Here is a 49,974-nt window from a genome sequence, read left to right as displayed (position 1 = left end):
TTTTCTCCCTCGGTTTGGTCGCCTATTAGGATAAACTCTGTTTATGCTGATAGGGAGGAGGCTCAATGAGTATCAAAAAACTGTAGTCGTTCGCTGGCGCTCACTGGGACAATAACACGCAGGCCCAGTCGCTCCGCTCCAAGTTTAGCCTGCGTGTTATTGCCCCTAAGTTGGGCGTTATACGCAAAAGGATTAGCATTGTACGGTAACCCAATTACTTTTCTTTGTCTTGGTTTCACAGGGTTAACTTGCTTAACCATTTTATTGTGGCCGTTTGTAGCATATACCAGTATTTTTCTTTTTGACGCTCCAGACTCACAAAGTAATCCTGCCACATGGTTTACTGCATTTTTAATGTTGTCTTACCCAATTACGGTTGCTTTTGGCACTTTTGTTTCATGGAAAGCACATAAATCAACAAGCACACTGCAAGCATTAGGCGGTGTTGTTATATGTTCAATTAACTTCTTGTTTCTGTTTTTGACTTTCAATTTAAAACTTTGGTAATTAGCATGTTATTTGCGTATAACAAAAAAATCATGTCGCCCGCAGGCGGGCTGGGACACAAACAGGCAGGCGGCTTCGCCATTGTAGCCTGCCTGTTTGTGCCCCATATTTAGGCGTTATGTGCCACAAGGAAAGTTATGGCTGATTCTTTAGACGTAGTATTTGAGTTTGTAGAACCTGTAATAGAAAAACTTGAGAAAAAAGGCTCAGATAGCCTTTCTGAGCTGGAAACTACGATACTTTCAGTTTGGTTACTTGAAGCCGATGTGAATAATGGCGGCTTCAATCAATATTTTTGGAATTCATCAGGGGATTTCGCAAACCAGGTAGTAAGCTCACTTCATAATATAGGAGCTGTAGAAACGGCAGGTATCGTAAAGGCCGCTTTAGCAAACTTTCCTAATTCAACTCCGCCAACCAATAGAATAGAACGACAAAATACACTAGAGGCCTTGGAAGAGTCTGGTGCATTAAAACTTGATAGCTTAGATAGCGAGTTTTATGAATATCCTTGTGATTTAACTGAGTTAATGTATCAATATCTATTAAATCAAGGTGCGGTAAGTGGCACATAACAAAAAAATCATGTCGCCCGCAGGCGGGCTGGGACACAAACAGTCAGGCGGCTTCGCCATTATAGCCTAGCTGTTTGTGCCCCATATTTAGGCGTTAGCTTCTCAAGGGAGCAAGATGAAAGATCCATGGAACCCAATAAATGAAGAGTTACGAGAGTGGGCATTTGATGCAGATGCTCTCTGGCCAACTCAGGACTTTGATCTTGCGGTGGGAGAGCTATACCTATCGGAGATCATTTTGGAGCTAGCATCCGATGACTCATGCCCGAAACAAAGGTTTTTTGTGAGGTGTGCATATTTAATTGTAGGTGATGCGGTACGTACAGATTACAAAACAGAAAGCAAAGATGATGTTGAAGTTTTCTTAGAAAAAGCTGAGAAAACTGGAAATACATTTTTGTTGAAGTTTGTAGAGCATTCAAAGGATCTTATTCAGAAACCATCCAAATTTGATTATGACCAATGGTGTGATGGAGGTTTAGCGAATGCACAGTTTAAAAGCTAACAAGTTTGTCAACAGGACATTTTTTGCTACGTTCCGTTTTGCGGTGGCTTCGCCACTTTACCGCAAAACTCCACTACACAAAAAATGCCTGTTATAAAGGCGTTAGCTGTCCACTACATTGCATCGCATAGAATATGGATATTAAAGAAAAATTAGCGCTACTAGATGGTCGGGGCTCGGATGCAGAATACGATGCGGCTAAAGCCCTGAGTGTTCTGGGCTTGGAATTTCCAAAACTGCTCCTAGCCAAATATCGAAATTCGAAAAAATGGGGTGAGCGCTTGTCCTGTGTTTATCATGTGTCCAAGTATGCACTTGCTAGCGAGGATGCTTATGAACTTGCTATTGAGGCGCTTGCGGATAAGTCTAAAAAAGTCAGGTATCAAGCTTGTTTGCTTCTTGCCGTCGCTCAAAGGTCTACGGCATTAGAGCCCCTGGCAACTTTACTAAGTGAACGTGAATCCTCAGAAGACGCTAAAGCAGCCATAGATGCAATTAAACACAGAGATCATAATTACTTTGCTGATCGTGATCATTCAGGCATGGTAAAGCTCAATGTTCAACAATATCACAGCTAACAAGGCCCCTCTGGCGGCGTTATGCATCACCCTATTTATGACTCGCAAACCGATTTCAACAGATCCTATTGATCAATACATTTTCGTAAAAGGGACATCAGCAAGTTGGTTCTTTGTCTGCCTACTTTTTTATTTAATAGGGTTAGCAATATCAGAATCGAGTGCAATAAGCATCGTAATATCTTTTTTTGCTTTGATTATTTTGGTTATGTTGTTGTCTGGGCTTGAATCAGAAGTTGAAATCAAAATACTCGCCAAAAACATAAAGTGGTATAAGTATTACTCACTACTAACGTTGTCTGCCGGGGCTCTTGTAGGTTTAGTTTTACCATTTGATTTTGCTGATCCATTTGCTTGGTTAGTGCTGTTTTTATTAATACCAAACGGTATGATAATTTGGCCTTGGGTTACATTTTCCATTTACAAAAAAAACTACACTAGTCTATTTGGGATGTATGATGCATAACAAGCCAATGCAGGTAGGGACTTTTAACAGTTGGCTGAGTTCCGCTTCGCTGCACATTATAGCCAACTATTAAAAGCCCCTAAGCGGGGTGTTACATGGCCTGGAGTGCTCGACCCAATGCGCGTTGAACTAGCATTTTTTGACGGAGATACGTTACTGACGAGGGGGGAAATCCAGTGTGGCGTGGAGCCTGGCAAGTCATGCTTTCACAGTAAGCAGGGGCATACCTTTCTGGTGAGCCACCAGTTTGAAGAGCCGGCTTGTCCTGTAAAAATCGAATGTATCCTAAACAACATTGTAAAATACAGAGCCGCACTACGAGTCGGAGTCCACAACTCGGAAGACTGGGAGGTTGTCAGCTTGGGCAATATTCATGACTTGGGTTTCAAATGTTCGGAAACCATGTAACAAGTCAAGGCAGCAAGGGCGCTTCGCGCCAGGACCCGCTAACGCGGGCCCCTGCTTGAAGCGTTGGTATGACTCCCTTTGTCAACCCTGAACGAGCGCTTCCCTGACACTCTTTCAGTCAATAATTAGTTGTATTTCTCACTCAAAATATTCGATTCAAACTGACGTAGCAGCTTTTTAACACTCACTTTGGAAGAGGGGATACGGCCATAGTGAACCGGACTCGCCCCGCGTTGTTCTTCACAATACGCGACTACTTGGAATTCTTTGTGCGTATCCAATCCGATAATAATCATGCTATGTTTGTTCACGCTAGCCTCCAAATTGATTTAGTATTGAACAAACTAATTTATGGTTCCTGCCGGCGCTCCGGTGGCTTTCAGCTAACCCACGAATATGCGGAGGCTAGTATTTCACAGGGAGTCATTGTGCCTATATCTCAATAAGGAAGTTATGAGGCTAAGTCAACTACATATCCCGTCCGTGGTGGCTTCTATTTTGTTGGTAAGTTTATTAATTTCTTTCACATGGGAAAATGGTACGTCTTATGATGATGGTGGCTTAGGCACATTGGCTTTTATTGTATTGATACCGATTCAGTTAGTTGGAGATATGATAAATCTTCAACCACAACTAATCGGGTTTGTATCGGTTATATCCCTGTATTTTTTGGACTACTTTGTAGTAAAAAAGGGGAGTAAAAGTGAGATATAACAAATTAAATCATCGGAAAACCACTCGCAGATCTCGCGTTTTCCGCTGTTTAAAGCGTTATATTCAAAAAGGAATTTTATGAAATCTTTATTTTTTACACTATCTATCTTACTTATTGCAGGTTGCGCCAGTGTAGATGAAAACTTGGTATTAAATGGAAAGTCTGCTACTGCACTCGAAAACGATATAAACACAATCGTAGAATCTCTCCCAAACAGGAAAAAACGTGAGTTCATGTTTGCTCTGCTATCTATACAAATGGATGTAACTGAAAACCCATTGACTATTTTGGGGAATCCAGATGGCAATTTTGTAAATTACGAATTACTGTCCAAGCACTTAGATGGCCTAACTTACAAGCAGGTGCTGGAGCTTGCATCTAAATCGAAAACATCGATCGAAGTCTTAACAGATTGAATATAACAACTCAATTAACTCTCTCACTTCGTTCGCTGGGGCGCAGACACGCAAGGCGGCTTCGCCACTATGCCCCACGTGTCTGCGCCCGTTGTTGAAAAGTTATGTTCCCGAGGTAGAGCGGTGACTTTGTCAAAGAAGAAAAGCCGACCAATTACTGTAGATGGAGAGTCTTACAGGTTTCAAATTTCCACATCTAAATTAGATGAGAATCATAATTTCTTTCTAAATTTGACTGTACTGAGAGATGTGGCTAATGGCAAAGCTATGCAGGTTAAAGGCCTAGTCACTCGAAATTTCTGGCTGGATATATCGGATTCTGAAAATTACGAAATAGATAATTATCCTGTAATCAGGCCTAGTCATGTTGCTACTATCGTACGTAAAGCAATAGCTGGTGGTTGGGATTCATCACCAAATGGCAATGCGTTAGTATTAGCAACAACAAACGATGATGTATTTAAGTCAGGAACATAACAAGGAATGCACCTGACCTCCGGCCATTGTCACCTTTTTTGCCAAACCCCGGCAAAAAAGTCGCTAATAGCCTTCGGCGGGTGATGGCTGCGTTAGGCAAAAATGTATAGAGTTCTGATACTTTTTTTAGTAGTGGTAAATTTTGAGAGCTTGGCGTGCAGAGTTCCCAATAGCAGTCTCGCACTTAATCACCTTATTAAAGTTAGTTTTGGAAAATCGAGAGAAGATTTTACGGTTGAACTTCCCATTCAGGTCGGAAACTTCGGGAGGCCGACTGCTTATTTGAAATATAGACCTGAAAAATTGGAGATGGATGGATCTCAATTTACCTCGGTTATCGATCTCAGCGAGATGTATGAAAAACTATTGGGCAGTTTTACTGTCCCGGATCGAGTTTCATTTGTTCCGTATTTGGAAGTTTATTGGCCATCCCCAGCGAGTGAAGGCTGTGGAGCAGTAGGTTACGTCAATATAAGGAAATTACCTTAGTATGCCTAACAAGTTGCGTCAGTTAGCCTTGAGCAACGCGGTTGGAACAAATACTCGGTGGGCTCGCATTTGCCACTTCGCAAAGCGTCGATATCCGCTTCAGTAAAATTACTAGCTCTACAGTGAACTTAGTGGACTATTTCAAAACGTCCGCGTACGACCAAAAGCACAAGCCACAGCTTGAGTTGATCTCTACATCTACCTTCTGCTAGTTCGAGTCGGCAGCAGTTCACATAAAGCCATTTATCAATAACGCCTGACTTCGGTTATACTCCCGTTTCTTTTTCATTCTCTGCGGGTACCGCGACAGTCAGGACAGGTAATAATGAGTTCAGATCAGGCGAAACGTCTTAATAAATACATTAGTGACACGGGCTTTTGCTCGCGCAGAGAAGCCGACAAGCTGATAGAACAAAAGCGGGTCACGATTAACGACAAGCAACCTGAACTAGGCACCAAAGTGAACCCCGGCGACAAGGTAAAAGTTGACGGCAAAGTCATTGGCGCGGTTGCACAAGACAAGTCTGATCGGGTGTACATTGTGTATAACAAACCCATCGGTATTACCTGCACTACGGAGCGCCATGTGAAAGGTAATATCATTGATGCCATTAATCACAAAGAGCGCATCTTTCCTATTGGCCGCCTGGACAAACCCTCGGAAGGCCTCATTCTGCTCACCAGCGACGGCGACATCGTGAATAAAATTTTGCGCGCTGAAAATGCCCACGACAAGGAATACGAAGTTACCGTTAATCAACCCATCAGCCCGCGCTTTTTGCAAAAAATGGCAAAAGGGGTGCCCATTTTAGGCACGGTAACCAAACCCTGTACCTTAAAGCCCAAAGGCAAATTTGGTTTTAATATTATTCTTACTCAGGGGTTGAATCGCCAGATCCGCCGAATGTGTGAGTTTTTAGGCTACGAAGTCACTAAGCTGAAGCGCACTCGCATAATGCACATTACGTTAGGCAATTTACGTCCTGGTCAGTGGCGCAACCTCACGGAGCAGGAGCTAAATGCGTTGAATGCTGCCGTTCGGCATTCCAGTAAAACCGCGGTTGAGTAATGCCTTAGCCGCACCAGCCATGTTTCTGCCCGTTGATCAGGAAATGTCATGACCGGTGAATTAGCCGCCATTACCACAGCATTGTGTTGGGCCATTGCTGCCAGGTTGTTTCGATTATTAGGCCGCTCATTCTCGCCATTAGCGATGAATTTCTGGAAGGGCTTTATTGCCATTGTTGTGCTGAGTGCTATTACTCATTTTTTGTTGCCATCGGTGAATTTACCGTTGTCAGTTTGGGGATGGTTATTGCTAAGCGGGGCCATTGGTATTGGCCTGGGCGATACGTTTTTCTTTCAGGCACTGAATAAAATTGGCGATGCGCAAACGATGCTGGTGGCGGAAACCCTGGCGCCTATATTTACCGCCTTGCTAGCGATGGCCTGGATTGGCGAATGGTTAAGCTGGCAACAGTGGTTGGGTATTGCAATGGTGATCCTGTCGGTAGACATGATTGTTAAATTACAAAAGCGTGCTTCTCTGGCACTCTTTTCCGTGTCTGGATATGTGTTGGCTGCGCTTGCTGCGCTGTGTCAGGCCGTTGGAGCGGTAATCAGCAGGGACATGTTGGTAAGTGTGGAGCTGGATGCCTTTCACGCCAGTCAAATACGCCTGTTCGGTGGCATCGCCATTATTACGGTACTGATGTTGGTTTTTAAGCAGCGCTGGTTGCCACATACGCCAAATCGTCTGCGCACCTGGATGCTATTCGGGTTAACCGCCCTGGTTGGCACCGTGCTGGCAATTTACCTGCAAATGGTGGCGTTTTCGGCTACCAAAGCCGCGGTGGTACAAACCTTATTTGCCAGTAGCGTGGTGCTGTCGCTAGGCATTGCCTGGGCAACCGGTGAACGGGTTGGCCGCCCTACGTTTATCTGGTCGCTGGTTGCGCTCACTGGCGTAGCTATTTTAGTGTGGTTAGCGTAAATTCTAAGCAACTGTGACTTGCTGAGGGTAAATAAATGGACGTAACCAATTTGTGGGCATTTGTGCTGTCGTGCCTGTTGCTGAATATCCTGCCAGGACCTGATTCTCTATATATTATTGCGCGCGCAGCAAGTCAGGGCGCAAAAGCCGGTATTGTGGCTACGCTGGGTATAATTAGTGGTGTGAGTGTACATATTCTTGGCGCAGCCGTGGGATTAGGGGCGTTACTTGCCACTTCTGCCTGGGCATTTACTGCCGTGAAGCTGGCGGGTTGTTTGTATTTATTATATCTGGGCATCAGCTTACTGATTGCAAAGCGAGATAATATCGACACAGTAGAAAAGCCCCATGTGAAGCCCGCCAGTTTTCGACGAATCTATACCGGCGGTGTTCTTACCAACGTACTAAACCCAAAAGTGGCATTGTTCTTCCTGGCCTTCGTGCCGCAGTTTATTCCGGCCGATGTAGTAAATAAAACGCAGGCGTTCATATCGCTGGGTGGCATATTTGTTTTTACCGGTACCCTTTGGTGCATTTTGCTGGCGCTGGCTACGGCCTTCATGCGAACTAAACTGGGTGGCGTAAAAGGATTAGGTTTCTGGTTAAACAAAGCGGCAGGCGGGTTATTTGTGTATTTTGGTGTGAAGCTTGGATTAGCAAGCGCTTAAAGGCCTGAGTTTGCCGTTAACCACTACCATTCGCATGGCTTTTTGACCTGCCTGGCAACGATTTTCGCGATTGCAGACGGTTTTACGCGTTATCACCGAATAATTCTTGTGCGGCCAGATATTCACCTATATAATGCGCGCCCTTACAGCCAACTAAATCAAGTTCCTTGTCTCCATGCAGCCGGCTGTTCTGTCGAGACTACAACCGTAAGGAGCGTTTAATGCGTCATTACGAAATCGTATTTATGGTTCACCCTGACCAGAGTGAACAAGTACCTGGTATGATCGAGCGTTATACCACTATCCTGAAGCAAGAAGGTGGAAAAATCCATCGTCTGGAAGATTGGGGCCGTCGTCAACTGGCTTACCCAATTGAAAAGCTGCACAAAGCACACTACGTTCTGATCAACGCTGAAGCTACTGCTGAAGCTGTTGCTGAGCTGGAAACTGCTTTCCGTTTCAACGATGTTATCCTGCGTAACATGGTTATGCGTACCAAAGGTGCCGTAACTGAAGCTTCTCCTATGATGAAGGAAGAGCGTCGTGAACGTCGTGAAGATTCTGCACCTCGTGGCGAGCGCGCAGATCGTTCAGAAACCACAGCAAGCGAAGAATAAGGGGAATTAACAATGGCTCGTTTTTTTAGACGTCGTAAATTCTGCCGTTTCTCTGCAGAAGGTGTTGTTGAGATTGATTACAAAGATATCGCTACGTTGAGAAACTACATCACCGAAAGCGGTAAAATTGTACCTAGCCGTATTACCGGCACCAGCGCTAAATATCAGCGCCAACTGTCTAGTGCGATCAAGCGTGCGCGTTTCTTAGCGTTGCTTCCGTACACTGACTCACACAAGTAATTTGGCGAAGAATAAGGGGTAGCATCGATGGAAATCATTCTACTGGATAAAGTCGCCAATTTAGGCGGTTTGGGTGACACTGTCACTGTTAAGTCTGGCTTTGCACGTAACTTCCTTTTCCCACAGGGTAAAGCAGTTCCTGCAACTAAAGCTAACGTTGAAAAATTTGAACAGCGTCGTGCTGAGCTGGAAGCGAAAATTGCTGAGCAATTGGCTGCTGCCGAAGCGCGTGCTGCTAAAATTGCTGAACTGGGCGAAGTTACTATTGCTGCACCAGCTGGTGAAGAAGGTAAACTGTTCGGTTCTGTTGGTACTCGTGACATCGCAGAAGCAATCACTGCTGCTGGCGTAGCGGTAACTAAGGCAGAAGTTAAGCTGCCTACAGGTACACTGCGTGAAACTGGTGAATACGACATCGACGTGCAATTGCACTCAGAAGTAATGGCAACTGCTAAAGTTGTAATTATCGCTGAAGCTTAATTGCTAAACGATTCGAAAAAACCGCGCTCAGGCGCGGTTTTTTTATGCGTATTAAAAAAGTAGGGCTGGCTGTAGGCATTATTCACGCAACCTGATTTCTACGCTGAAATTACGCTGTATTGCTCTATTAAATATACCAAGCTGGTAATTCAATTATGTTACCTCCTGCCTAACTTCCGAGGCCCAAACTTTCGCCTTGCTTTAAGTGAATCCGGTGATTCGTTTAGCATCTCGGTTACTTTACTGGCAAGTGCCTGCTGGTTGGCTGCTAGTTGTGTTGTATCTGTTGGGTCGGTAACCGCGTGCTGCAGAGCCGATTCTACTGCCGTGTTAATTTGTGCCGCTCGGCGCTTGTCAAAGTCACTCTCTTTTGCGGCACTGTCGCCAATCAGGCGATCAGGTTCATCGTTATCTATTTCCAGTTTTCTGAATTCGGCTTTGGTTTCAATTAACGCTTTAACCGCTTGCGCCTGGGTTTCACTAAACCGGAATTGCTGGCTTTTTAGCTGCATTCTGCCACCAAAGTAAAAGGCTATGATTACACTTAACAGTGTCCAGTAACCATCTGGGATGGCACTAATGGCAAGGGTAATTTCTGCCAGATGTTTTGGTGAAATGTAAGCCACCACAAAGATAAACAGGATCAGCGATACAATCATTGGCCGTATTAAGCGGTTAAATCCGTCTGCCAGTGAATCTACCCAGTTGCGATTTTCCAGTTTGTTAAATTCGGCCTGATACGCCCGTAGCAGTGCCATTTGTTCATCGGCAGAACGCTGTGCCTCTTTTTCTTTATTGGTAGTGAATACTCCCGCCACGGTTTCTACGCCTTTATACCAATTCGCATAGAAGTTTGCCCTCTCAGAGTGATCCCTGAGGGCTAGTCGAAAACGACTTAGATCACGACGCGTTCTCTGAGGCATAGTCATTCTATGTCCAGAGGACGCAACACAGATGTAAGTCGTTTTGGCCACTCCCTTCGGGCAGTACTGGCAGGCTTTTTAGCGTTGTTACGCTTGCTTGATTTGGAACCACCAAACCTGTGCAATCAAGCCTAGCTAAAAAGCCTGCCAGTGCTGCTGAGTGAGCAAACTTCTATGCGAATTGGTATTAGATACCGACGATGCAATCGCCGATACGGGATTGTCTAATAGTTTGCTCATGAGAGTATCCTTACGCTATTGCTTCAGTGGGCAGGAAACTGCGGGCGCGGGCTAGCCATCCATTCAGAAAGACTTGCTGGGATTCATCGTTAGTGGCAATTTCCACATAAAACATCTGGCGTTCTTCTACCAGGGCAACCAGCATCCAGTCTTTGAGTGCTTCCAGGCACGCAAATGCCTGTGCTTTGGTTTTCGGACCCATTAGCCCGTCCACGGTGAGGGGGCCAAAACCGGCATCATTGCACACTTCCTGTAAAAACTTGATCGCACGGCGTGGGCCGTGATTTACCGCTGAGTCGAACAAAAATGGCTGCAAGGGTTCCGGGAGCTTGTCGATTCGGGGCTTACGATAGTAATTGAGTTCATAGATATCACGCGCGGTTTCTATGTCCATGGCTTTCACCATTTCGGCGGTAACTACCACTTCCAGATAACGCGACAATGTTTTTTGCGTGATGCCAAAATTGGTGGGGCCACCGCGATCTGCGGGATGATTAACGTAGCCACCTTCTTTTGCCAGGATGGCATCGATCATTGCTTTTACGTCCATGTGTGATTGTCCTTATGCTGTAGTTGCTGTTCAAATAATAGACAATAAAAGCGCGTGCGTGAAGGATTAAGCCCTGCTAATGTTGTGGCGGGTAGTTGAACAGAGCTGGAAAATGCACAATAAACAACGTCGACACTGGGCGACACGGATAGTACTGATGGTGTTGGTTACAGGGCTTAGCGCATGCGGTGGTTCGTCAGGTGGTACTGCTGGCGGAGAACCCATACCGCCTTTTACGCAGCCGCAATCGGGGCCGTCGCCACTCGACCCCAATACGATCAGTGTTTTAATGATGGGTAACAGTCACACTGCCTCGGTTAACCTGCCCGATACACTGGCAATGGTATTACAAGCATTAGTGCCTGAAAAAACGATTCGTGTAGAGCGGATCCAGCAAATTGCGTTTCTATATCAGCATACCCAATCAAGTGAGGTGTTATCCGCTATCGACTCGCAAACCTGGAGCCATATTGTATTGCAGGCGCAGCGCGTTTCGGTATCACATACGCAGGTTTACTCTACTGAGGGAGCTGAGGCACTTATTCGAAGAGCGTATTCAAATTACGCGCAACCGGTATTATTTCCGGAGTGGGGCATTCAAAGCGATCCCTCTGATGGTCAGTATATTCATAATATTCATAAAGGCATTGCCGAAAAAAGTGGTGCTTGTGTGGCACCTGTGGGTCTTGCCTGGGACTGGGCCATTGGGGTGGACCCAGGCATCTCACTGTATGCTCCCGACGGGAATCACGCGAATGTAACCGGTACATTGCTTGCCGCGTTTGTGCTGGCGGAATCCATTACCGGCGAATCGGTAGATTTGCTTTCCACTTTTCATACCCTTGATGTACCGGCAAATGTACAGGCGTTGTTGAAACAAGCGGCCAGTGAGACAGTGGCGCAATACCCGCCGTGCGACTATTAGGGCGAAGCGGCAAAGCGACTCTGTTTAGCCGCTTTGAACACTGTGGGCAAAGGAAACGCCGACAGCGAAGAGGTTGATTTGGCTTTGCCTTTTGCGCCTCGCCGCGTGTATGCGTAAGTGGAGAGGTGTCGATTGCCTTGTAGCACCCTTACACGCTCGCGTTGATAGTAAGGTACCTCTTCCCAGTTATCGCAATGCTGCAATTGTTGAACAGACAGCCAGATGACCTTGCCTCGCACCACAGCGCCGGGTTTGGGAGTGATAAACCAATAGCCGTCGTGACTCATCAAGCGTTGCCAGCCATACAATTTGGCTGAACAACCACGTACTCGCTGTCCGAACAGGATGCGTTGTAATGTCGGTATCTGCAGGGTGCCATAGCAAAATACCGGCACCTTGTTGCAGGGTAATTTAGCCAGCGGCTTTAGCAGCAGCCTTTTCACATTTACCCCGCCATTCGTCATCCAATACCGGAATACTTACCAATTTGGCAGCATTGCCAAAATATTCAGGGTTATACACCGTGCGCATTAACTCGCCAACACTTACCGTGTTGGCGGCACGTTCAATTAACGCCACCGTATCGCCAACGTTGATTACGCCGGTTTGTTTTACCCGGTAGTACCAACCCGTTACGCCCTTATTACCAACAAATTGATCGAGGTTAGGCGTGTCGAAACGGTGGTTTATTTTGTTGCAGGGCGCACGCGGTGCACCCACCTGAACAATCACTTCACCTATGGCGTAAACATCGCCAATAAACACATTTTCGTCGGTCATGCCATCTATTGAAATATTTTCACCAATACTGCCAGGCAGCAGTTTGTTGGCAAGTGCCGGGAAGTGAGCTTCAATGGTGTTATAGCTGCTAAGGCTAAACTGATGAAGTACTTTTTCCGGGCCGCCATGCAAACGCAGGTTCGCTTGCTGGTCTTCGTCGGTGCGATCAATATGCACCGTGAGTTGGTTTACCGGCTGTTTGCATATAGCCGATAGTGCCTTTCGGGGGCCTAGTGGAGCAGGTTGCCCCGCATACAACGCAGAAACAATCACAGCAGCATCCTTAAAGTAATGTTAGGTATATCTGGCGACAAAAAGCTTTACGGTTTCGTCGACTATGTAATCACAATTCAAATCATCACGCTCCACAATACCATACAGTAACGGGTAAAAAATTAACGATTTGAGCTGATAAACAAACTGTTTTGCTGCAAGTTGGATATCCTGAATATTAACCACGCCGGCATGGCTGGCCGCAGTTAAAAAATTATCGAGATAGCGCAAACAGCCGACCGACTGCCCGTTAAGGGATTTGGCCAATTCCGGGTCCTGTAGCATTTGCATAAACGCCACTCGTGCCATAGCAATATAGGCAGGGGAAGTAAGCAGTGCTATTTCACTACCGGCGATGGCCTTTAACTGCAAATCCAAAGGTTGGCTGGCATCAAACGCAATTTGCTCTCCCTGGTCGACTTTAGCAAACATAGATTCCAACACCGCCTGAAACAAGGCCGTTTTGGTGGCGAAGTGATTGTAAACCGTACGCTTTGACACCTTTGCCTCCGTTGCCACAACATCCATACTGGTGGCCTCCAATCCGTTGCTGGCAAATAAACGTGCTGCGGTTTCAACAATTTGTAATCGCTTTTTTTCCGAGAGCTTCATGTCACTGTATTTTTTGTTATTCATCGCTACTAAACAACAGGCATCATAGCCCAATGACATAAAAAGTTACACTATTGAGTTTACTTTTTGTACTTTAAAAGTAAACTACACAGTGTAGTTTACTAAAGAGTCTGAAATGAAGTATTTAGGTATTGCCCTTTCCCTTATTGTGCTGACTGGAGCTGGATTGATGATCAAGAGTTTAAATGCAGAAGTGATAGCCGATCTCTCTGGGTCGACGCATTATCACAATGGCAAATTTGTGAATGACGCGCCTACTTCGCCGAATAGTCTGTCGAAGACGCTTAAGATTATGTGGCGGTTTATTACAGAGAAGCGCGTAGATACCGAGCCAAACCTACCGTTACCGATGAAATACCTCACTGCCGGGGCGATAGCAGAGATACCAAGCCAGGGGATACATCTGGTGAAATTAGGTCACTCTTCTTTTTTAATGAAAGTAGAAGGAGAGTACTGGTTGCTCGATCCGGTTTTCTCAGAGCGCGCCTCGCCTTTTCGTTTTTTGGGGCCGAAACGGTTTCAGGATACCCCCATCAGTCTGGAAGACCTACCTCCTATCGATCGCGTGCTGATTTCGCACAATCACTATGATCATCTGGATAAGCAAACCATTACCTTGTTGAAATCAAAAGTCGCAAACTTCTACGTACCGTTAGGCGTAGAAGGCGATCTGCAACGCTTTGGTATCCAAGCTGAAAAAATCCATAGCTTTGACTGGTGGCAGTCGCGTTCGTTTAACAATACCACCATTGCGTTTACGCCCACTCAACACTTCTCTGGGCGAGGGCTAGGGGACGCCAATGCAACCTTGTGGGGGTCGTGGGTTATCAAAACACCTGCTCAGAGTGTATATTTCAGCGGTGATTCGGGCTACTTCGATGGATTTAAAACTATCGGCGACAAATATGGCCCATTTGATCTCACCCTTATCGAGACCGGTGCATACGATAAAGACTGGCAGGATATTCATATGACGCCCGAGCAAAGTGTACAGGCACATTCAGATTTAAAGGGAAAAGTGATGATGCCAATTCACAACGGCACCTTCGATCTTGCCTTTCACGCCTGGTATGAACCGCTCGACAGAGTCAGTCACGCTGCGGCTGAAAAAGGCGTATCGCTTACTACACCTATAGTGGGTGAGGTCGTGACAGTAGGAAGTGACTATCCCGAATCGCCCTGGTGGACTTCGCTAAAATAGACAACACAAGGGCAGCCAGCGAGTTGCCCTTTTCTTATCATGCCTTGTTTTCTAACACCTGCTTCCTATTTCCAAACGACATGCTGTCATTACTATTTAATTCAAAGCATTACGGGTTATGATGGTTTTGTGTTTTTTTTTAATTTTTTTCATGTCCTTTAAACCTTCGCTAAAAGCGTTGCGACTAATGCCCTGTAACAACAAAAAATAACGAAAGAGAGCCCAATGACATGACAGTCGGCCAGGGAAATGTAGTGGATGCTACCGATGCATTTGCTCAACAACAATTACAGCAGCACTTGCAGGCAGCCATACAGGGAAATGTGCAGGCGTATCAGCACATTTATCAAAAGTATGTGGGTCAGGTATACGCATTGAGTTTACGTCTTACCGGCGATGCGGCACTGGCAGAAGATGCTACCCAGGAAGTGTTTGTGCAGGTATGGCAAAAACTGGAAAACTTTTCGCACAAAAGCCAGTTTTCTACCTGGCTGCACAGCGTAACGGCTAACGTAACGATATCTTACATGCGCAAGCAACGGGGTTGGTTTCACCGTATGTTTGGCCTGGAAAGTGCCAACGAACAACAGATTACAGCGAGCGAGTCGTTAGACTTATCGCAACTCGATAAATGTATTTTGAAATTGCCCGAGCGGGCCCGGCAGGTGTTTGTGCTGCACGCTATCGAAGGCTACCGGCACGAAGACATTGCCGACATGCTGAATATGGCAGCAGGCACCAGTAAAGCGCAGTTTCATCGGGCAAGACAGTTATTACAGGAGTGGTTAGGTGATGACGACCAATAAATCACAAGACAGCTTACAACAACAGCTACAGTCGCTCCCCAACAGCGTACAGCCAAATCGCGACTTATGGCAGGGGATTGAACTGGCGATTACTGAACAACCGTCAATCGCAGGTAAATCAAAGCCCCGGTCCTGGATGTATGGTGCAGTAGCAGCCAGTATTTTAGTCCCTGCTGTGGCTGTGTGGCTCAGTATGTCGGATTTATCTGGCCCCGCGGTAACGGGCCTGGATAGCGCGGCAGTAATAGCGCAACTGAGTGAACAATACGAGAGTCAGAAATCGTCATTGCTGGTGACTTACCAGGATAAACCCGCACTAACGGATAACTGGCAGGCTCAGTTAACCGAGCTGGAAGACGCAGCAGCAGCCATTAAATCGGCGCTGAAGCACGACCCGAACAACGTAGCACTGCTTCGCATGCTACAAACTGTGTATCAACAACAAATTGACCTGATTGAGCGAGTGCACGCGCCCAAATGGCAACAAATTTAAATGTGAGGAACGATCATGAATATTACGTTTAATACCTCTTTGCTACGCCGTATAGGTGTAGGTGCAATCGTACTGGCATCATCAGGTATGGCCTCGGCACAACAAACAATCGATCAGACACTGGATACCAACAGTTCGCCAACGGTTGAAATGGAGCATGTGTACGGCAAAGCTGAAATTAAAACCTGGGACAAAAATCAGGTGAGCATCAGCGGTAAACTGGGCTCGCTAACCGAAGAGTTTACCTTTGAAACCAGGGGCAATACGGTGGTGATTGATGTAGAAGTGAAGAACAACCACTATCGCTGGGAAGACAAAGAGGACGCCAAGGATGACCTGGTCGTATATGTGCCGGTAAACAGTAAAGTGTCGTATGAAACCGTTAACGCCAATGTAAAAGTAAGTGGAGTACAAGGCGGAACGTCAGTCGAAGTGGTGAACGGCAATATCTTTCTGGAAGACGTTGCCCGCCGGGTCATTGTGGAGTCGGTGAATGGTAACATTGAGTTGGTAAAGGTATCGGGTAGCGTTGAAATTGAGTCGGTTAACGGCGATATGGAAGTACAGCACGTAAGCGAAGACAGCTTAACGGTGACTAGCGTAAATGGCGAAATCGACCTGCAAAGTAACAGTAAAGTGATTTCACTGGAAACCGTGAATGGTAATTCCAAGCTGATGCTAGGCAATGTGAGCGAACTGAATATGACGTCGGTAAACGGGAATGCCAAAGTAGACATGAAACTTGCCAAAGGCGGCGAAGTGGAAGTGGATTCAGTAGGCGGGCGTATTGAGCTTTCATTCCAGCCTGACGTGTCGGCCCGTTTCGAGGTAGAAGCACACGCCGGCGGGAAGATCATCAATAACCTGAATGACACCGAAGTGAAAAAGTCGAAATACGGCCCAGGCCGCTGGATTGATTTCACCATGGGTAGCGGTGAAGGTAAGGTGAGAGTGTCTACCGTAAATGGCCGCATCACGCTGGATAAGTAAACCTACATTGCCTTTTTCATTCATCCCTGACTCGCCAAGCGATGTCAGGGATTTTCCTAAAAAAGCAGGCGCACTGCAAAAAACTAATTCCGTTATCACTGAATCGCAAAGCGATGTCAGGGATCTCCCTAAAAAGGCTGGCTCACTATAAATAACCTAATTCCGTCATCCCTGAATCGCAAAGCGATATCAGGGATCTCCCTAAAATGGCTGGCTAACTAAAATGAACCACTGTCGGTCATCCCTGAATCGGGAAGCGATATCAGGGATCTGCCTATAACCACAGCGTTTCGGAACGTTGTTGTTGGAATTTGTTAGTGAATAGTTACAGATTAAATTACAAGTAGTTTTCTATCTGTGGATTGAAGCGCTTCTTTCAAAAAATAAAATGGGTACGGTGGGAAGCGTTAGTGTTTTATAATGGCTAATTTTCAAATTTATGTTTTGTAAGTATTTTTTATGTTTTTCTGAGTGTGATTGCGAATGTTTTTGGTCAAGGCTGAAGTTAAAACTCCAATCATTTTTCAAAAAAATGATTAGTATTCGCTAGTTTTTTTGGGTTTTTTGTAATGATTGTTGTATGTTTTCATGTAGAATTACATTTTTATTCGTACCCTTAATCTTAAACAAAACGCGGTGAATACTTATGTCACAACAAGATAGCAGTGCTCTGAACACTTCATATGATGATAACGCAGTACAGGATCGTTCGATTGTTGAGGAATTAGCCGATGCAAAGCAAGAAATTCGCGATCTTAAAATGAAGATCATGTGGATGGAACGTCACTACGAATAATGCGCTTTTGCTGGCTTGTTTCGGCAAATAATTAACCTACAACGCAGTGACGTTTAAACAGACAACCTGTTTTCGTTTTGTACTGAATCGTTAACAATACGGTTTGTTGTATGTGAGTGCCGCTCTGTACCTTCGGTAACTCTTGTCTCTCGCCGTTAAAGCGAGAGTATTGGTTACGCAAACACCGAATTAAAAACAGATGAACCTGGTGCACTTATCGCGGAATGCTCCCGGTAGTTGTACCAGGTTTTGTTAGCAACTGCGCCTTAATATTGTCATGCTATTCGGGATGGGGTTCCTCAACCTGTCTATCACCTTCTGAACACACTATCCACCGTAAAATCAATAAGCCAGATGAACCTGGATCATTATTGGGGTAAGACTAAAAGTCCATCAACAGCGCTGGTAAAGCAGGCTGCGCTATTTTACTAACACAAACTTCTGTACCCGTCGCCCAGTGGACACTTCCGACGTATACAAGTTGCCCTGGCTATCGCTAACGACACTGTGAAGCCAGGTAAATTGCCCAGCGTAACGGCCATTACGGCCAATGCTGCCCAGTACTTCGTAAGTGTCGTGCCACAAAACCCAAATGCGGCCATTCATCATATCTGCAACATACAGGTATTTATTGTCAGGCGAAAAAGCTACATCGGTGGCGGTGCCCAGGCCCATGGTTTCGCCCGAAATCACTAGGTCGCGAACAAAGGTCAGGTCGCCATTATTGTCGTCTTTAAATATTTGCAGGCGATTGTTACGACGGTCGCAAACGTATATTCGACCATCGGGAGACTTGGTTACACAATGTACTATGTCGCCAAAGTTCGGAGCGGCCAAATTAATGTCTTCAGCACCTGCCGTTGCTTGTGACACATCAAAGTCGCCATCGCGCGTACCGCCACCCGGTGCGGTGCCATAAGCTCCCCACAATCTGGAGAATTCATTGCTGTGGGTATCGAAGCCGATGATACGTTTGTTGATGTAGCCATCGGCGATGATCACTTCACCGGTGTGGGTATCGTGGTGAATGTCTGCCGGGTTGCCTAATGCCGACTCACTCACATTGCCATCAGTACGCTCCCGCTCGCCAAACTGACGAATGAACTTCCCGTCTGACGTAAAGTTTAATACCACGTGATCGCCTTTGCCGTTACCTCCCACCCAAACGGTATTGTGATCATCCACGTACAATCCGTGCACTGTTTGTGGCCATTGATTAACGCCATTTATCGACGGAGCGATAGATTCTCCTCCCCAGCTCTTGAGCACGTTGCCTTGAGGGGAGAGCTGCAAAACATGTGGCGCCGCTTCACAGCACAAACCGGTTTTGGGCGATTGCTCTAAGGCCAGATCCAGTTGGCTTAACGAATTGGGGCGATGCAAAAGCCACACGTTGTCTTGTTTATCTACGGCTAATCCGGGTACCTGTCCAATCAACCAGGTGTCGGGCAAGGTCGGCCAGGCCGCATCTACTTTAAAAGCAGGCATAGGGCGTGATGCACCCGGTTCGGGGTAACTTTCTATGTCTACCAGTGAGGCGGCTTGAGTGCACAACGCTGCACTGCTGGTTATGGCAACGGCCATGAGTTGGTTCATTTTACGTTTTATCGGCGTGCTAAAAGCATCGAATATTGCTGTCATAAGGGCTCCGATAGGTTATTCGCTGATGATGGTGGCGATACGTGATTGCTTTTTATTCGGATTATTATGCTGGCAGTATTATCGATGTGTTCAAGCTAATTAGAGACGGGTAACGTAAAGATACGGTCAATGCATTGATTACATCCCGATGCTGCATTGTGGTTCGAAATATCGCATAATACCGATTTGGTGCATTAATCAGGTAGTCAGGTAGCGTGAAAGCCGTTTCTTCCAGTTCCGACAAAAGCGTTGAAAAGCTTAAAATCCCACCGCACAGCATTGAAGCTGAACAGGCGGTATTGGGAAGTATGCTTATCGACCCGGAAACCTGGGACAAAGTAACGGAACTGGTAACCGACACCGAGTTTTATAACCGCTCACACCAAATCATTTTTAAAGCGATTTTGGGCTTGCTGGCCAACAACAACCCGGTAGATTTGATCACCGTGTCTGAGGCGCTGGAAAAAAATGATCAACTCGACGATGCCGGCGGCTTCGCTTACTTGGGTGAACTTGCCCGCAACACTCCCAGCTCAGCAAACGTTACCGCTTATGCCAAAATTATTCGTGAACGTGCAATTACCCGCGAATTAATTGGTGTAGCGAATGAAATTGCCGAGGTAGGTTATAACCCGGAAGGGCGCAACAGTGCAGATATTCTGGATATGGCCGAGAGCAAGGTGTTTGAAATTGCCGAACGCCGAACCGGTGAATCAGAAGGTCCGCAAAGCATAGAATCGGTGCTGGGGAAAACCATTGACCGGCTAGAAGCACTGATCAAAACCGATAAAGAAGTGACTGGTGTTACAACCGGATTTCAGGATTTAGATAAGAAAACCAGCGGTTTACAGGGTTCTGACCTCATTATTGTGGCGGCACGTCCGTCAATGGGTAAAACCACGTTTGCAATGAACCTGTGTGAAAACGCCATGTTGGCAGAAGATAAGCCGGTATTGGTGTTCAGTTTGGAGATGCCCTCTGAACAGATCATGATGCGTATGCTGGCATCGCTTAGCCGGGTGGATCAAACCAAAATTCGTACTGCCCGATTAGACGACGAAGACTGGGCGCGTATTTCAAATACCATGGCGATGCTCAAAGAGAAAGACAATCTGTACGTAGATGACTCTTCCGGTCTGACACCTATGGATGTGCGGAGCCGGGCGCGTAAACTCGCTCGTGAGCGCGGTGGTCTAAGTATGATCATGGTGGATTACTTGCAATTAATGCGTGTTCCATCGCTGTCTGACAATCGTACGTTGGAAATTGCGGAAATTTCACGCTCACTGAAAGCGTTGGCAAAAGAACTGAATATACCGGTGGTTGCACTATCGCAGCTAAACCGGAGTCTTGAACAACGGGCAGACAAACGCCCCGTTAACTCCGACTTGCGTGAATCAGGCTCTATCGAGCAGGATGCCGACTTGATCATGTTTATTTACCGTGATGAGGTATATCACGAGAACAGCGAATATAAAGGCATCGCCGAAATCATTATTGGTAAGCAACGTAACGGTCCAATTGGTACCTGCCGTTTAACCTTCCAGGGGCAGTTTTCGAGGTTCGATAATTACGCAGGCCCGGCGTTTGATGATGAGTATTAAACCGCCTGAACAGTCGGTTTATTCCTAAACCTTAAACTGAGCCAATTCGGAGTCCAATTCATCGCTGCTTTTGTTCAGTTGTAAAACGTGATTCTGGGTTTGCTTTGCATCAGCGTTGGACTGTTGAGCGAGATCAGCGATCGATTGTACCTTCAAAGACACGTCTGAAATTGTAATGGTTTGCTGCTCTGTAGCGGCGGATATCTGATTGATCATCATGGTGAGATCGTCCATTTGCGCACGAATTTCCGTTAGTGACTCACCTGCTTCTCCCGAACGTATCTTGCCTTTGCTCACTTCATCTACACAACTTTCCATAAGCTCGAAACAGCGCTGCGTTTGATCCTGAATGGCTTTAATGACTTCGCCAATTTCGCTGGTAGAAGAATCGGTTTTTTGCGCCAGAGTACGCACTTCGTCAGCGACCACGGCAAATCCTCGTCCTTGCTCGCCAGCACGTGCTGCTTCAATGGCGGCATTAAGAGCCAGCAAATTGGTTTGGGCAGAAATGGCCGTGATCACAGACACAATCTCACCAATTTTATCGGCCTGATCTTTCAGCGATGCGATGGATTCAGAGCTGGCACTTACCCTATCTGTAATAGCCTGCATACTGGAAATGGTATCCTGAACCCTGCGTTGCCCGCTTTGTGCCAACGTACTGGCTTTCTCAGCATTCTGCGCAGCGTTCACACAGTTGTTGGCAATTTCAGCTGATACCTGCGACATTTGTTCGCTGGCTACCGCCACTTCATCTGCCTGGGACGCAGTTTGCTGAGCGCTGGTGGTAATGGTTATTGCGCTTTTGCCGGTATCAGTTACCAATACCCGAATAGCACTCCCACTGTGTTTGATGCGTTTTATCATCACTTGTAAACGTTCTATAAATTCATCTACATAACTCGATAAATCGCCAATCTCATCATTTCGGTGAAGCGCAGTCCGCTTAGTTAGATCGCCATCGCCTGTGGCAATATTGTGAATGCGGTAAGCAATTGAGCGGATTGGTCTGACTACGGCTTTACGTGTCATGATGGTCAGTAAGCCTGCCATTGCCAAACCCGCAATAAATGCAATACTCATAAGCAGAAATACAAACGACACCGTTCCGGCACTTGCCTCAACCTGGCTTTCCACCATACTGTCGCCGGCTTCTTCTACTTCTTCGAGCATGGCAAGCAACGCTTTGGTTGTTGATTGATAGCGTTCGTTAGTTGTGGTGTATGTGATGTATTGCGAGATTAATCTGTCCCGTTGCTCATCAAAATCATTCATTAGCGTTTGCAGTGCCTGAGCCTGACTCATTCCCGGCACAATAGAGGAACGGCCGTTAAAGCTATTGGTGCCAAGCATACTGCCCATCGCGCCATGGGTGAAGTCGGCTGCCTCAGCAATTTCTGTGCGAATACTCTGGGCAGATTCACCACGCAGGAGTCTTTCTAAAAAATACAACTGCTGAAGTAACCCTATGGTGGTTTCCATGCCGCCATCGGCCGCTTCCCATTTTTCGCGAAGTCCGGTATCCCAACTGATGCGCGTACCAGGGTTATTTTCCAACTCTTCTACGGCGGCGTCGCCTTTTTCTTCCAATTCTTCCAGCAGTGCAACTAATTCAGCGGTAGTGTCCCGAAATGCGCTTAGCAGATTCGAAAATTCGGTATACTGGCTTTTTAGCGTATTGCCTTGTTGTTCCCATTCTTTGCGCTGTACCCGCAGTGCTTCAAGCTTGCGTGAATTTACAATGCCGGCGTTTTCCAGGCGCTGGTGCGCTTCAGACGCGGCATCCCGGGACGCGTTTAATTCGTTGTCATCAATCGGTTTGCCTGCCAGCATACGTTCGATCATGCGGATCTGTTGCTGTAGTTCTATGGTAGTTTCCATTGCGCCGTCGGCAGCATCCCAGGCCGGGCCTACCAGATATTCCAGTGTATTGCTGAGGCGGTTAATGCCATAAAAGGCGGTCGTAGCAATAAGTACAACGGTAAGTACCATCAAACTTAAACCCAATGTCGCTTTTTTGGATAGGGTCATCTCATTGCTCCTTAGAAGACAGACGCGTCTATGCGCAAGGTCAATACCCAGGCATTGTTAATGGTTGTGTCACCCGATGGATGTTGAATAATCTGAAGGTCGGGTTGCAGCGTAAAGTGCTCGCTGAAAGGAATTTGCCAGTAGATTTCCAGAGCAGTTTCCCATCCTGAATCCGGTAACAATTGTTCACTGAATCGAACCGCTGTAATGCCGATCCCGGCCTGATGACCATCGTTTGAAAAAACGTCTTCAAATGCCAGCCCGGTGCCCAGGTGAAGGTCAATTTCACTGACGTCTCCACTCGTGTATCCCGCTTGAATGAAGTGGCTTACCTTTGAGCTGTTTAGCCAGTTTAGTGTCGGCATGGCGTTGTCAAAAATGGCGTAAATACCATCACTATGCTCGGCCAGTAAGGTGTCTTCTTCAGAGACAACCGGGTTAGAGTCTCTCCAGTAGCCGGTTTTTATCTGTATGTCAGAGGTTAACTGAAACTGAAGTTCTGTGATGTAAAACTGTTCGTCGAAGTTTGTTGCAGACTCGGCCGCATAAACGCCACCCAGCCAGGTTATTGATTCGGTTATGGCCATACCACCGTTCAAACTTAGTGCTGGCGTGGGGTAGGTGGGCAGCATGAAAATGGTGGGGCTAAATCCCATTGATGAGTTAATAAAGCCCCCGCCGTGCTCTGTGAAGGCGAATTCACCGTTTGCGTCGTGCTTGCCAAGCCTAATAAATCCCGAGTCGGTGCTAAAGGCATAGTAAAGCTCGTAAATCCTCGCGAAATTGGCTTCGTCGATATTTGAGTATGCTTGCGCGTCACCCGTGTCAGCCGAACCATCTTTGCCTCGTTGAATTTGAATGCTGGCAAACAGGGTGTGGTTGTTCAGCGTTGCTTCAATACCGCTGTCTATGAGAATCCTACTGGTGAAACCTTCATCCAGACCGCCGCTGAATACCTGCGAGTTATCGTTAGTAAAGCCGCCATAACTGCTCCATTGAATGGCTTCGTCCCCCTTTACATATGAGCAAGGACTCACCAACAACAGACAGGCTATTAAATAACGGCTGTTTCCGAACAACATAGGCTTAGCCATACAAAGTTAAGACACCATTGAATGTAGTCAACAGATGGTATAAGCGCAAATGAGCGGAGCAAAAGGGAGTAGGAATCGACAAGGGGGGCAGTTAACGTGATTCCCGGTTACCGAATATCGGCTTTCCATTGTACCTGAAATAAAAACGCCCGCATGATGCGGGCGTCTGGACGGTTTACTAAGTTAGTTTAGTGATTATTTCTTCGGTACAGAAATGGTTTCACTTACTTTAACTTCGATACGACGGTTAATGTGATGCGCTTCTTTCGTGTTAGCTGTGTCTAACAAGCGTTCTTCGCCGTAACCTACTGAGCTCAGGCGAGCCATATCGATACCGTATTCTTTTACCAATACCGCTTTTAATGCGTTGGCGCGACGTAACGACAAATCTTTGTTGTATGCATCGGCACCTGGTGCAGAAGAGTGGCCTTCAATAACGGCTTTAGTTTTACCGTAACGACTCAGGAATTGTGCTAATTCAACAATTTGTGGGTCACGGGTATCTTCAATTACGGCGCTGTTGTTAGCAAACAGAATGCGTACTTCAATTGACACTTGTTCGTCAGTGAAAATGGTACATCCGTTAGGGTGTACTTCATCCCCTGCTGGTGTGTTTGGACACATGTCTTTGCTGTCTACTACGCCGTCGTTATCGGAATCTGGCTCAATTGCACAGCCTTTGCCGTCAACTTCGGTACCGGCTGGTGTATTAGGACACTGATCCTTGCTGTTAATTACGCCATCACCGTCTTTGTCGGCGTCACAACCCATTTCGTCAACAGGTGAACCCATTGGCGTGCCTGGGCAGCGATCCAAACTGTCTACAACGCCATCTTTGTCAGAATCAGCTGGCGCGGCCACTACTGGTGCAGGTGCATTGTACGTCGACTGAGTTGCAGCACCAAAGGTGTAAGACAAACCAAGCTTCGCACTTACGTCGTAATAGCTTTCGCTGAAATCGCGGTAAGCAGCCAGTTCAGTAATCACTTTAAATTTGTCGGAAACAGCCCATTGTTTACCTAAGCCGTAGCCCAGCATTTGATAGTTGTCGTCTAAATTTTCGTAATAAAGACCACCAAATACGTAGAAAAGGTCGTCATTAAAGAAGTACATGGCGTCCACACCTAACAGTGGACCGCTTTCGCCGTTACCACCGTTTGCGCCATCTAAATCCAGATAAGAGGCAGAAATACGTGCTGCCCAGTTTTCGTCGAAACGGAAACCAGCTTCGGCACCAATGCCAAAGCCATCGTCAATTTGTGCAGCTGGCTGAGGCTTTCCAGCGTCAGTGCTGTAATACATGCCATAACCACCTACCCAGTTGTCAGGCTTTGTCTCTTGCGCCATAACGGGAGTAGCCACTAAGCCTGCGGCAATCAGAGCGAGAGTGATAGTAGTTTTTTTCATTGTTGACTTCCTGTGTTGCAATAATGTGTGTCCTGAGTACTATGCGAAAGCTGTGCCAGCATAGTACTTTAGGCTTTTAACAGAAATAATTACTGGCCTTGTAAGGTCGCAATAATTGAGCGTGGGCCCGCTTGGTCGCGGTGTTCTCCAAGGGTGATACCTTGCCAGGTACCGAGTGCAAGCTTACCACGTTGAACCGGTATGGTTAACTGGCAGCCCAGTAAACTGCTTTTGATATGAGCGGGCATGTCATCCGGCCCTTCATAGGTGTGAGTAAAATAGGTTGAGTTTTCTTTAACTGTATGATTAAAAAAAGATTCCAGGTCTCTTCTTACCGACGGATCCGCGTTCTCATTAATGGTTAAACTGGCACTTGTGTGTTGCAACATCAAGTGTAATAAACCCACTTCGAAGTGTTTTATTTGAGGTAGTGCGGAAGTGATTTCATCTGTGATTAAATGAAAGCCCCTGGCGTAGGGGCGAAGGGTAATTTTTTCACAGTACCAGGAATTATTTATCAAAACAGATTTCCAGGTAGGCTTTTCCAAGTTCATGATTAAATGGCAGGATTATCTTTGGGCCATCTACCTGATGGCTGATAGAGTGTTGCTTTCCGGATACAACCACGGGGGTAGCCATACCAAACTCAAACCCTTTCTCTGCCAAATCGCGTTTGGCGCTGCCGCAAATCATGTTGGTGACTTCTCCTACAAGATCTGCAACTTCCGCATCAATGGTCTTGGGCGCTTCACCTACCATTTTCAGCATGATGTCGAGAATGAGCTTTTCTTCAAAGGTAATCGACATGGAACCTTTAACATTTGGGCCTACCATGCCAATCAGTCCCGACACATCGCCCGACGCAACATCAGAATTTTTGCGTTTGGGTTTGCCTGGAGACAGTGTGGTTTGTGCCATGGTTTCCAGAACATTGAGTAATCCCGCTATAAAAGGGTTTACAAACTCAGCATTCATTGTGTTCTTCTCCCAGCGCCAACGACTCGCTTTCCTGGCAGTCGGCGCAAAGTCCGTGAGCTTCTATAGTTTGCTTGGAAATTTTAAATCCATGCTGTTTAGCCTGATTGTCGAGTGTTTCTTTCAGACCTTCAGATTGTATCTCAGAGACGTCACCACAACTGTCGCAAATAAGAAACTGCACCGGGTGGTGACATCCAAAATGATAGCAGGCAACAAACGCGTTGGTAGATTCAAGTCGATGAATCAACCCAAAGTCGAGTAAAAAGTCCAGCGCACGGTACACAGTTGCCGGTTTGGCGCTGGATTCGGTTTCTTTTAAACTGTCTAACAATTCATAAGCACCCATAGGACCGTGTTTGTCGAGCATGAGTTCATAGACTTTTTCCCGCAGCGGGGTAAATCGGGCGCCGCGCTGTTCGCAGTAGGCCCTGGCTTTATTAACTATTGTTGCGTTCTTCATGCGTTGTTATGTTCTTACTTCAGTGTATACCCGGTCTACTTTACAGATAATAACTTATTGATTCTAGGTAATTACTCAGTTACAGGTGTTTGCACCAGTCCATGCATATGCTGAATCAGCTCGTCTTCCAGTTCAAACCGCTCTACCAGCGCTTCGCCCAGGGCAGCAACAGACTTTTCAAACTTTGCTGCAAGATCCGGATGAAAGTCATCAGCATAGCTGTCGTTGAAGTCTAATGCCAAATCCGTAGTGGCCGCTATTAACGGGTAAATACGTTGCTTGAGCGCTAAACCATCAGCGTTATCGCTTACCAGCATTTCATATACTTCAAAATGACCTGCAGAGAGATAATCCATAAGCAGTGTGCAAAACTCGCTTACCTCACTGGCGTCGGGCAGCGCATCGCGCCGCTGATAGTTTACGCCAGCCAGTTCGCAATACTGAATAAGTAGCTGTTTTCTACCAAGCAGCCACCCATCAATGGTTTTGTTTGCGCCACCCCAGCGTTGCTTGGCTACTTCTACCTGTTTTAACATCCAACAATACCCTGGCTGTATTACCCTTTTAATTGAGTATAACACCGCCTCACAGACGTACAAATCACAGACACTAATATTTACCAATTCATAGCGTTGACACAAATATAGCGCTAAATCAGCAAGCAATCTTCATTATTGATTGTTATTACTGCTGCGCTTACTGAGAGCGCTGCGTTATACTCTTGGCCTTAACAGTTATGACGGGAAGTGAAACGTGCTGGAGTTAACAACAAGCATTGCCGGGCAAGCCGGGTTATGGCTGATTGTCAGCCGGGATCAGATTATTGTACCGGCAGGCGAAGCCACTATGCCATTGTTATCCTGGCAATCGTTACACTTCATTCATCACTATAAAGATCAGGTTAAGCAGTTAAATGCCGCTGACTTACCACTCGAGGTGCCGCTGTACGTTGTTGATGTGGGCGCAGAGCAAATTGATGAGCCTGGCTGGGAAACTATTTCATTCAGACAGCTGTTAGTAAGCGAAAGCCGCATTGCTTATGAAGCGTTGGCCAGAGCCTGGCAGTACATTCACTTTTTGCGTACTCACCGTTTTTGTGGGCAGTGTGGATCGCCTACCCAGGCGATTGACTGGGAAATGGCTGTGCAGTGCAGAGGGTGTGGCCATCGCTGTTACCCAAGAGTATCGCCTTGTACTATTGTGGCTATTTACCGCGGTAAAGAAATTTTACTGGCAAGAAGCGTGCGTCACCGGCATTCCGATATGTTTTCAATCATCGCTGGCTTCGTAGAGAGTGGTGAAAGCGTTGAGCAGGCAACCCATCGCGAGATTCTGGAAGAGGTGGGCGTGAAGGTGAAAAACCTTGAATATTATGGCAGTCAGGCCTGGCCGTTTCCGCATTCATTAATGATGGGGTATTTTGCTGAATACGACAGCGGCGACATCGCCATTGATGAAAAGGAAATTATTGAGGCTGACTGGTATCACATCGACAACCTGCCAACCACGCCGCCAACGCTGTCTATCGCCGGTAAAATGGTTAACAGCCTGGTAGAGCGACTCAGAGCCCAGGATTAACGATACAGAGACGGGCAGTAACGCGCTGCATTATGCTAGAGCGGCAACTGCCTGCGACTTTTAACCTGATTGAGTACAATGGTGGTATCCACCTTGGATACTGCCTCAATACTGCCCAGCTTCTCCTTTATAAAGCGGTCGTAGCTGGCAAGGTTTCGGGTAGCTACACTCAGCATGTAATCATGCCCCCCGGTTACCACAAAGCACTCCTGCACTTCGTTCAGCTCCACTACCGCCCGCTCAAACTGCGCTGCATTCTCTTTTGAGTTGCGCTGAAGTTGCACAAACACAAACGCAGAAATTTCAATGCCCACTAACGAACGGTTGATTTCGGCTGTGTAGTGGTCAATCACACCGGCCTCCTCCAGCCTTTTAACCCGACGTAAGCAGGGCGTGGGTGACAGGTGTATCTTTTCTGCCAGTTCAGCATTGGTCATGCGGCCGTCATCTTGCAGGGCACGCAATATTGCGATATCGGTTTTGTCCAGGGTAATTGACATAAAATGCTCTATAACTGCTTTTTGGTAAATTTAACTGCTAATTTAATGGTTAATAATAGATGTATCTGGCCTAAATGACCATATTGTCTCAGCTATACTAGATGCAATATTTGCCAGCATAAACAATCTCGAGGCACTAGCATGAGTACTCCATTGGTGGATGATTTTGATCACTGGATCCGCAGCCGGTTTGTTGATATCAACACGGAGTTGGAGCAGCGGTATTTTGCGCAAACCCGCAAAGAAGAGGTCAGCGCAACCGGCGACGAACTCAAAGCCGCCTTGCTTGCAGAAAGTGGTGAATTCATCAGGCTATTACTGAGTGAAGGCAATACCGACGAGGGCTTTGACAGCGGATTCGATTTACTGGGGAACGTGGGTTTTGTAATGGCTGCGTGCCGCAGACACGAAATAAACGAGCAGCACCCTACGTTAAAGAATGCGTCGGCACTGGCTATGCAACTGGGCGCGTCGCTTGGGGTGGTACCGCGTTTTGCATCAGCACACCTGGAAACCCACAATCGCGCCATTAACGGCAAATACAAAACCTTTACCCATCTCGAAGACGAAAAAATCTTTCTGGATTACAACACCCGCGGCGTATTTGGGTTTGTGCGAGCATCTGAAGCGTTGCTGCATACCCTGCCGTTAGGTATCTCGCATCCGGTTACCCTTGATTTACTGAATGTCGCTAAGTTTGCGCTGGAACAGGTAGTTGAAAATAACACGGCGTTGTTTAACGAACTGGATGTCGACCGTTTCTTTTATAGTGTGCGTCCTTATTACAAAACCCACAAAGTAGGGCGTCACGAGTACCGCGGGGCTAATGCCGGGGATTTTGCTGGCATTAACGTTATCGACTTACTGCTAGGCCTGTGCCGTGGCGATGATCCGTATTATTCGCAATTGCTGGTGGATAAATTTTTGTTCATGCGTCCGGAAGAGCAGTTGATTCTGCGGGATTGCATGCGCCGGACCAGCCTGATGGATGCGTTTCTATCAGCCTCCGATGAAGAGCGCAGTGCAAGTTGGTTCAAGGTACATCTGCAAGCCTTCTTGGCGGTGTGTGAGGCACACGGTGAAACCGCCCGTCAGCATCATTCCCAACTGATATCCCGGTTTATCGAGAGCCCGGCGGCGAAATACGAATTAACTGAACGTCAGGATATGACAGCCAGCGGGCCGCCACTCGACGTATTGCTGGCTGCTTTACAAAAACTGCATGATTTACGTACCGCTGCACCGCGCACAGACATTCCCAGCCGGTATAAAGACGTACAAACCTTAAGGAGCTATCTGTAATCTATGAGTATTCAGCAATTATTTACCCAAAAAGATGGCATCTACTTATTAAATCATTCAGTGGGTTGTATGCCAGCCAATACACGGGATGTGGCAGAATCGCAGTTTTTCGACGCCTGGGAAATGGGCACGCCGGATCCGTGGGCCCGCTGGTTTCCGGTTTTTTCCCGGTTTCAGCAAAGCCTGGCAAATCTGTTTAATTCAGATCCGAATTTGTTTTGCCCACAGCAAAATGTGTCGAGCGGGCTGAGTAAATTACTCAGCGCGTTCCCTCACGCCAGTAAAAACAAGGGCCGCAATGTTATTCTGATAACCGAAAATGACTTTCCGTCGATTGGCTTTGTGATGCAGCAGGCAAAGCACTATGGCTATGAAATCCAGTTTATAAAAGATGAAGAAAACGTACTGGATATCGAGATCTGGAAACAGCATCTAACCGACCAGGTTTACGCGGTACTCATTACTCACGGCCACTACAATTCAGGTAAGCTGGTGCCAGTAAGAGACGTTATCAGTATTGCTCGTCAGCAAGGGGTAATGAGCATTGTTGATATCGCACAAACTGCTGGTGTGATCCCTATCGATTTTGCGCAGTGGCAGCCCGATGTTGTAGCAGGATCGTGCGTAAAATGGCTTTGCGGCGGCCCCGGTGCAGGATTTTTGTGGGTAAATAATCATGTACTGCATCAGCTTGAACCTGTTGATGTAGGCTGGTTCTCTCACAAGAATCCATTTGAATTTGATATCCATAATTTTGAATATGCCGACAACGCGCTACGTTTTTGGGGCGGTACGCCGTCTGTGTTGCCGTATGCCATTGCCAGCAACAGCATTGAGCAAATGCATTCTATTGGAGTGCAAGTCGTGCGCGAGCACAATATTAGGCTAGGCAGACAACTTATTGATGCTTTGCCGGCATCCTGGTTGGTGTCGCCCAATGATGATCAATTTCGCACCGGTACGCTGGTTGTTACCCCCCCAAATCGACAAGAGGTTGAAGCGCGATTAACGGCGTTGAATGTGCATTTTGATGTACGCAAGCGCGGTTTCCGTTTGTCTGCGCACATTTACAATACCCCTGAGCAAATTGAACAGGTAATAGCGGCGATGCGTTAATCGCCGTTATGATGCAATTAATGAAGGGATACTTGCAGGCAATAAAAAACCCCGCCGAAGCGAGGTCAGTATGGTTTAGCGTGGGCCCGTAGTCGAGCTTCTTCGATTTGTGAATGGAATGTTAACTGCGTATTTGACATAAATCAAGTAAATTCTTTCAATCACGTTCATCGATTTCATTTTTACCCATGAAAACGGAATTCTTGCTATACTCGCCGCCAATTTCAGTATCCATATTTAGTACTTGGGGATAAGCATGGCAGATTCGAGCGGCACAGTTGAACGCCCAGCCTTAAAAAACGACCGTTACCTTCGCGCATTATTAAAACAACCGGTAGACATGACGCCGGTGTGGATGATGCGTCAGGCTGGCCGTTATTTACCAGAATATAAAGCCACACGCGCTGAAGCCGGTGACTTTATGTCGCTGTGTAAAAATGCTGAGTTAGCCTGTGAAGTTACGCTACAGCCACTGCGCCGCTTTCCGCTGGACGCGGCTATCTTATTCTCAGACATTCTGACAATTCCGGATGCCATGGGGCTGGGTTTGTACTTTGAAGCTGGCGAAGGTCCGCGTTTTAACAAGCCAATTGAAAGCAAAGCCGATGTTGCGAAACTAGGTGTGCCTGATCCGGAAGGTGAGCTGCAATATGTAATGAATGCCGTGCGCACCATTCGACGCGAACTCAAAGGTGATGTGCCGTTAATCGGTTTTTCTGGTAGCCCTTGGACATTGGCAACCTACATGGTGGAAGGCGGCTCAAGTAAAGCCTTCACCAAAATCAAGAAAATGGCGTTCAGCGAGCCACAAACCCTGCATGCGTTGTTGTCTATTCTGGCCGATTCAGTTACCTCGTACCTGAATGCGCAAATTGCCGCAGGTGCCCAGTCAGTGATGATCTTTGATACCTGGGGTGGCGTGTTGTCTCCTCGTGATTACAAAGAATTCTCATTGCAGTACATGCACAAGATCGTTGATGGCCTGACACGCGAAAGCGAAGGTCGCAAAGTACCGGTTACGCTGTTTACTAAAAACGGTGGCATGTGGTTAGAAGCCATTGCCGCGACGGGATGTGATGCGGTGGGCCTGGATTGGACCATTGATATTGCCGATGCGAAAGCGCGTGTCGGTGATAAAGTTGCTCTGCAAGGTAATATGGATCCGTCGATGCTGTATGCGCCGCCTGCGCGTATCGAACAGGAAGTTGCCGATATTCTGGCTGGCTTCGGTGATGGCACTGGACACGTGTTTAACCTTGGCCATGGTATTCACCTCGATGTACCACCTGAGCATGCCGGTGTGTTTGTAGAAGCGGTTCATCGCCTGAGTCAGCCTTACCACAAGTAATGTAACCTGTGACGCCTGGTATTATACGTTGCATCAGGCGTCGCGTGGCAGCCCTTTCTCTATTGTTCGCACCAACCGGGTTATTTGGCGCGGTCTGGTAAGCATTTCTCCGGCTTTTTGTTGCTGTTGTTGTATCGCCCATTCAAGATGCGGTCGCAGCACATCGCAAGCACCGTATAGCGCCTCAGTTAGCAAAGTTACATAGCGTTCGTCATAGCCCGCGTTACCCATGGCAACACTGATATTGCGTCGCCACTTCGTGAACCCAATACGGCGAATGGGTGAGCCTTCGGTATTCGTTAAAAATGTGTGTTCATCCCAGCTAAATAGCGCAGCTAAACTTTGCCCGTGCAGTACCTTTCGAGGATGAAAATCAGCTTCTTCAGTTAGTGGCGCGTAGCGATTCCAGGGGCAAATAAGCTGGCAGTCATCACAGCCGTATATGCGGTTGCCCATGGGTTTGCGCAATGCTTCAGGGATCACGCCATCATACTCTATGGTTAAATATGATATACACCGTCGGGCGTCTACTACATAAGGCGCCACTATGGCCTGAGTGGGGCAAATGGTCAGGCAGGCTGTGCAGGTACCACAGTGCTCTTCTGTTGTAGGTTCGTCTACTGGCAAAGGCAGATTAATAAATAGCTCACCAAGAAAAAACCAGGAGCCAGCCTGTTTGTTGAGTGTAAGACTGTGTTTGCCAGTCCAGCCAATGCCGGCTTTTTCCGCAATCGCATGTTCCAGCACAGGTGCGGAATCCACGAATGGGCGAAACTGAGTATTAGCCAGCTCAGACTGAATTTTTTCACCCAGCCTTTTTAATTTATTGCGCAGCACTTTATGATAATCACGGCCAAGTGCATATCGGGATACGTAGCCAATATCCGGGTTGTTCAGGTGTTTAGCGAAGGACGCATCGGGTGGTAAATAATCCATGCGAACCGAAATAACCCGTACTGTACCGGGCACCAGTTCTGCGGGGCGCGCGCGTTTCATACCATGGCTGGCCATAAACGCCATGTCGCCGTGATACTGATTATCCAGCCACGATTGCAACGCAGCTTCATGCTGACTCAGATCAATATCGCTTATCCCAACCTGCTGAAAACCTAGCGCATTGGCCCAAGCCTTGATATCGTCTACCAACTTGTAAAGATCTATCGATTGTAACTCGGACATGTACACATGCTAGATACCCAACTCATCGACAGCTTACCATATAAACTTTATCGCGCCGACCAGGTCCGTGAAAATGAACGCACAGCGGCGGAAAAAGCCGGTGTTGACATGTTTACCTTAATGAAGCGCGCCGGTAAGGCGGTATTTCACCAATCGCAATTGTTACTGCCTAATACTGATGTGTATCTGGTATTAGTCGGGCAGGGGAATAACGCGGGCGATGGCTACATTGCGGCGATTCATGCCAAAAAGGCCGGAAAGCAGGTGTTGCTGTGTGCCATTGAACCGCATCGAATTCTGGAAGGGGATGCCGGTAAAGCACAGCAAAAGTGGCTGGATGCGGGCGGTAAAATTGAGCCGTTCAAAACCGACTATTTGCAAAAGTGCGGGCTGATCATCGATGCCCTGCTGGGCACCGGTATTAACAGTTACATACGTAATGAGTTTGCCGATGTGATTGACGCCGTAAATGGCTCCGGCAAGCCGGTGGTGAGTATTGATGTGCCCTCCGGGTTAGACGCCAACACCGGGCAGTCGCTCGGACGTTGTATTGAAGCCGATGTTACCGTTACCTTCGTGGGGATTAAGCCAGGTTTAACAACGGGGGCAGGTAAGCAGTCCTGCGGTACGTTGGTCTTCGATGATTTAGGGATTGGCAAACAGTTTGTCGAACTGGCGCGCTCATCGGGTTCCCTGCTGAATATTGAGCAATTTAAAGGCCTGGCACCTCGTGATGTGCACAGCCATAAAGGCACTTATGGCCGGTTGCTATGCATTGGCGGAAACCGGGGTACGGCGGGCGCAATCCGTCTGGCCGGCGAAGCGGCATTGCGCAGTGGCGCGGGGTTGGTAAAAGTGTTTTGTCATGAAGGCTCAACCGTGCAAGTGAGTGCCGGTCGTCCGGAATTAATGGTCACCTGTGATGATTTGCACGAAGCACTGAACTGGGCGTCATGCGTGGTAATTGGCCCAGGTTTAGGTCAGGACGATTGGGCTCTGGGTGCTTTTGAGTTGGCCATGAAGCACTGCCAGACTCATCCTAAACCCATGGTAATTGACGCCGACGCACTGAATTTACTCAGCAAGCATGCCATGTCGTATTCCATAACCGATTGCATTCTTACGCCCCACGCAGGTGAAGCCGCTCGCTTGCTTAATATGTCGGTAGATGAAGTGGAAGCCGATCGCTTTAACAGTGTAAAACAGTGTGCCCAGCGATTCCACGCAACTTGCGTATTGAAAGGCGCAGGTACCATTATTGATAACGAAACCAAAACCTGGGTTTGTCAGCATGGTAACCCTGGTATGGCCACTGCTGGCATGGGTGACGTATTAAGTGGTATTCTAGGTGCTTTGCTTGCTCAGGGATTGAGTAAAGATATCGCCACCAAATACGGCGTTTCTCTGCATGCCAAGGCCGGTGACGAGGTAGCGCGTTTGTATGGGCAGCGTGGCATGCTGGCCAGCGATTTGTTTGAAGCTGTGCGCGCGCTGATCAATCAGTAAAGGCATATGTTCGTGCCGATGAGAGGAAGATAAGCTAAACAATGACCACTGCACAAGGTGATTTTTATGCGGCAAGTGAAGATGATACGGCCAGGCTTGCTGCTGATTTGGCCATGGCCACAAAGTCGCAACTGGCTAAGGGTGTAATTATTTATCTTCAGGGCGATTTAGGCGCAGGTAAAACCACGTTTAGCCGGTATTTTATTCGTGCTTTTGGTCATTCAGGTAATGTTAAGAGTCCCACCTATACGCTGGTGGAGCCTTACGAATTAGGTGAGCTAACACTGTACCACTTTGATCTCTACCGATTGGCCGATCCAGAAGAACTGGAGTTTATGGGGATTCGCGATTACTTCGATACCAACCAAATCTGTTTGGTCGAGTGGCCTCAAAATGGGGGTCACTGCTTGGCACCAGCGGATTTAGTGATTAGTATAGAACCCAACGGTACTGGACGTCGGTTCAGTGTGAAAGCAGTGTCGAAAACAGGGCAAGCGATTTTGCAGCAGTGTAAACGCATTTAGTGCGGACCTGAACACTGAACAAAGAACGTACCCAATGAATGTATGGCCTGATAAATAGAAATGATGACCAGGGCTTGTGATGTTACGCGGTAAACTTTTAATACTCATTAGTTGGTGCTTACTAGCGTTTAACGTTAATGCCAGCAACGATATCAAAGATGTCAGGGTGTGGCCTACCAGCGCCAGTACCCGTGTGGTGTTTGATCTTAAGGACGCCCCTGAGTTTACCTATTTTACCCTGAATAACCCACATCGACTGGTCATTGACCTCGTAGACACCCGCAGTGACACCCCGCTTAAAATAGACAATACAGGCAGTTTACTCACTAGAATTCGGTATTCCACGCCGAAAAACAAAGCCTCTACACGGGTGGTACTTGAACTTGCCCGTAAAGCCGAAAACTCTATATTTGCAGTGCCACCGGCCGATGATCTTGGTCATAGACTGGTGGTGGATTTACTCGATTCTGACCCTCAAAGTAGCGGTGTTGTGCTGGACATGAATCAATCGAGCCGAGATCGGGATATTATTGTAGCCATCGATGCGGGTCATGGCGGTAAAGATCCCGGCTCTATCGGGCCTTCTGGCTCATTCGAGAAAAACATTACACTCAGTATTGCGCAAATGCTGGAGGAAAGAATCAATAAAGAAGCGGGAATGCGCGCAGTGATGACCCGTAATGGTGATTACTATATCTCCCCCAACAAACGTCCTGATGTTGCGCGTCAACATAAAGCCGACCTGTTAATTTCAATTCACGCCGATGCGTTTACGGAGCCAGAACCTCGCGGTGGTTCGGTATGGGTGTTGTCTATGCGTCGCGCCGACAGTGAACTGGGTCGCTGGCTGGAGAAAACCGAACAGCATTCAGAGCTGCTCGGTGGGGCGGCCGAAGTGATTTCCGATAACGCATCTGAGCGCTACCTAGCCGAAACCATACTGGGTTTATCAATGGATCACTCCATGTCTACCAGTTATGACTTGAGCAAGAAAGTGATCAGCGAGCTAAAAGATGTGACTCAACTGCACAAACACTCACCGCAGGCGGCTAGTCTGGCAGTGCTTACAGCGCCTGATATTCCGTCTATTCTGGTAGAAGTCGGTTTTATTTCAAATCCTCAGGAAGAGAAAAACCTGAACTGGGCAAAGTACCGTCAACAATTGGCGGATGCCATGTTCAATGCTACTAAGCGCTATTTCGAGCAAACCCCACCCGATGGTACACTGTGGGCCTCCCGCAAAGCGGAGAACCGTACGCACCGGGTTCGAAGTGGTGAGTCCTTGTCGTTACTGGCGCAGCGCTACAATGTAAAAGTGAGTAGTATCAAGCGTGCCAATAACCTTACCAGCGATGTTGTGCGTATTGGCCAGGTGCTGACCATTCCCAGCACCTGAGCAACACAGCGAACACCTACTTTTTATAACGCGATAAACAGGAACGCCTTTGCCTATTCAGCTGTTGCCCCCAAGACTTGCCAACCAGATTGCTGCCGGAGAAGTGGTTGAACGCCCTGCATCTGTGGTAAAGGAGCTGGTTGAGAATAGTCTTGATGCGGGTGCGAGCCGCATTGAGCTGGATATCGAGAAAGGTGGCCACAAGCGGATAAAACTGCGTGATAACGGTAGTGGTATAGCAAAACACGAACTGGAACTGGCGTTATCCCGCCATGCCACCAGTAAAATTGCCACGCTGGATGATTTGGAGCAAATTCTGTCTTTAGGGTTTCGTGGAGAAGCCTTGGCCAGTATTTCAGCGGTAAGTCGTCTTACGCTAACGTCCAAGCCAGCCGGGCAGGAACAGGCTTGGCAAGCCTGCTGCGAAGGTCGCGATATGGCGGTACAAATACAACCTGCCGCGCATCCGGATGGCACCACTATTGATGTGATGGACATTTTTTACAATACGCCCGCCCGCCGAAAGTTTCTACGAACAGAAAAGACTGAATACCAGCACATTGAAGAGGTTATCAAACGGATTGCGCTTAGCCGACCGGAAGTAACTTTTATTCTCCGGCATAACGGTAACGTGACCAAGCGGTTTGCTGGTACCCAAGACCGGAGCGTTCGCGTTGCGCAAGTGTGTGGTCAGAAGTTTATTCAGCAGGCCATTCACACGCAATGTGAATACGCTTCTATTACACTTGAAGCCTGGTTGGGCGATGCGCGCCAGCTCAGAAGCAGTAACGATTGCCAGTATAGTTTTGTCAATGGTCGAGGCATGCGCGACAAGCTGATTTTACATTCCCTTCGGCAGGCATACGATTCTGTACTGGGTAGTGCCGAGCAGCCTTCGTTTGTTGTATACCTGACTATCGATCCGCGCGAAGTCGATGTGAACGTGCACCCTGCTAAACACGAAGTACGCTTTCAACAAGGTCGATTAGTTCACGACTTTATTTGCAAAGCAGTTTGTGATGCGCTGAGTGAAGGTGCGGATATGTTGCTTAAACCTGCGGATAGCAATGAAACGGGGCACGACTATATACGTCCGTTATCGACCATCGCGCAAGGCAATGCCCGCGAACCTAATGTAACTGGGCAATCACACCTGCCGACGGCATTTCCCCATCAGGAATACCCCGTTGAAAGATTGACCCAACCCCAACCCCGACACCAATCCCCATCTCAACAAGTATCAGGCGGCACATTTGTAGCGCGCAATACGGGGGGGAGGCCCTATCAGGCTGGCACAAACAGCGTGTCGGCTGGCTATCAGCAACATTATCAGCAGCTCATGACGCCTTCGCAAGAGGCGTTAAACGCCGGGCGAACAGACCTGGAGGCTAGCAACAACCTGCACTATGTGCCAGTAGGCGAGGCTAGCCGGCTGTATACCAGAGACGAGCATTGTTGGTTGTTGACTGCAGATAAACTCTATCGGGCCTGGCTTAGTGCTGTTTTTGAGGGCGAATTAGTTGCACAGCCCCTATTGATGCCAGTGAGTGTAAATCGCGTTGTTGAGCCTGGTGCAGTGGAGGTTTTTGCTGCAAACGCATTTGAATTGCATAGTGTGGCAGGGAAAACCCGGTTGTTAAAAGTGCCTGCTCCGCTTCGCCATTTGCCCTGGGCGGCACTGTTCCCGGCAATCTGCGAGTCACAGCCAGACAATTTAGCAACACTTCAGGCTATGCTTGCCAAGGCACTGTCTGACCAGGCATTTCAACAGGACACCTTGTGGCGCTGGTTCGACCAACTGGCGCTTTCTTCACAATGGACCATACTTAACGAGTGTGGTGTCAAAAAATCGCAGCAAGCCCTCGTGCAGTGGATGAAAAAAGAATAAGACGATGACCAGTCAGACAGGCCCGGTAGTGGCCATTATGGGGCCAACGGCGTCTGGTAAGACCGGCCTTGCCCTGGAAATAGCGAAACACATCCCCTCTGAGATTATCAGCGTAGACTCCGCACTGGTGTATCGTCATATGGACATCGGTACGGCCAAGCCTACAGCAGAAGAAATGGCGATCGCGCCTCACTGGTTGATTGATATCATTGAGCCCAATGAAGCGTACTCGGTTGCGGAGTTTGTAAAAGACGCGACGCGCCTGATTGGCGAAATACAGAGCAGGGGAAATCTGCCCATTTTGGCCGGTGGTACAATTATGTACTTTAACGCCTTGATAAATGGAATTTCGCCCTTACCTAAGTCGGACACAAACATTCGTGATGATATTGCCCGTGAAGCCGAGCAAAAAGGCTGGCAAATTTTGCACGATGAATTAGCAGTGATCGATCCTGTTGCGGCTGCCCGTATTCACCCGAATGATCCCCAACGACTCACCCGGGCACTAGAGGTGTATCGCAGTAGTGGCAAAACGCTAACGCACTGGCAGCAGCAGGCAACTCATCGTTGTCCGTATAACATAGAACAATTTGCCATTGCACCTCAGGACCGTGCTGTGTTACATGATCGTATAGCCCAGCGTTTTGACATAATGCTGGAGCAAGGATTGGTGGCCGAAGTTGAGAAATTGCAACAACGCGGCGACCTGAACGAAGATATGCCATCGATTCGGTCGGTGGGATACAGGCAAGTGTGGCAATACCTCAATGGTGAGCTAAGCTATGCAGACATGCGTGATAAAGGTATTATTGCTACAAGGCAGTTGGCAAAGCGGCAATTAACCTGGTTACGTGGCTGGTCGGACTTAACGTGGCTCGACACATTTGCTAAAGATAATTTGACTAAAATTACTGCAAAAGTCACACTTTAAATAAAGGAAGTGTGATATAAAGCAAAAGCGCTGGGACAAATTAATAAATTTGTCAGTTTAATAATAAAAATTAAGGATTTGAAATGGCTAAAGGGCAATCATTACAAGACCCATTTTTAAACGCATTACGCAAGGAGCGTATACCCGTTTCCATTTATCTTGTTAACGGTATCAAACTCCAAGGGCAGGTAGAGTCATTTGACCAGTTTGTTATCCTGTTAAAAAATACAGTAAGCCAAATGGTGTATAAGCACGCGATCTCCACAGTAGTGCCTTCTCGCGCCATCACAATGCCAAGCACTCAAGGGGACGCTGAGAGCAAGGGTGAGTAATTACATAGGTAACTCGCTTGTTTGACCGTTATGAAGCCGGTGAACTGGCTATACTTGTTCATGTCTATTTTGCCGACGAAGACAGTCGAGAAGACTTAGCTGAGCTGGAACTTCTTGTATCGTCGGCGGGTGTCAATGCTGTTGATGTAATAACTACGTCACGTAGTTCGCCAAAATCCAAGTTTTTCGTTGGTTCGGGAAAAGCGGAAGAGATTGCGGCCGCGGTTAAGGCTCATGAGGCGAATGTAGTGATTTTTAATCACGCACTTACGCCTTCCCAGGAGCGTAACCTGGAAGCTATTTGTAAGTGCCGGGTTATCGACCGCACTGGACTTATTCTGGATATTTTTGCCCAGCGAGCAAGAACTCACGAAGGTAAACTTCAGGTTGAGCTTGCACAGTTGCGCCATATTTCTACCCGATTGATTCGAGGCTGGACACACCTTGAGCGTCAAAAGGGGGGTATAGGATTGCGCGGGCCGGGTGAAACACAGTTAGAAACCGACCGAAGATTACTTCGTGAGCGGATAAAAACCATCATTCGCCGATTGGAAAAAGTAGCCAAGCAGCGCGAACAAGGGCGTCGTTCCCGAAAGCGGGCCGAAATCCCAACGTTATCGCTGGTGGGGTATACCAACGCCGGCAAATCCACACTCTTCAATCGTATTACCAATGCTGACGTTTATGCAGCAGATCAGTTGTTTGCCACGTTGGATCCAACCCTGCGCAAAGTGGAACTGAAAGAACTTGGTCCTGTTATTCTGGCCGATACGGTAGGGTTTATCCGACATTTGCCGCACGATTTGGTTGCTGCGTTTAAGGCCACACTGCAAGAAACGCAGGAAGCGGATTTACTTCTGCATGTTGTGGATTACTCTGCTGCCAATTATCTGGAAACAATGGATGAGGTAAATGCGGTACTGGATGAAATCGAAGCCAGTGATATTCCTCAGTTGATTGTGTGCAATAAAATCGATCAACTCGAAGAAATTGAACCAAAGATAGACCGCGACGAAGACGGCATGCCTATCCGGGTATGGTTGTCGGCTAAAACGGGGGTTGGGGTTGATCTTCTGCTATCTGCCCTCACTGATTGTTTAGCGCAAAGCATGGTAAATTACACGCTTAAAATCCCGCCGGCGCAAAGTCGTCTGCGGGGCGTTCTATATGAACTGGACTGTATTTCGCAGCAATCCTACGATGAACAGGGTGATTGGGTAGTTGATGTGCGCATGCCTGCGGCAGATTGGAATCGCTTGGAAAAGCGACTCGAAAACAGTTTGTCACAGTTTGTTGTAAAGCATTAATACAGCATAGGGGCATTTGCACCTATAATGGCAAGTTAAAGTACGTAATCATGAATAACTTCGTGCAAGGCCTTCCAGGATTGCAATCTAAAACGAATAAAATTCAGTATTAAATAATAATCTTTTTTTACGGAGTATTAGCATGGCTTGGAATGAGCCGGGTGGTAAAAATAACGACCCGTGGAAGAATCGCGGTGGCCGTGACCAAGGGCCGCCCGATCTGGATGACGTGTTTAAAAATCTGTTTGGCAAGCTCGGCAAAGTTGGCGGCGGCGACGGTAACGGCTCAGGTAAAAAGCTGGGTGGTGTAGGTGCTGCGCTGATTTCTGCTTTGCTGATCGTGGTTTACGTAGTCAGTGGTTTCTACACCATTCGAGAAGCTGAACTGGGTGTGGTGTTGCGTTTTGGACAGTACCATTCGCAGGTTGAGCCTGGCTTGCGCTGGAAGCCAACCTTTATCGACTCAGTCATTCCGGTTGATGTGCAGTCAATTCGCTATGAGTCGTCTTCAGGTTCCATGCTTACTGAAGACGAAAACGTAGTTAGCGTGCAAATGGAAGTACAGTATCGGGTAGTTGACCCGTACCGTTGGACGTTTGCCGTTACCAATCCTGAAATGAGTTTAAGTCAGGCGTTAGACAGTGCTATTCGTTACGTGGTTGGACATTCAGCCATGGATGATGTGCTAACTGATGGCCGCGAAGTAACTCGTCAGCGCGTGTGGGAAGAATTGGAAGCCATTCTTGCTCCCTACAATGTTGGCGTTGCTATTATCGATATGAACTTTAAGGATGCCCGCCCACCTGAAGAAGTAAAAGATGCGTTCGATGACGCTATTTCTGCACAGGAAGATGAGCAGCGCTTTATTCGTGAAGCCGAAGCATATGCCCGGGAAATCGAGCCACGTGCTCGTGGTCAGGTTAATCGTATGAACGAAGAAGCTCAGGCTTATAAAGAACGTGTAATCCTGGAAGCCCAGGGTGAAGTGGCCCGATTCAGCGAGTTACTGCCCCAGTTTGAAAAAGCGCCTGAAGTTACCCGTCAGCGTATTTATCTAGAAACAATGGAACAGGTTTTCTCTAACACCAGCAAAATCATGGTCGACAGTGGCGAAGGTGGGAACAACATTATGTACCTGCCATTGGACAAAATCATGGAAGGCCAGAACTCAGGTAGCGCAACTATAAATCGTATGCGCAATACTCTTGAAGGTCTCCAGAACGTGAATAGCGCAAGTAACAGTGGCTCTCGCGTAACGCAACCGACGACTTCGTCTGGCTTGCGCAGTGACAGCGGGCGTGGTGGGAGATAACGACTAATGAAAAATTTATTTATCGCGTTATTAATTACGCTTGTTGTATTAGGCTCAGGTTCACTGTTTGTGGTGAAAGAAGGTGAGCGTGCCATTGTAATTCAGTTTGGTAAAGTGCAGCGTGATACCGCAACTGGGCAAACTAAGGTATTTGAACCGGGTTTGCACTTTAAATTGCCATTCATTGACACCGTGCGTTCACTGGATGCACGTATTCAAACGCTGGACGGTGCACCGGATCGCTTTGTTACCTCTGAGAAAAAAGACCTTATTGTTAACTCATACGTGAAATGGCGTATTAAGGACTTTGCCCGTTATTATCTGTCTACTAATGGTGGCAATAAACTGCAGGCTGAGGCGTTGTTAAAGCAGAAAGTAAACAACGGTTTAAGAACAGAGTTTGGTAGCCGTACTATTTCGCAAATTGTGTCTGGTGAGCGTACCGAGCTAATGGAACGCGCTATGGAACAAACTGCAACCTCTTCTGACGAGCTGGGTATTGAAATTGTTGACGTTCGCGTTAAGCAAATTAACCTGCCTACCGAAGTCAGTAACTCTATTTTCCAGCGTATGCGTGCTGAGCGAGCCGGTGTGGCGCGTGAGCATCGCTCTCAAGGTCAGGAACAGGCTGAAGTAATTAAGGCTAACATCGAAGCAAAAGTAACGGTTATGTTGGCTGATGCCGAGCGTAATGCCCGTCAGTTGCGCGGTGAAGGCGATGCAACCGCAGCGCAAATCTATGCTGAAGTTTACTCTAAAAACCCTGAGTTCTATGGTTTCCTGCGTAGTATGGATGCTTACCGGGCAAGCTTTAACAGCAAGGACGATGTGTTAGTGGTAGAACCTGACAGTGATTTCTTCCGTTATATGAAGTCACGTACAGGCGGCAAATAACCGCAACGCATACTAATGCAAATACAAAAAGCCGATGCACTGCATCGGCTTTTTTCGTTAGGCTTAATAGAAACATAGCGATAAGCTTTCTACTATACCAATACCGGTTGTCACGTTCTTTAACATACCGCTAACTGCCGCAAATACTGCTGATTCGCTGCCCAAATACCGCGAAATGAGGTAAACTTCGCGTTAAAAATAGCCTGGTAATAATCACTATCCGCCAGGACATAAAAGCAACATCATAATAATAAACGACAGAGGATATGTTTTGAGTGTAGAAAACATCACTAAACCGACAGAATCGACGCCGCAAAAAGGCCTCTTTTCACGGTTTCTCACCACTGTAGAGTGGCTTGGAAACCTTCTGCCGCATCCGGTTACGCTATTTGCATTGCTCGCACTGGGGATTGTTATTCTCAGCGGTATTTTGGGTTATTTTGAGGTTTCAGTCGTTGATCCACGACCGGAAGGGGCTAAAGGCCGTTCACCGGATGGCATGATTCCTGTGATTTCACTATTGAGCGCCGAAGGCTTACAACGCATTGTTACTGGCTTGGTCACCAATTTTACTGGGTTTGCGCCGTTAGGCACGGTACTGGTTGCCCTGTTGGGGGTATCGGTAGCTGAACATTCCGGATTGCTGTCTACCGCCATGCGCGCACTGGTAATGAATGCATCCAAACGCATGGTAACCTTTGCCATTGTGTTTGCCGGCATCATCTCCAATACCGCATCAGAATTGGGCTATGTGGTACTCATTCCCCTTGCAGCCATGATCTTTCATGCGCTGGGGCGTCATCCACTGGCCGGACTGGCTGCGGCATTTGCCGGTGTCTCGGCGGGCTACAGTGCTAATTTGTTACTGGGAACGGTGGACCCGCTGTTGTCGGGGATTACTGAAGCGGCTGCCCGCATGATCGATCCGGATTATGTTGTCGGCCCTGAAGTAAACTGGTATTTCATGTTTATTAGTACCTTTTTAATTGCAGCGATGGGTACGCTTGTTACTGAGAAGGTGGTAGAGCCCCGATTAGGCCAGTACGACAGCAACGAGGCGTCTGTTGCGCTGGACAAGCAAAAAATGGAAGCGCCCTCAGACGTTGAAATCCGTGCCCTCAAATGGGCGGGTGTGGCGTTTTTCAGTGTTTGTGCTGTACTGGCGCTAACGGTGATACCTGACAATGGCATATTGCGACACCCCAACACCGGAGAGGTGGCTGGCTCGCCCTTCCTGAAAGGCATTGTGGCGTTTATCTTTATCAGTTTTGCAATACCTGGTTTTGTTTACGGACGCCTTGCCGGTACCATGAAAAACGATCGCGACATCATTAATGCGATGTCTAAAAGCATGGGATCTATGGGGTTATATATCACCTTGGTATTCTTTGCCGCGCAGTTTGTCGCGTTCTTCAACTGGACCAATCTGGGCACGGTAATGGCAGTAGAAGGTGCGGCACTGTTACAGAAGTTAGGGCTCGATGGCCCCGAAGTGTTCGTGCTGTTTATTTTAATGTGCGGGATAGTAAACTTATCACTGGGTAGCGCTTCAGCTCAATGGGCAGTGACTGCGCCTATCTTTGTGCCCATGCTCATGTTGGTTGGGTATGCGCCTGAGGTCATTCAGGCTGCTTACCGGATTGGTGACTCGGTTACCAACGTAATTTCACCAATGATGAGTTATTTTGGTTTAATTATGGCTATGGCAGCTAAATATAAGCGGGATGTAGGTATGGGCACATTAATCGCCATGATGCTGCCTTACAGTATGGTATTTATGATTGGCTGGACCCTGTTGTTTTTCATCTGGGTATTTGTGTTGGGGATGCCGGTTGGTCCGGGTGCCGCGACTTATTATCAGCCGTAGTAGTCTGTTTGGGCGTACTTTTCGTAGTATGCACACATAGCAAGTTATAAACGCGGAATAGTAACTAAATGAAATTCACTGGAAATACCGGATTTACCCATGGTCAGTCAGATAAAATTGGTGTGTTAATTACCAATTTAGGTACGCCTCAGGCGCCTACTAAAGCCGCGCTTAAGCCCTATCTTAAGGAGTTTTTGTCTGACCCCCGGGTGGTGGAAGTTCCCCGCCTGATATGGTGGTTTATCTTAAACGGTATTATTTTGAATGTGCGTCCAAAGCGTTCCGCAGAAGCCTATGCCTCGGTGTGGTCTGAACACGGCTCACCATTAATGGTGCATACCAAAGCACAGGCCACGGCCCTGGCAGAGGAATGTCGAAAAGCATTCGGTGACAGCGTGGTGGTGGAGTATGCCATGCGTTACGGTGAGCCTTCCGTTAGCAATACTATTGATCGCATGCTGAATGCGGGGGTTCGCAAGTTACTGGTACTGCCTCTTTATCCTCAGTACAGTGCCTCTACAGTTGCGTCAACGTTTGATGCAGTAGCGCATGATTTTGTTAAACGTCGCTGGCTACCGGATTTTCGTTTTATCAGCCATTACCACGATCGTCCTGGCTACATTCAGGCGGTGGCGAATAAGATTCAGCAACATTGGCAGCAACACGGACGGGCAGATAAGTTGATTTTATCTTATCACGGTGTTCCGAAGCGGTATCTGGACAATGGCGATCCGTATCACTGTGAGTGTCACAAAACGTCACGTCTAATCGCTGAGGCACTTGGATTAACAAAGTCCGAGTATATGACTACCTTCCAATCGCGTTTTGGCCGCGAAGAGTGGTTGAAACCCTATACCGATGAAACCCTTAAGGGTTTGCCGTCAGAGGGCGTGAAGTCAGTGCAGGTGGTATGCCCAGGCTTTTCTGCCGATTGTCTGGAAACGATTGAGGAAATTGGCGAAGAAAATCGCGAGTACTTTATGGAAGCTGGCGGAGAGCGTTATGAATATATTCCCGCACTTAACAGCGATTCAGCACATATAAATATGTTGTTTGAACTGGTAAAAGAAAACCTGCATGGCTGGCAGGTTTCAGGTAACAATGCACAGCGTGAACAGCTGGCGAGGGAGCTAGGAAGCAAACAATGAACAACACAACGGGAGTTACTGCGCCTACTGAGTTGCTGAAAGCACAAAAGCTGGCTAACCGGTTAGACACTGCGTTTAAGCTCCCATTTGTGCCTTTTCGGATTGGATTTGATGCCATTATTGGTTTAATCCCCGGAGTAGGGGATGCAATTATGCTTATCGCTGCGTTGCGTATTGTTTATCTGGGTAAGCAAATGGGGTTGCCAACCGGGTTGGTAAAAGTGATGTTGCGCAATGCACTGCTCGATTTTGGCTTAGGTTTTATACCTGTGGTAGGTGACATAGCCGACTTCTTTTACAAGGCAAATCAAGCCAATGTACGCGTGATGGAAAAATACTGGGTAAGCCAGAACAAGGCCGCTATCGATGCCAATGCTCAGGCTGCATTGGCAAACTGGGCTGCCAAACAATCGTAACGAATTAACTTTGTTGTTTGGCGGTACGGAAAAAATGACGGCTCCGGTGTGCCTTCCTGGATTTGGAATAATCGGAATGTGGCGCTTCGAATCGCCCGGAGACACAGTTTCTGCCTGCGCGTTTAGATTCGTATAACGCTTCATCAGCGCGTTTGAAGGCTTTCTCAGTTAACCCATTCACCACATTAGAGCAACCTATCGATACTGTTACTGACAGAGTTTCCGAATGCGAGTCGTTAAATAGCGGCATGCTGAGTGCTTCAATGGCATGTTGAAGAGTGTTGGCGGCAATGATTACACCTTCGGGATCCGTATGCGGCAGCAATATGGCAAATTCCTCACCGCCATAGCGGCATACTGAATCGGTATCCCTTACCAGTCGGCGAAGATGCCAGGCCACGTGCTGAATAACCTTATCTCCTATGTCATGGCCATAGCGGTCATTTACCTGCTTAAAATGATCAATGTCTACCAGCATTAGACCCATTCCACCACCGACTCTGCGTTGATGTGCAAGTTGTTGGTCAATGATCTGTTTAAATCCCCGACGATTCAATAATTGGGTGAGTTCATCGTAGAGCGCCACCGCTCGTAGTTTCTTTTCCAATTTGCGCCGAGTACGGTCGGTTTGCTCAAATACACTCGCCCCGGTCATAAGCACCACGAACAGGAACCAACAAGCAGCGATCATATAGCTTCCGAATAAACTGCTCACCTGCGCATTGGCTAAAGAGCGAAACACCAGGTAGCCGGTACCAAAGAAGAATACCCCACCCACAATACATTGTATCCGGACTATCTGACCTCCCAGATGAGGGGAGAGTGCCGCGCGAACTGTTCCTCTGTTTGCTGAAATCCCCAGCACCGAAGCGGCAAGGAAAAAGCTAAGGGTTACCGTAAACAATGACATATCCTGATAAAGAGCCGGAGTGTGATAGGCATAACCTATTAGAGCCGTGGTAGCGATGCATAGCGACATTAATGCGAGGGCCTGGCAAAGTATGTGATGTCTGCGCTTGCGGGCCCATATTGAAAACAGCATACAACCTATCACAACGAAACTATTGCCCGACAAACGGTTAGAGGGCTGAAGATTAAAAATGTCTGCCAGGTGTTTAGACGATGACAAAGACAGAAATGGCTGATCAGGCGATGTTGCATTAACCATGAATAGTGATGCCAATATTGAAGCGACAATAAATTGCAAGCCTAAGGAAACAGACCGGTGCGTAAACTGAAAGAGCAAGGCCATCGCCAGCAGCAGGAATAATAATGCGGTGAGCGGATGCGTAGACGGACCATCCTGAACCGGACGATATAAATACTCAATATCCAGAAGATGCCCTGCCAAAACACAGCATGCCAAGGATATAACCAGATACGTAAGCTGCATGCCTGTTTTCTTTGCGACCACAATCAATGAACGATGTGGCTCAGTGTGCAAATCGATAAATTGCAGGTTCATTGGTGTGTTCCTTTCGCAAATCACTAAAACAAAACGTAGTGTGCAAATCATTAAATTTCAACTTTAGTATAAAATTATTGCTGGCATCTCTTTCAAAGTGATCACATTTGATTCGGCGAGGGTAACAACAGGCAACGCTTAATCACCGTCGATCAATTAATTGAGATGAGCATAAATACAGTCTGCTTTACACAAATCTTCATCATCAGACTCAGGCTGTACTATACTTCATGCCCATAAAATGGCGTCTTTGGAATTGTCGGATGTTAGACAAAAGTCAGCTAAGTCAACCAATTAAAGAAAATACTTCGGCTAAGGAGTTGGCCCGTTTTAATAAATTGGCCAGGGAATGGTGGGACCCTGCCGGCAAGTTTAAAACCGCATTGGCGTTTAATGCTACCCGTTCTGCCTATATGGTCAGGCATCTGGCGTATTGTCATAATCGCGATCCACAAAGTCCTCAGTGTCTGCGAGATTTAACCGTACTGGATGTCGGCTGTGGTGGGGGGCTTATCAGTGAAGCGCTGGCCAAAGAAGGTGCCAAGGTAACGGGTATTGATGCCAGTGCAGTGAGTATAGAAGTTGCCAGGTTACATGCGTCGCAATCCGGGCTCACGATTCGTTATCTTCATCAACTGAGCGATCAGCAAATCGCCGACGGTAATCAATACGATGTTGTGATCAACGCAGAAGTAGTGGAGCACGTGCCAGATCAACCCGCATTAATTAAGCAATGCGCCCAGTTGGTTAACCCCAAAGGGACATTAGTACTGGCTACGTTAAACAGGACCTGGTTGTCCTGGTTAATTGCAATTTTGGGGGCGGAATACGTAATGCGCTATTTGCCTGTTGGCACCCATGACTGGAAAAAATTTGTCCAACCTGAAGAATTAGCTGATTGGGTGAAGTCGGACAGGTTTGAACCTGTTTACGAGACCGGCATGAAATTAAATCCGTTTTCCGGTCGGTGGCGACTGTGCCCGTCGATGAGAGTGAACTATATCCA

The 49,974-nt window shown here is 47.4% G+C and carries 52 protein-coding genes and 1 pseudogene (1 of these 53 cut by a window edge); 36 read left to right on the top strand and 17 right to left on the bottom strand.

Annotated features, from left to right (window positions below; all coding sequences use genetic code 11):
* Positions 1–644: 644 nt before the first annotated feature.
* The 4 genes from FJ444_RS18965 (at position 645) to FJ444_RS18950 (ending at position 2,631) form a co-directional block, all read left to right on the top strand.
* Complete coding sequence (locus tag FJ444_RS18965) at positions 645–1,082, top strand: DMP19 family protein (RefSeq protein WP_140961090.1); 438 nt, start codon at positions 645–647, stop codon at positions 1,080–1,082.
* A 115-nt stretch (positions 1,083–1,197) separates the two neighbouring features.
* Positions 1,198–1,587, top strand: coding sequence for a hypothetical protein (locus FJ444_RS18960; protein ID WP_140961088.1), 390 nt, complete (start codon positions 1,198–1,200; stop codon positions 1,585–1,587).
* Between the two features lie 134 nt (positions 1,588–1,721).
* Entirely contained in the window at positions 1,722–2,165 is a 444-nt protein-coding gene (locus FJ444_RS18955) for a hypothetical protein (RefSeq protein WP_140961086.1), read from the top strand.
* Positions 2,143–2,631, top strand: coding sequence for a hypothetical protein (locus FJ444_RS18950; RefSeq protein ID WP_140961084.1), 489 nt, complete (start codon positions 2,143–2,145; stop codon positions 2,629–2,631). Before FJ444_RS18955 ends, FJ444_RS18950 begins: the two co-directional genes overlap by 23 nt.
* 560 nt (positions 2,632–3,191) lie before the next feature.
* Here the strand turns inward: FJ444_RS18950 and FJ444_RS18945 are convergent.
* A pseudogene (locus FJ444_RS18945) lies at positions 3,192–3,350 on the bottom strand (IS110 family transposase); the annotation flags it as partial.
* 481 nt (positions 3,351–3,831) lie between these two features.
* Here FJ444_RS18945 and FJ444_RS18940 point away from each other — a divergent pair.
* From FJ444_RS18940 to rplI, 8 genes are all read left to right on the top strand, one after another.
* Positions 3,832–4,170 (top strand): DUF6694 family lipoprotein, encoded by a 339-nt coding sequence (locus FJ444_RS18940; protein ID WP_140961082.1) that lies wholly within the window; start codon positions 3,832–3,834, stop codon positions 4,168–4,170.
* A gap of 123 nt (positions 4,171–4,293) precedes the next feature.
* Positions 4,294–4,647: a hypothetical protein gene (locus FJ444_RS18935; protein ID WP_140961080.1), complete on the top strand. Its 354-nt coding sequence runs from the start codon at positions 4,294–4,296 to the stop codon at positions 4,645–4,647.
* A gap of 814 nt (positions 4,648–5,461) precedes the next feature.
* On the top strand, positions 5,462–6,205 hold the full coding sequence (rluF, locus tag FJ444_RS18930; RefSeq protein WP_140961078.1) for a 23S rRNA pseudouridine(2604) synthase RluF: 744 nt from the start codon (positions 5,462–5,464) through the stop codon (positions 6,203–6,205).
* A gap of 48 nt (positions 6,206–6,253) precedes the next feature.
* Positions 6,254–7,129 (top strand): DMT family transporter, encoded by an 876-nt coding sequence (locus FJ444_RS18925; RefSeq protein ID WP_140961076.1) that lies wholly within the window; start codon positions 6,254–6,256, stop codon positions 7,127–7,129.
* A 35-nt stretch (positions 7,130–7,164) separates the two neighbouring features.
* Positions 7,165–7,797 carry a LysE family translocator gene (locus tag FJ444_RS18920; protein WP_140961074.1) on the top strand — a complete coding sequence of 211 codons (633 nt, stop codon included), beginning with the start codon at positions 7,165–7,167 and terminating at the stop codon, positions 7,795–7,797.
* A 221-nt stretch (positions 7,798–8,018) separates the two neighbouring features.
* Positions 8,019–8,414, top strand: coding sequence for a 30S ribosomal protein S6 (gene rpsF / locus FJ444_RS18915; RefSeq protein ID WP_140961072.1), 396 nt, complete (start codon positions 8,019–8,021; stop codon positions 8,412–8,414).
* A gap of 12 nt (positions 8,415–8,426) precedes the next feature.
* On the top strand, positions 8,427–8,654 hold the full coding sequence (rpsR, locus tag FJ444_RS18910; RefSeq protein WP_140961070.1) for a 30S ribosomal protein S18: 228 nt from the start codon (positions 8,427–8,429) through the stop codon (positions 8,652–8,654).
* A 27-nt stretch (positions 8,655–8,681) separates the two neighbouring features.
* Positions 8,682–9,134, top strand: coding sequence for a 50S ribosomal protein L9 (gene rplI / locus FJ444_RS18905; protein ID WP_140961068.1), 453 nt, complete (start codon positions 8,682–8,684; stop codon positions 9,132–9,134).
* Positions 9,135–9,292: 158 nt separating this feature from the next.
* Here the strand turns inward: rplI and FJ444_RS18900 are convergent, their stop codons facing one another.
* A complete protein-coding gene (locus tag FJ444_RS18900; RefSeq protein ID WP_140961066.1) occupies positions 9,293–10,063 on the bottom strand; it encodes a 3TM-type holin in 771 nt (256 codons plus the stop codon).
* Between the two features lie 244 nt (positions 10,064–10,307).
* The gene (locus tag FJ444_RS18895; protein WP_140961064.1) at positions 10,308–10,847 is read right to left on the bottom strand and encodes a glycoside hydrolase family 108 protein; all 540 of its coding nucleotides are present in this window, start codon (positions 10,845–10,847) and stop codon (positions 10,308–10,310) included.
* A 112-nt stretch (positions 10,848–10,959) separates the two neighbouring features.
* Here FJ444_RS18895 and FJ444_RS18890 point away from each other — a divergent pair, with 112 nt between their 5' ends.
* The gene (locus tag FJ444_RS18890; RefSeq protein WP_140961062.1) at positions 10,960–11,772 is read left to right on the top strand and encodes a hypothetical protein; all 813 of its coding nucleotides are present in this window, start codon (positions 10,960–10,962) and stop codon (positions 11,770–11,772) included.
* Here the strand turns inward: FJ444_RS18890 and FJ444_RS18885 are convergent.
* Genes FJ444_RS18885 through FJ444_RS18875 form a run of 3 tightly spaced genes read right to left on the bottom strand, consistent with a single transcriptional unit; the run spans position 11,769 to position 13,437 of the window.
* Positions 11,769–12,215, bottom strand: a complete 447-nt coding sequence (locus FJ444_RS18885) for a gamma-glutamylcyclotransferase family protein (protein WP_181405234.1) — start codon at positions 12,213–12,215, stop codon at positions 11,769–11,771. The genes FJ444_RS18890 and FJ444_RS18885 overlap by 4 nt on opposite strands.
* Entirely contained in the window at positions 12,184–12,825 is a 642-nt protein-coding gene (locus FJ444_RS18880; protein ID WP_140961058.1) for an MOSC domain-containing protein, read from the bottom strand. Before FJ444_RS18880 ends, FJ444_RS18885 begins: the two co-directional genes overlap by 32 nt.
* A gap of 21 nt (positions 12,826–12,846) precedes the next feature.
* Positions 12,847–13,437, bottom strand: a complete 591-nt coding sequence (locus FJ444_RS18875) for a TetR/AcrR family transcriptional regulator (RefSeq protein WP_140961057.1) — start codon at positions 13,435–13,437, stop codon at positions 12,847–12,849.
* Between the two features lie 136 nt (positions 13,438–13,573).
* Between FJ444_RS18875 and FJ444_RS18870 the strand changes: the two genes are divergently transcribed.
* From FJ444_RS18870 to FJ444_RS21440, 5 genes are all read left to right on the top strand, one after another.
* Entirely contained in the window at positions 13,574–14,659 is a 1,086-nt protein-coding gene (locus FJ444_RS18870) for an MBL fold metallo-hydrolase (RefSeq protein ID WP_255439329.1), read from the top strand.
* A gap of 230 nt (positions 14,660–14,889) precedes the next feature.
* Positions 14,890–15,465: an RNA polymerase sigma factor gene (locus FJ444_RS18865; protein WP_140961055.1), complete on the top strand. Its 576-nt coding sequence runs from the start codon at positions 14,890–14,892 to the stop codon at positions 15,463–15,465.
* Complete coding sequence (locus tag FJ444_RS18860) at positions 15,452–15,958, top strand: hypothetical protein (protein WP_140961053.1); 507 nt, start codon at positions 15,452–15,454, stop codon at positions 15,956–15,958. Before FJ444_RS18865 ends, FJ444_RS18860 begins: the two co-directional genes overlap by 14 nt.
* A 15-nt stretch (positions 15,959–15,973) precedes the next feature.
* Positions 15,974–16,948, top strand: a complete 975-nt coding sequence (locus tag FJ444_RS18855; protein WP_140961051.1) for a DUF4097 family beta strand repeat-containing protein — start codon at positions 15,974–15,976, stop codon at positions 16,946–16,948.
* A 646-nt stretch (positions 16,949–17,594) separates the two neighbouring features.
* Positions 17,595–17,744, top strand: coding sequence for a hypothetical protein (locus tag FJ444_RS21440; RefSeq protein ID WP_181405233.1), 150 nt, complete (start codon positions 17,595–17,597; stop codon positions 17,742–17,744).
* A 420-nt stretch (positions 17,745–18,164) separates the two neighbouring features.
* Here the strand turns inward: FJ444_RS21440 and FJ444_RS18850 are convergent, their stop codons facing one another.
* Positions 18,165–19,385 (bottom strand): hypothetical protein, encoded by a 1,221-nt coding sequence (locus tag FJ444_RS18850; protein WP_140961049.1) that lies wholly within the window; start codon positions 19,383–19,385, stop codon positions 18,165–18,167.
* A gap of 215 nt (positions 19,386–19,600) precedes the next feature.
* Between FJ444_RS18850 and dnaB the strand changes: the two genes are divergently transcribed.
* Positions 19,601–20,989, top strand: coding sequence for a replicative DNA helicase (dnaB, locus tag FJ444_RS18845; RefSeq protein ID WP_140961047.1), 1,389 nt, complete (start codon positions 19,601–19,603; stop codon positions 20,987–20,989).
* Positions 20,990–21,013: 24 nt separating this feature from the next.
* On the opposite strand, the gene FJ444_RS18840 is transcribed toward dnaB, so the two are convergent.
* From FJ444_RS18840 to rsd, 7 genes are all read right to left on the bottom strand, one after another.
* Complete coding sequence (locus tag FJ444_RS18840; RefSeq protein ID WP_140961045.1) at positions 21,014–23,020, bottom strand: methyl-accepting chemotaxis protein; 2,007 nt, start codon at positions 23,018–23,020, stop codon at positions 21,014–21,016.
* A gap of 11 nt (positions 23,021–23,031) precedes the next feature.
* Positions 23,032–24,114 carry a carbohydrate porin gene (locus tag FJ444_RS18835; protein WP_140961043.1) on the bottom strand — a complete coding sequence of 361 codons (1,083 nt, stop codon included), beginning with the start codon at positions 24,112–24,114 and terminating at the stop codon, positions 23,032–23,034.
* Positions 24,115–24,309: 195 nt separating this feature from the next.
* On the bottom strand, positions 24,310–25,521 hold the full coding sequence (locus FJ444_RS18830; protein WP_140961041.1) for an OmpA family protein: 1,212 nt from the start codon (positions 25,519–25,521) through the stop codon (positions 24,310–24,312).
* A gap of 89 nt (positions 25,522–25,610) precedes the next feature.
* A complete protein-coding gene (locus FJ444_RS18825) occupies positions 25,611–26,042 on the bottom strand; it encodes a secondary thiamine-phosphate synthase enzyme YjbQ (protein WP_140961039.1) in 432 nt (143 codons plus the stop codon).
* Positions 26,032–26,496, bottom strand: a complete 465-nt coding sequence (locus tag FJ444_RS18820; protein ID WP_140961037.1) for a chemotaxis protein CheX — start codon at positions 26,494–26,496, stop codon at positions 26,032–26,034. The genes FJ444_RS18825 and FJ444_RS18820 overlap by 11 nt, the downstream gene beginning before the upstream one ends.
* Complete coding sequence (locus tag FJ444_RS18815; protein ID WP_140961035.1) at positions 26,486–26,959, bottom strand: transcriptional repressor; 474 nt, start codon at positions 26,957–26,959, stop codon at positions 26,486–26,488. The genes FJ444_RS18820 and FJ444_RS18815 overlap by 11 nt, the downstream gene beginning before the upstream one ends.
* 71 nt (positions 26,960–27,030) lie before the next feature.
* The gene (rsd, locus tag FJ444_RS18810) at positions 27,031–27,495 is read right to left on the bottom strand and encodes a sigma D regulator (protein ID WP_140961033.1); all 465 of its coding nucleotides are present in this window, start codon (positions 27,493–27,495) and stop codon (positions 27,031–27,033) included.
* Positions 27,496–27,712: 217 nt separating this feature from the next.
* Here rsd and nudC point away from each other — a divergent pair, with 217 nt between their 5' ends.
* Complete coding sequence (nudC, locus tag FJ444_RS18805) at positions 27,713–28,537, top strand: NAD(+) diphosphatase (protein WP_140961032.1); 825 nt, start codon at positions 27,713–27,715, stop codon at positions 28,535–28,537.
* A 35-nt stretch (positions 28,538–28,572) separates the two neighbouring features.
* On the opposite strand, the gene FJ444_RS18800 is transcribed toward nudC, so the two are convergent.
* Positions 28,573–29,037: an Lrp/AsnC family transcriptional regulator gene (locus FJ444_RS18800; protein ID WP_140961030.1), complete on the bottom strand. Its 465-nt coding sequence runs from the start codon at positions 29,035–29,037 to the stop codon at positions 28,573–28,575.
* 141 nt (positions 29,038–29,178) lie between these two features.
* Here FJ444_RS18800 and FJ444_RS18795 point away from each other — a divergent pair, with 141 nt between their 5' ends.
* From FJ444_RS18795 to hemE, 3 genes are all read left to right on the top strand, one after another.
* Complete coding sequence (locus FJ444_RS18795; RefSeq protein WP_140961028.1) at positions 29,179–30,339, top strand: monodechloroaminopyrrolnitrin synthase PrnB family protein; 1,161 nt, start codon at positions 29,179–29,181, stop codon at positions 30,337–30,339.
* Positions 30,340–30,342: 3 nt separating this feature from the next.
* Positions 30,343–31,455, top strand: coding sequence for an aminotransferase class V-fold PLP-dependent enzyme (locus tag FJ444_RS18790; protein WP_140961026.1), 1,113 nt, complete (start codon positions 30,343–30,345; stop codon positions 31,453–31,455).
* Positions 31,456–31,711: 256 nt separating this feature from the next.
* Positions 31,712–32,803 carry a uroporphyrinogen decarboxylase gene (hemE, locus tag FJ444_RS18785; RefSeq protein ID WP_140961023.1) on the top strand — a complete coding sequence of 364 codons (1,092 nt, stop codon included), beginning with the start codon at positions 31,712–31,714 and terminating at the stop codon, positions 32,801–32,803.
* A 33-nt stretch (positions 32,804–32,836) separates the two neighbouring features.
* Here the strand turns inward: hemE and queG are convergent, their stop codons facing one another.
* Entirely contained in the window at positions 32,837–33,982 is a 1,146-nt protein-coding gene (gene queG / locus FJ444_RS18780; protein ID WP_140961021.1) for a tRNA epoxyqueuosine(34) reductase QueG, read from the bottom strand.
* Positions 33,983–33,988: 6 nt separating this feature from the next.
* Between queG and FJ444_RS18775 the strand changes: the two genes are divergently transcribed.
* The 12 genes from FJ444_RS18775 to FJ444_RS18720 all read left to right on the top strand — a co-directional run bounded on the left by FJ444_RS18775 (position 33,989) and on the right by FJ444_RS18720 (position 47,503).
* A complete protein-coding gene (locus tag FJ444_RS18775; RefSeq protein WP_140961018.1) occupies positions 33,989–35,488 on the top strand; it encodes an NAD(P)H-hydrate dehydratase in 1,500 nt (499 codons plus the stop codon).
* A 41-nt stretch (positions 35,489–35,529) separates the two neighbouring features.
* Complete coding sequence (tsaE, locus tag FJ444_RS18770; RefSeq protein WP_140961015.1) at positions 35,530–36,012, top strand: tRNA (adenosine(37)-N6)-threonylcarbamoyltransferase complex ATPase subunit type 1 TsaE; 483 nt, start codon at positions 35,530–35,532, stop codon at positions 36,010–36,012.
* A gap of 79 nt (positions 36,013–36,091) precedes the next feature.
* A complete protein-coding gene (locus FJ444_RS18765; protein ID WP_140961012.1) occupies positions 36,092–37,408 on the top strand; it encodes an N-acetylmuramoyl-L-alanine amidase in 1,317 nt (438 codons plus the stop codon).
* A 49-nt stretch (positions 37,409–37,457) separates the two neighbouring features.
* Complete coding sequence (gene mutL, locus FJ444_RS18760; protein WP_140961009.1) at positions 37,458–39,296, top strand: DNA mismatch repair endonuclease MutL; 1,839 nt, start codon at positions 37,458–37,460, stop codon at positions 39,294–39,296.
* Positions 39,297–39,300: 4 nt separating this feature from the next.
* Positions 39,301–40,227 carry a tRNA (adenosine(37)-N6)-dimethylallyltransferase MiaA gene (gene miaA, locus FJ444_RS18755; protein WP_140961007.1) on the top strand — a complete coding sequence of 309 codons (927 nt, stop codon included), beginning with the start codon at positions 39,301–39,303 and terminating at the stop codon, positions 40,225–40,227.
* A gap of 83 nt (positions 40,228–40,310) precedes the next feature.
* Positions 40,311–40,559 carry an RNA chaperone Hfq gene (hfq, locus tag FJ444_RS18750; RefSeq protein ID WP_140961004.1) on the top strand — a complete coding sequence of 83 codons (249 nt, stop codon included), beginning with the start codon at positions 40,311–40,313 and terminating at the stop codon, positions 40,557–40,559.
* Positions 40,560–40,576: 17 nt separating this feature from the next.
* Positions 40,577–41,866 (top strand): ribosome rescue GTPase HflX, encoded by a 1,290-nt coding sequence (gene hflX / locus FJ444_RS18745; RefSeq protein WP_140961001.1) that lies wholly within the window; start codon positions 40,577–40,579, stop codon positions 41,864–41,866.
* A 142-nt stretch (positions 41,867–42,008) separates the two neighbouring features.
* The gene (gene hflK, locus FJ444_RS18740; protein ID WP_140960998.1) at positions 42,009–43,178 is read left to right on the top strand and encodes an FtsH protease activity modulator HflK; all 1,170 of its coding nucleotides are present in this window, start codon (positions 42,009–42,011) and stop codon (positions 43,176–43,178) included.
* Between the two features lie 6 nt (positions 43,179–43,184).
* Positions 43,185–44,072 carry a protease modulator HflC gene (gene hflC / locus FJ444_RS18735; protein WP_140960995.1) on the top strand — a complete coding sequence of 296 codons (888 nt, stop codon included), beginning with the start codon at positions 43,185–43,187 and terminating at the stop codon, positions 44,070–44,072.
* A gap of 271 nt (positions 44,073–44,343) precedes the next feature.
* Positions 44,344–45,939 carry an AbgT family transporter gene (locus FJ444_RS18730; protein ID WP_140960993.1) on the top strand — a complete coding sequence of 532 codons (1,596 nt, stop codon included), beginning with the start codon at positions 44,344–44,346 and terminating at the stop codon, positions 45,937–45,939.
* A gap of 68 nt (positions 45,940–46,007) precedes the next feature.
* The gene (hemH, locus tag FJ444_RS18725; RefSeq protein ID WP_140960990.1) at positions 46,008–47,087 is read left to right on the top strand and encodes a ferrochelatase; all 1,080 of its coding nucleotides are present in this window, start codon (positions 46,008–46,010) and stop codon (positions 47,085–47,087) included.
* Positions 47,084–47,503, top strand: coding sequence for a DUF4112 domain-containing protein (locus tag FJ444_RS18720; protein ID WP_140960987.1), 420 nt, complete (start codon positions 47,084–47,086; stop codon positions 47,501–47,503). Before hemH ends, FJ444_RS18720 begins: the two co-directional genes overlap by 4 nt.
* A 4-nt stretch (positions 47,504–47,507) precedes the next feature.
* On the opposite strand, the gene FJ444_RS18715 is transcribed toward FJ444_RS18720, so the two are convergent.
* Positions 47,508–48,968: a GGDEF domain-containing protein gene (locus FJ444_RS18715; protein WP_181405231.1), complete on the bottom strand. Its 1,461-nt coding sequence runs from the start codon at positions 48,966–48,968 to the stop codon at positions 47,508–47,510.
* 263 nt (positions 48,969–49,231) lie between these two features.
* Between FJ444_RS18715 and ubiG the strand changes: the two genes are divergently transcribed.
* On the top strand, positions 49,232–49,974 hold the 5' portion of the coding sequence (gene ubiG / locus FJ444_RS18710) for a bifunctional 2-polyprenyl-6-hydroxyphenol methylase/3-demethylubiquinol 3-O-methyltransferase UbiG (protein ID WP_140960983.1). The gene runs 28 nt beyond the window's last position; only the first 743 of its 771 coding nucleotides appear in the window; its start codon is at positions 49,232–49,234; its stop codon lies off the right edge, out of view.

This window comes from Aestuariibacter sp. GS-14, assembly GCF_006494365.1.
In the GTDB taxonomy this organism is placed as follows: Bacteria; Pseudomonadota; Gammaproteobacteria; order Enterobacterales; family Alteromonadaceae; genus Alteromonas; species Alteromonas mangrovi.
Note: the sequence above shows the minus strand (reverse complement) of the source record. Positions and strands in the feature narration are given on the sequence as shown.

Excerpts from the sequence above, each read along its gene's own strand:
- FJ444_RS18955 (WP_140961086.1), top strand. The coding sequence starts at position 1,722 with ATGGATATTAAAGAAAAATTAGCGCTACTAGATGGTCGGGGCTCGGAT.
- rpsR (WP_140961070.1), top strand. The coding sequence starts at position 8,427 with ATGGCTCGTTTTTTTAGACGTCGTAAATTCTGCCGTTTCTCTGCAGAA.
- FJ444_RS18775 (WP_140961018.1), top strand. The coding sequence starts at position 33,989 with ATGCTAGATACCCAACTCATCGACAGCTTACCATATAAACTTTATCGC.
- FJ444_RS18850 (WP_140961049.1), bottom strand. The coding sequence starts at position 19,385 with ATGACAGCAATATTCGATGCTTTTAGCACGCCGATAAAACGTAAAATG.
- queG (WP_140961021.1), bottom strand. The coding sequence starts at position 33,982 with ATGTCCGAGTTACAATCGATAGATCTTTACAAGTTGGTAGACGATATC.
- FJ444_RS18900 (WP_140961066.1), bottom strand. The coding sequence starts at position 10,063 with ATGACTATGCCTCAGAGAACGCGTCGTGATCTAAGTCGTTTTCGACTA.
- FJ444_RS18840 (WP_140961045.1), bottom strand. The coding sequence starts at position 23,020 with ATGACCCTATCCAAAAAAGCGACATTGGGTTTAAGTTTGATGGTACTT.
- FJ444_RS18965 (WP_140961090.1), top strand. The coding sequence starts at position 645 with ATGGCTGATTCTTTAGACGTAGTATTTGAGTTTGTAGAACCTGTAATA.
- FJ444_RS18830 (WP_140961041.1), bottom strand. The coding sequence starts at position 25,521 with ATGAAAAAAACTACTATCACTCTCGCTCTGATTGCCGCAGGCTTAGTG.
- FJ444_RS18925 (WP_140961076.1), top strand. The coding sequence starts at position 6,254 with ATGACCGGTGAATTAGCCGCCATTACCACAGCATTGTGTTGGGCCATT.
- FJ444_RS18855 (WP_140961051.1), top strand. The coding sequence starts at position 15,974 with ATGAATATTACGTTTAATACCTCTTTGCTACGCCGTATAGGTGTAGGT.
- FJ444_RS18920 (WP_140961074.1), top strand. The coding sequence starts at position 7,165 with ATGGACGTAACCAATTTGTGGGCATTTGTGCTGTCGTGCCTGTTGCTG.
- rpsF (WP_140961072.1), top strand. The coding sequence starts at position 8,019 with ATGCGTCATTACGAAATCGTATTTATGGTTCACCCTGACCAGAGTGAA.
- FJ444_RS18870 (WP_255439329.1), top strand. The coding sequence starts at position 13,574 with ATGAAGTATTTAGGTATTGCCCTTTCCCTTATTGTGCTGACTGGAGCT.
- hflC (WP_140960995.1), top strand. The coding sequence starts at position 43,185 with ATGAAAAATTTATTTATCGCGTTATTAATTACGCTTGTTGTATTAGGC.
- FJ444_RS18815 (WP_140961035.1), bottom strand. The coding sequence starts at position 26,959 with ATGAAGAACGCAACAATAGTTAATAAAGCCAGGGCCTACTGCGAACAG.
- hflK (WP_140960998.1), top strand. The coding sequence starts at position 42,009 with ATGGCTTGGAATGAGCCGGGTGGTAAAAATAACGACCCGTGGAAGAAT.
- hfq (WP_140961004.1), top strand. The coding sequence starts at position 40,311 with ATGGCTAAAGGGCAATCATTACAAGACCCATTTTTAAACGCATTACGC.
- FJ444_RS18940 (WP_140961082.1), top strand. The coding sequence starts at position 3,832 with ATGAAATCTTTATTTTTTACACTATCTATCTTACTTATTGCAGGTTGC.
- rplI (WP_140961068.1), top strand. The coding sequence starts at position 8,682 with ATGGAAATCATTCTACTGGATAAAGTCGCCAATTTAGGCGGTTTGGGT.
- FJ444_RS18765 (WP_140961012.1), top strand. The coding sequence starts at position 36,092 with ATGTTACGCGGTAAACTTTTAATACTCATTAGTTGGTGCTTACTAGCG.
- hemE (WP_140961023.1), top strand. The coding sequence starts at position 31,712 with ATGGCAGATTCGAGCGGCACAGTTGAACGCCCAGCCTTAAAAAACGAC.
- FJ444_RS18800 (WP_140961030.1), bottom strand. The coding sequence starts at position 29,037 with ATGTCAATTACCCTGGACAAAACCGATATCGCAATATTGCGTGCCCTG.
- FJ444_RS18795 (WP_140961028.1), top strand. The coding sequence starts at position 29,179 with ATGAGTACTCCATTGGTGGATGATTTTGATCACTGGATCCGCAGCCGG.
- FJ444_RS18860 (WP_140961053.1), top strand. The coding sequence starts at position 15,452 with ATGACGACCAATAAATCACAAGACAGCTTACAACAACAGCTACAGTCG.
- FJ444_RS18960 (WP_140961088.1), top strand. The coding sequence starts at position 1,198 with ATGAAAGATCCATGGAACCCAATAAATGAAGAGTTACGAGAGTGGGCA.
- tsaE (WP_140961015.1), top strand. The coding sequence starts at position 35,530 with ATGACCACTGCACAAGGTGATTTTTATGCGGCAAGTGAAGATGATACG.
- FJ444_RS21440 (WP_181405233.1), top strand. The coding sequence starts at position 17,595 with ATGTCACAACAAGATAGCAGTGCTCTGAACACTTCATATGATGATAAC.
- FJ444_RS18820 (WP_140961037.1), bottom strand. The coding sequence starts at position 26,496 with ATGAATGCTGAGTTTGTAAACCCTTTTATAGCGGGATTACTCAATGTT.
- FJ444_RS18790 (WP_140961026.1), top strand. The coding sequence starts at position 30,343 with ATGAGTATTCAGCAATTATTTACCCAAAAAGATGGCATCTACTTATTA.
- FJ444_RS18720 (WP_140960987.1), top strand. The coding sequence starts at position 47,084 with ATGAACAACACAACGGGAGTTACTGCGCCTACTGAGTTGCTGAAAGCA.
- hemH (WP_140960990.1), top strand. The coding sequence starts at position 46,008 with ATGAAATTCACTGGAAATACCGGATTTACCCATGGTCAGTCAGATAAA.
- FJ444_RS18875 (WP_140961057.1), bottom strand. The coding sequence starts at position 13,437 with ATGAAGCTCTCGGAAAAAAAGCGATTACAAATTGTTGAAACCGCAGCA.
- rluF (WP_140961078.1), top strand. The coding sequence starts at position 5,462 with ATGAGTTCAGATCAGGCGAAACGTCTTAATAAATACATTAGTGACACG.
- FJ444_RS18835 (WP_140961043.1), bottom strand. The coding sequence starts at position 24,114 with ATGGCTAAGCCTATGTTGTTCGGAAACAGCCGTTATTTAATAGCCTGT.
- FJ444_RS18950 (WP_140961084.1), top strand. The coding sequence starts at position 2,143 with ATGTTCAACAATATCACAGCTAACAAGGCCCCTCTGGCGGCGTTATGC.
- miaA (WP_140961007.1), top strand. The coding sequence starts at position 39,301 with ATGACCAGTCAGACAGGCCCGGTAGTGGCCATTATGGGGCCAACGGCG.
- FJ444_RS18715 (WP_181405231.1), bottom strand. The coding sequence starts at position 48,968 with ATGAACCTGCAATTTATCGATTTGCACACTGAGCCACATCGTTCATTG.
- FJ444_RS18865 (WP_140961055.1), top strand. The coding sequence starts at position 14,890 with ATGACAGTCGGCCAGGGAAATGTAGTGGATGCTACCGATGCATTTGCT.
- FJ444_RS18895 (WP_140961064.1), bottom strand. The coding sequence starts at position 10,847 with ATGGACGTAAAAGCAATGATCGATGCCATCCTGGCAAAAGAAGGTGGC.
- FJ444_RS18890 (WP_140961062.1), top strand. The coding sequence starts at position 10,960 with ATGCACAATAAACAACGTCGACACTGGGCGACACGGATAGTACTGATG.
- rsd (WP_140961033.1), bottom strand. The coding sequence starts at position 27,495 with ATGTTAAAACAGGTAGAAGTAGCCAAGCAACGCTGGGGTGGCGCAAAC.